The following is a 57671-nucleotide window of genomic DNA, read 5'->3' on the forward strand; positions in this document are numbered from 1 at the left end:
CACCGGCTTGACGGGGCCAACTACGTGCTGTGGGGTGGGCGCGAGGGCTATGAGACGCTGCTCAACACCCGCCTGCGCCAAGAGGCCGACCAGCTCGCCCGCTTCTTAACCCTGGTGGCCGAGCACAAACACAAGATCGGCTTCGCCGGCACTCTGCTGCTCGAACCCAAGCCCCAAGAGCCCACCAAGCACCAATACGACTACGACTGCGCCTCGGTCCACGGTTTCTTGGAGCGCTACGACCTGGTGGACGAGTTCAAAGTGAACATCGAGGTCAATCACGCCACCTTGTCGGGCCACTCTTTCCACCACGAGGTGGCCTATGCGGTGGAAAACGGCATCTTCGGCAGCGTGGACGCCAACCGGGGCGACCCGCAAAACGGGTGGGACACCGATCAGTTCCCCAACTCGGTGGACGAGCTGTCGCTGGCCCTCTACGAGATCGTGGGGGGCGGGGGGTTCACAACCGGCGGGTTCAACTTCGACACCAAGCTTCGGCGCCAGAGCATGGCCCGAGACGACCTTTTCTGGGGCCATGTCGGGGGCATCGACACGCTGGCCCGCTCCCTGCTGGTGGCCGAGGCCATGGTGGCCGACGGAACCATCGAACAGGCCCGGGACCAGCGCTATGCCCGGTGGGAGTCGGGCGTGGGAGTCGACATCATGAAGGGCGACGTGGACTTGGCGGCCCTGGCCGACCAAGCAGTGGCCGACGGGCTCAGCCCCCAGCCGGTGTCGGGACGCCAAGAGCGCCTGGAGAATGAGGTCAACCGCATCATCTGGACCACGCCGAGCTGATGGAGCTGGTGGCGGGGGTGGACTCGTCCACCCAGTCGACCAAAGTCGAGCTGCGAGCGCGCGACTCGGGGCGGTTGGCGGCTAGGGCCAGTGCTCCCCACGCCCACACCCGCTGGGACCCGCCGGTGAGTGAGCAGGACCCGGAGACATGGTGGGCTGCGCTGGTTGACTGCTTCGCCCAGTTCACTGAGGCCGACCGGGCCCGCGTGGTTGCCATTAGCGTGGCCGGCCAGCAGCACGGCCTGGTGCTGCTGCACGACGACGGTGAGGTGTTGCGCCCGGCCAAGCTGTGGAACGACACCACATCTGCGCCCCAAGCTCGCGACCTGGTAGCCCGCTTGAGCCCGCAGGGATGGGCGCAGCGCTGCGGTTCGGTGCCGCTGGCGTCGTTCACCATTGCCAAGCTGGCGTGGGTGTTCGAACACGAATCCCAACTGGCCGACCGCATCGCCCGGATCATGCTGCCCCACGACTGGCTCACCTGGCGGCTCTCCGGTGCCCATGTCACCGACCGGGGCGACGCTTCGGGCACCGGCTGGTTCGATCCCGCCGCCAATGAGACAGCGGTCGACTTGCTCGGACTGGTGGTCGATGACCCAGCCGCCTGGCTGTCCCGGCTCCCCCAAGTGCTCGGGCCCGGCGAGGCCGTTGGGCAGATCACCGCGGATGCTGTCTCCGCTCTGGGAATGGGGGATGCAGTGCTCGTCGGCCCCGGCACCGGCGACAACATGGGCGCGGCTCTCGGCCTCGGGCTAAAGCCGGGCGACTCGGTGATCTCGCTGGGCACTTCCGGTACGGCCTATTCGGTCTCTCGCACCCCGACCAGCGACCCAACCGGCGCGGTGGCCGGGTTCGCCGACGCCACCGGAGCGTTTCTGCCTCTGGTGTGTACCCTCAACGCCACCCGGGTCACCGACACTGTGGCCCGTTGGATGGGGGTCGACCCGGCAGGACTAGCCGAGTTGGCGCTGGCTGCTGTCGAGGGGTCGCCCACACCGGTATTGGTGCCCTATTTCGACGGGGAGCGCACCCCGGATTTGCCGGAAGCAACCGGAACCATCGCCGGTCTGCGGACCGACACTTCCCGCGAGCAGCTAGCCCTGGCCGCCCACGACGGAGTGTTGTGCGGCCTGTTCGATGGCCTAGACGCCCTGCGGGCCGCTGGAGTGGATACCAGCGGCCGCCTGCACCTCATCGGCGGTGGTGCTCGCTCGGCCGCATACCGGATTCGGGCTGCGGCCCTACACGGCGAAGCGATCATCGTGCCCGACGACGATGAAACGGTGGCCCTGGGGGCGGCGGTCCAAGCCGCCGCGGTGTCAGCCGGGCGCCGCCCCGCTGAGGTGGCATACGACTGGGCGCTCGGCCAGGGTGCCATTGTCGAGCCCCCCGCTGGGATCGACGGCCGGGAAGTCCGGGCCCGCTACGCCGAGCCGCGGATGGAATTGTCTATGCCCGGCACTGAGTGAGCCAGCGACGCTGTGGGAGAGTTAGAGCATGTCCAGTGACCAAATGATGCGCGACATGATGGCCAATCTGCCGGTCCCGGAATTCGAGTCCACGCCTTGGGCATCGCCCCCGCCGCTGTCCGAGGCAACGGTGGCCATCGTGACCAGCGCCGGACTGCACCGGGACGACCAAGAGAAGTTCTCGCCCGCCGATGTCAGCTACCGGATGCTCGACCGGGGCGACCGGGAGCTGATCTTGGGTCATTGGAGCTCGAACTTCGACCGGGCTGCGTATGTGTCAGACCACAACGTGGTGTATCCCATCGACCGCCTGGAGGAATTGGCCTCCGCCGGCACCATAGGGGCCGTGGCGCCCCGTCATGTTGCGTTCGCCGGCAACCAGCCCGACACGGTGTCGGAGGTGCGTCTCGACACCGGTCCCGCCGCGGCCGCCGAGCTGCGGGCCGACGGGGTGGACGTGGCCATCTTGACGCCGGTTTGACCGCTGTGCACGCGCACCGTGTGTGCGCTGGCCCACGTTCTGGAAGGGGCCGGGATCGCCACCGTGGTGTTGGCCTCGATGAAGCCGGTGGCCGAGAGGATGAACGTTCCCCGGGTGCTGTACTGCGAGTTCCCCTTGGGGCGCCCGTTGGGCATGCCTGACAACGCCCAATTCCAGCACGGGGTGCTCGCCGCGGCATTCGACTTGCTCAACGCGCCGTCGGGTCCGGTGCTGGTGGACTATCCCGAAGTGGTGGAAGCAGTGGAGACACCGCTGGCCTGCGCCCTGCCGCCTCGCTACGACCCCGATATCGCACCGTCAATAGACGAGGCCCAGGGTCTGAGGGCGGCATACGACCGGGCGGTGGCCCGACGGGGAGCCACCGAGGTGGGCCGGGCCATCGACGCTGACGGTGTGGCCGGGGCGCTGGCCGACCTGGAGCGGGTGGCTGCCGGTGAGCCCTGGAAAGAGGTGTACGGCCCCCGGCTGGACACCATCGCCATCGCCCACGACATCCGGGCCTACTACCAAGAGGCCGCCCTGGAGTTGGCCGACGGCCCGCCTCCGGGCGCCCGACAAGCGGAGGCCTGGTTCTACGAGCAGACCGAGGCGGGCAGGACCCTGGCCGCGGCCCGTGACGCCCTCACCGAGCAAGAGGCACCCAGCGGCATCACGTTTTACATGCAGCCCGTGGGGCGCTGAGTTCGGGGATTAGGGGAGCGGTTAGGCCACCGCAGGCAGGGGATCGCCGATTCGGGCGAAGGAGTCGGCTGCGGTCTCACCCATAAACGCGGCCCGCACCTCGCCGTTCAGCTCGTCAAGGGCGGGGCGATACAGCTCGATGGGATCGGCGTTGCCCTCCTGATGGGGGAAGTCGGAGGAGAACACCACCATGTCGGGCAACTCGGCCAGCACGTCGAGGGCGTCGGAGTCGCCGAAGCCGGGCAGGGGAGTGAGCCGCAGGTTGCGGTGCAGCATCTCCTCGCCGCTTACCGGCCACGGCCAGTCGCCCAAAGAGGGCGACGAAAGACACTGGCGAGACAGTGTGGCCACATACCAGGGGAGCCATCCGGCCCGCATCTCCTCAATCAGCACGGTGAGGTTGGGGAACCGGTGGAACACCCCGCCAAACAGCAGACTGGCCACCAGGTTCTGAGCTGCGTGCAAACGCTGGGTGTTGGCCAACCGGATCAGCCCGCCCACACCGGCCCCATCGGGCAGGTCCCAGCCGATGTCGGCCCACTTCGAGAAGTCGGCCTCGGTGTTGCCCACATGGATCACCGCCACCATGCCCAGAGAGGTGGCCGCAGCCCACACCTGGTCCCAATCGGGGTGGCCGGGTGGCCCACCGGCGGGTGCCCCCCGCAAGGTGTAGAGGAAGAACGCCCGGGCGCCTCGTTCCCGGCAGCGCTCCAATTCGGCTACTGCGGCGTCCAGGTCGGAGAAGTCGACGGTGGCCACCGAATGGAGGCGGTTCTGCTGATCCCAGAGCTGTTCGGTGAGGAAGTCGTTGCACCGCTGGGCGGCAACCGCGCGATCCGCAGGTCGCAGATAGTCGAGCTTCTGCCAATAGCCGCCGGGATTCACCAGACAGTGATCGATTCCCACCGAGTCCATCCACGCCACCCGCTCCGCCGCGGTGGAGTCGTGGCGTGGGTGCAATATCACCGGCCCACCTGATTCCTTGGCCCGCTCGAACAGCTTGGGTAATAGGTCCGCCGGACTGGGCCGGCGCCCCGAGGGCAGCACCTGGAGCAAGTCCCCGGCGATGGCATTGGCCAGATGGGTCCGGTTGTCGGGAATCTGATCTGCCCACGGCTTCATCGGGTCAACCCCCGCCGAGTCCCCCGTGATCTCCCAGTGGGTGTCCACATCGATGATCATGCGCCGAGTCTAAGTGGCTGCTGGCAACCCCGCTGTCAGCCCACTTTGGCGATGAACCAGCGCGGGGGCGAGGGGGAGATCGGACCAGAGAGGTAGGCAGAGGTTGAATCGGGCTGGCCGACGCCGGCCTCGAGGTCGGCGTCAAACTCGGCCTCAGGGAATTCGAAGGTCTGAACCTGGGCGAGCACGAAATCGGAGCCAACGGCCACTTGCACTTCGGCGAAGGAGTTTTCGTCTTGGGTGGGCTCGGGAAGGCCGAAAGCCTCCTGAAGGGTCTGCCACTCCCAGTCGCTGCCATCCACTGACCAGCCGATCAAGTACTCGTAGGGATCGTATTCGCTGTAGGCAGCTGATTCCGCCTCCATGACCGCAGATGCCAATTCTTCACCAGAAAAAGTCACGAGTTCGACTCCGGTTTCAGGGTCTAGGAAAACCACCAGTATGGAGCCGTCTTCGTCTTCTACTTCCGACACTCCCCGGAACTCCCCCTCACTTTGGAGAGTCTCCGCGTCGAAGACATGTACCGCAGAGTCATTCTCAAGACTCCACAGTGTGATACCGCCTACGGGCTGGTTGTACCGAAGTTCGTAGCCGTCTTTTTCAAAGACAATATCGGGCAGGGCGAAATACCCATCAGCCTCGTCGTTAGACGTTGCCGGCCCTCCCACCGCGGCAACGCCGGCTGGTCCGACGGCAAGATCGGGCATCCACCCGATGCCGTAGGGCAACGTCAGAACTTGGTCCCAGCCGTAGACGCCCTCGAAGCGCTCTACTCTGAATTTCCCGTCGGTCTCATCGGTGGTCCAGAGTTCGCTCCGAGCGCTATCGGTGATCTCGGCATCGACCGATGTGGTGGTCCATTGACGGCCGTTTGGGGAATACAGCAATTGGTCACCCTCAGGGCCGTACAAGATCAGGTGGAAACCATCAGACGCTCCATAGCCACCGGAAGAAGCCCAACCCGGAAATTCGGCTACCAACTCGGGTGGCCCACCGTTGCTCAAGAAGAGGTGGACACGCTCCTCACTCGGTTCGTAGGCCATTTCAACATCAAGTGCTTGGTCAATATCAGGCTGCCAGGCATCGCTCTGGGCCACCACCACGATGCGTTCCCCGGCCACAATGGCGTCGGCTGTCCAAGCCGTGCCACCGAGTGTGTCCAAGTCGACCACCAATTCAGCCCAACTCGCTCCTTGGTCGTCGGAGAACAGAATCTGAGTGCTCGGAGCTTCGACGGTTGAGTCCCATCCCTGGATCAACCAGCGGTCGCCGATGATGTCGACTTCCCAAGGCAGGAAACCAGCGGGAACTGGGATTGGTGCCCAATCTGTGCTGTTCTCAGTGACCAATATCTTGTCTATGCCGCGGTCGATGAAGCTCATGGCCAGCACTCGCCCGTCTCCTACCGATTCGAGGCTGATGGTCGAGTGCTCATCTGCACCTAGGGCGTCGGCGATATCGACTTCGGTCCAAACCAGCCCAGGGGTATCAGGAGACTCGGCAGGTGTGACTTCCGGTGCGACCGTGGGCTCTGGTGGCTGGGGAACTCCCTCGGGTGTCGCGACCTGCGGAGTCGGAGAGTCCACAGTGTCCGGGGAATCGCTTGACACGGTCACCTCGGTGCCGCCTGATGGGGAGCAGGCCGCGGCCGTGCCTATTGCCAAGGCGATTGCGGCAGCCAGCAGAGCCGCTGGTCGTTTCACCAGAATGTCGGTCAGCTCACCTTGGCGATGAACCAGCGTGGGGGTTGGGGAGAAAACCCCATGCTGGTCGACTGGCCGTCTTCACCAGGCGGTGTGTCGGAGTATTCGGCAGGGTAGGTTCGGACGTCATCGGTTCCGAATGTCTGAACCCGGGCGATCACGAAGTCGCCGCCGACGGCCACAGTGACCCCGGCAAGGGCGCTCTCCATCTCGGTCAGGCCGGTGAGGCCGAAGGCACCGGGAATGGTCTGCCATTCCCAGTCGCTGCCGGCAGCCGACCAGCCCACTTCAGGTCCCGGCCGCTCAAATCGGTCGGCCTTGTCGGTAGCGAGGCTGGTGAAAGCAGTCATTATCTGCAATAACAGCTCCTCGCGGCTGAATGCCACGAGATCGTGACCGGTGTCGGGGTCTTCAAAAACCAGCAGGTCTAGGCCGTCGGGGCCGTTGTCGCCGACTTCGACCTCCCGGACGCCTTCGGGCACTGGCGTCCCCTCATCGAAATCGCCGAGGTCGAATATGTAGACCGCGGCGTCTTGGGACAAGTCCCACAGAGTGATACCCCCCTCAGGCTCGTTGTACCGCAGCTCGTAGCCTTCTTTTTCGATCCGCAATTCGGTGGGGAGCTGGGATCCGAAGGGCGTTCCCGGCTGGGCTACGACGGCTACGCCAGCGGGGCCGACGGATAGGTCGTTAATCCAGCTGATGCCGTCGGGGAGCGCGACTACTGGGGCCAGACCGTAGACGCCGGGGAAGCGCTCGATCCGCGAATCGCCATCGGTCGGGCCGGTGGTCCAGATCGTGGCCATGTTACCCGCGCTGAATGTGAAGCCCTCGATGTCCCCGTAGCCGATGGAATCCTCGCTCCACTGGCGGCCATCGGGCGAGAACAGTCGAATATTCTCTTCCTCGCTGAAAAGGGTTAAGTGAAAGCCATCGGCGGTGGCATAGCCGGTCGTATTCCAGCTCGGATACTCAGCTACCAGATCAGCAGGGCCACCGTCGCTGAAGAAGATTCCGAGGCGGAGAAAGACCACGTTGTCGGGGCGAGAGGGTTGGTCTTGCGCCTCGGCGGCGGTCGCCGAGGGACACCTGGCGGCCACCACCATGCGCTCTCCGGATGCCATGGCGGCGATCACCCCCGAAATGCCGTCGGGGGCATCATCGGAGCTGAAGGCCAACTCGGTCCAGGTGGCCCCTTGGTCGTCGGAGAAGAAGACTTTATCGGAGGGGATGCCGACAGGCTCAGCGTCGTTCGGGCTCAGGATCGGTCCAGTGATCAGCCAACGGTTGCCGGCGATGTCGAGGTGCCGGGGAATGATGTTGTCAGCCGGCAGGGGCAGCTCCGCCCAGTCCCTGCCGTTCTCGGTAACCATGACCCGATTGTCGCTGGGGCCGAAAGTCGAAAAGAGCACCCGGCCGTCGCCAACCGACTCGATCGTGTTGAGTTCACCCAAGATTGGGCCGAAAGCCTCATCAGGGTCGAATTCAGTCCACTCGAGCACCGTTCCGGTGGATTTTTCCTCCGGGGTGAAAGCGGCAGCGTCGCTGGGTTCTTCCGGTTCGGGTGACGGGGTGGGCTCAGTTGGCGTCACTGCTTCGATCGTGGCAGCAGGGGAGGGTGCCGGGTCGCTGGAAACGACAACCTCGGCGGGTCCCGACGAACCGCACGCCGTGATTCCGAAACCCGTTATGGCAGTCAGAGCAGCAATGGCAGCAACTGTTAGCAGGCAACTTCGGGGCAACATCACGACTCCTGACCCGATGGGTAGTGCTCCACCGTTGTACTCACTCTACGGAGGCGATGAACCAGCGCGGGGTGTGGGGAGTCAGCTCGGTGGCGTAATCGCCGTCCTGACCACTTCCCCCGTCGGTGGATTCGACTTCGTAGATTTGAACTCGGGCGATCACGAAGCCTTCACCGACGGCCAGATCGACCTCGGTGAACTCTTTCTGCTCTTCGGTTAGGTCGGAGAGGCCAAAGGCGGCAGAGATTGGTTGCCAACCCCACTCGTCACCGTCGTCCGACCAGCCCACCCGCTGCTCGGGGGTCCCGCCCGTCGGAGCGGAATAAGCGCCAGCCATCACTGACACCAGTTCTTCCCGAGTGAAGGTCACCAGCTCGGCACCGGTGTCGAGGTCGGTGAACACGAGCAGATCGGGGCCATCTTCACTGCCTTCGACAAGCTGGAATCCCGGGGGCGGGTTTTCCCCTGAGTGGATGACGGGGTCGAGCACATAGACAGCGGCACCAGCCGTCAAGTCCCACAGCGTGAGGCCGCCCACCGGCTCGTAATAGCGCAGCTCGTATCCGTCCTTGGCCAGCCGCATCTGGGGGATGCTGTCCAAATTGGGAAGGCTTCCTGCCTCGCCCAAAGCGGCTATGCCCGCAGGCCCAACCGCCATCTGACCCACCCAGCGGATGCCAGCGGGGAACTTGGCGACCAGCGCAGGAGCGTAGACCCCCTCGGAGCGCTCGACCCGGTAGCCGCTGCCCGTCTGGCTCGCAGTCCAGATCGTTTGCTGGTGCGATCCGGAGTATGTGTAAGAGCCCCCAACAGGGATGCCGTCGCCATCGAGCAGCGGTGACCGGCGCCACTGGCGCCCGTCGGGCGAGGTGAGGAGCCACTCTCCATCGGAGTCGGTCAGCCAGAGGCGGAAGCCGTCGTCAGCGCCGTATCCTGCCGCGCCCCAGCCCGGGTATTCGGCTACCAGTTCGGCGGGGCCCCCATCGCTGAAGTAGATGCGGACATGACTCCGGATACCTCCGTATAGCAAATCCTCCTCTTCAGGAGTCAGCTCGAACGACTCGGGGGCCGACGATTCGTCACGGGTGAAGCTAACGGTGTCGCCCTCCACGCTGGTCCATCCCCGGATCGACTCCTTGTCGGGGACCAGGCCGCGAGCAATGATTACCGAGGCCACGTCGGGGAGGTTGCGGCTGATGACCGCTACCACCATGTTCTCGCCGGATACCAACGCCGCAGCCACTGACGCTGTCTGGTACCCGCCTTCGGAATCAAGCGGAACCCCCAAGTCGGTCCAGGTGATGCCTTGATCATCGGAGAAGAATGCCTGGCTGATGGATTCACCCATCATGGTTATGGGGACTTCGGTGACGAGCCAGCGGTCGCCGGTGATGTCGATGTACTCGGCTTGGAAGTCCGGCGGCATCGGCACCACGGTCCAATCCGAGCCGTTGGAAGAGACCAACACTTGGTGGGCGTCGGAGTTGCCGGCGTGCACCAGCACCCGGCCATCACCCACCGACTCAGGGCTGTCGAGGTAGGACAGATCAGCGCCGAACACAGAGGCCGGGTCGAACTCCGTCCACTCCAGCATCGGTCCGGAGGGCAGACCCTCCGGCGTGCCCAGCTCGCCGCGGTCAACAGAAGCTTCCGAGAGCGCATCCGAGGGGCCGTCGATCGGGGCTGCGGTCGATGCTGGGTCGGGAGTGGTGGCGGGTTCGTCGACCACGATGACCTCGGTGGGCTGGTCGCCATCCAGGGCGTTCCAAGCGGCGATTCCGCCCGCCACCATGGCCAGCGACGCCGCCACGCCCACCACTGCCCGGCGGGTGTTGCGGGCCTTGGCCCGGGCGGCGGCCCGCTCGGCGATGTGCGCCACCGGCGGCGGGAATGCCGGGGTGTCCACTCGTTCGCGGATGGCCGAGCCCAAGGCTTCGCCGAGGGCCTGGTCGTCGGTCTCAGGCAGATTTTCAGGGGTGCGGGGCTCGTTGCTCATTGCTCGACCACCTTTCGCAGTTCGGCCAATCCTCGGGAGGTGGCGCTTTTCACCGTGCCGGGCCGTATTCCGATGGCCTGGGCGATTTCTTTTTCGGTCATGTCGGCGTAGAACTTCAGGACAAGGACGGTTTTCTGACGATGTGAGAGTTTGTTGAGGGCATCAACCAGGAAGTCCTGTTCCTGTGGTTGGGGGGCAAGGAAGGGCCGAAGGCCGATGCGCCGTCTCACCTCGCGCTTGCGCAGTTCGCTGCGAGAACCGTTCACCACCGCAGTGCGCAGATAGCCCCCCGGCTGGTCGAGGCGGCTCCAGCGCTCGAAAACTTTGGCGAAGGCGTCTTGAACGATCTCCTCGGCTACCTCCCGGCCGTCCACCAAGCCCCGGGCCAGCCGGACCATCGGCTCGTATTCGGCCCGGTACAACTCATCGAAGCTGGCCAGCGAGATGGCTTCATCCGCTGGCGCGGCTTCCGCAGAAACCGACAGCTCGCCTTCGGGGAATTCTGCAACCATCCAAGAGACAGTCTTCATCACCCCACAACGACGCCCGGTGATGCTGATCGGTTCCCCGGTTCCCGGCGCGGGGCGCGATCGGTCGAGGAGCGGGCCGGTTGTTCCCTGCTGGTACCAGCCGCGTCAAGCGGCGATGGCGTCAGGCCGCGACGGCGTTTTTGAGCAGTGCCTCGTTGGGCTCGGCGGGAAGCTCGCTAAGGGGAACGGCGATCTCGTCGTGGGTCGGGCCGTGCTGAGCGGCCAGGGGGGCCAAAGCGTTGAGGTCGAAGCCGTAGAGGTCGGCGGCGTTGCCGGCCAGTATCTGCTGGAGCTCGGTCGTTTCGGTATCGCAGAACACCTGGCGCAGGTGTTCTCGGGTGTAGGGGCCGGTGCCCTCGTTGTGGGGGTAGTCAGAGCCCCACATAACTTTGTTCACGCCCAGTACGTCGCGGGCCGCGGCGTCTTCGTGGCCGGGCTGGCTGATGCCCACCCAGCAGTTCTGCTGGAAATACTCGGTGGCGCTGCGGGGCAGGATGTGGCTCTCGTCGTAGCGCATCTCGCCCATGCGGCCGGTGTCGCGGATCTTGGCCAGGGTCTCGTCCATGTGGGACAGAGCATCCACCAGCCAGGCGCAGCCCTGCTCGGTCATCACGAACTTGAGCTTGGGGAAGCGCTCGAACACCCCCGACAGCAGAAGCTGGTAGAAGGGCCGGTGGGAGTAGAAGCTCACCTCGGTTATGAACAGCAAATCGGACACCGAGTACTTGCCGTAGTTGGGTACTCCGGTCCCGCCGTGGCTGTTGACGATCACCCCGAGGTCTTCGCAGGCGGCCCAGAACGGGTCGTAGGCGGGGTCATACAGGGGAGCCAGGTCCTTGCAGTCGGGCGGGATGGCGGAGATGAGCACGCCGCCGCGCAGGTTGTTGGCCGCGATGAACTCGACGTCCTTGATGGCCTCGTCCACGTCGTTCAAGAAGGTCTGGCCGATGCCGGCCCGCTGGTTGGGGTACTGGGCGCACCAGTCGGCCAGCCAGCGGTTGTGGGCCCGGATGCCGGCCAGCCGGTGCTCGAGCTGATCGGCCCGGGGCGGGCGGGCGAACAGGATGAAGCTGGGGAAGAACGGGGGCACGGTGTTGGGGAACACCACCTCGCCCACCTGGCCGTCGGCGTATAGGTCGCCCAATCGGCGCTCGTTGTCCCAGTTGCGCACCCGGCCGCCGTCTTGGAGGTCGCGGAACGGGTTGCGGTACTTATCCCGCCAGGCGTCGAAATCGTCGTGGTACTTGGATTCCAAAAACCCGCGATAGGTCTCGTGGTTGGCGCCGGCGTGGCAGTCGGCCGAGATGATGGTGTATCGGTCGCTCATTCCACTAGTTTGCCAACTGTGAGCAACTCGCCGGGCATCGTGGAAGGGGAGTGGGACGACCAGCCCCGCAACTGGCGGACATTCTTCAAGCGCTGGCGCCGCAGCAAGGAGCTGTTCCGATTCGAGGTGGTCCGCACCGAGGCCATGTCTGCCGACGATTTCTTCGTAATCGGACGAGCCGCCTCCGGCCGCATCAAAGTAGGCGATGCCGTGGCAGTCGACATTGGCGATCAAATGATCTCCACCCGGGTCACCTCCATCGACCACACCGTGCAGAACGACGAAGAGTTCCACATGCTCATGGCCCTCAAACTCGAAGGCATCGGCCCCGACTCCGGCATCGAGCCCGGCGCCATCGTCCGCCAGCCTTTCTAGCTGGTATTCAAACAATCCCGCAGGGGAAGGGTCAGACCTGCTTCGGCCTCGGCGCGCGACCTGCGAAGCGATCCCACCAACTCAGGATCCCTCATGATGTCAAGGGTCTCTTCTAGGGATTCGAGATAGTCGCAATTGACCAGCATGAACGACGGCCGACCATTGCGGGTGACCATGATCCGATCCCGCTCCTTATCGACGCGGTCAGCAAGCTCCGAAAGATGGCTTTTGACTTCGGAAAAAGGCAGTATCGACCTCATTGACCATAACTCTGACCTCTTCAAAGCGAATTGGCAAGCAACTTGCTTACGGTGTGAGGAGTTGGCCGAGGCGGCGGCTGGCGATGGTGGCGCCGGCGGCGGCTAGGGCCAGCAGATAGGCGATGTGGACTAGTAGGTCCACGCTGATGTCGCCGGCGATGAAGGCTCGTTCCATGGCTACTCCGTGGTAGAGGGGGGTGGCTTGGACAAGGAACTGGACGGCGCGGGGGTAGGTGTCCAGGGGGAAGAAGGTGGCGGAGAACAGGAACTGGACGATTAGGGGCACGGTTACCAGGTCGAGGTCGTTCCAGCTGCGCATGTAGCTGGTGGCGGCCATGCCCAGGGCTGCGAACGTGAAGCCGATCAAGGTGGCTCCGGGCAGTGCGGCTATGGCCCACACCGAGTCCACCAGCCCCAGCCCGGCCATGATCCCCAGGAAGCCGCCGGAATAAAGGGTGGCCCGCAGCACCGACCAGCCCATTTCGCCCAGGGCCAAATCAACCACACTTACCGGGGTGGCCAGTACCGCGTCGTAGATCTTGGCCCAGGTGAGCTTGTAGTACATGTTCATGGTGCTGTCGTAGAAGGTGCCGTTCATGGCCGAGGTGGCCAGAAGCCCCGGTGCCACGAAAGTGCGGTAATCAATGGAGCGCCCTCCGACGGTCACGTCTCCCACCAGCTCTCCGATGCCGATGCCGATGGACAGCAGATAGAACACCGGCTCGAAGAACCCCGACAACAGGGTGACCCAGGTGCGCCGGTAAACGGTGATGTTGCGCTCGACAACGCGGGTGAATCGTCTAGACGGCAGCACTCCCGCCGCCGCGGCCAATCCCAGCCGGTTGGGACGGCGCCCCTGGCCCGTGGTGTCCACTCCTGTGGCGCTCATTCGTACAGCCTTCGGGTGAAGGTTCTGCTGGCAATCAGCGTGCCGACCAGGATGAGGGCCACAAGGTAGGCCAGGTGCCCGGCCAGCTCCCAGTTCACCCCGCTGCCGGTGCTCAACGCCCGGCACAGCCTCACGCCGTGCCACACCGGGGTGAGCCAAGCGATCTGTTCAAGGACAATCGGGAGTTGCGATACCGGGTAGAAGATGCCGGAGAATAAGAACATGGGCATGATCACGAACCGGGTATAAGTACTGAAGTTGTCGGCATTGATCCGGGTGGCGACGAAGGCCGCGGTGGGGGTGGCGAAGGCCATGCCGCACAGGGCGGCGCATAACGGGGCCAGCACTGCCAGCGGCGACGACACTGACCCAAAGGCGGCCATAACCCCCAAGAACACGAAGCTTGCCAACGTCACCCGAAAGGCCATGTACGTCAAATGGCCAAGCAGAATGTCGCGGCCCCGCAACGGGGAAGAGGCCATGGCCATATAGGTGCGGTACCACTTGAAGCCGCCCAGTACCGGATAGGTGGACTCGTTGACCGCCAGCATCATGGCATTGCCGGCCAGCAACCCGGGGGCCAGGAAATCCAGGTAGTCGAGCCCGCCGAGGTCGCGGCCGGAACCAACCTCGGCATCCACCAGCGAGCCCAGACCCAATCCCATGGCGGCCAGGAACAGAATCGGACTCAAGAAACTGGTCAGGAGCGAGCCCTTCCAGTTGCGGCGATAGGTCAACAGCCAGTACTCGACGGCCAGTCGAGTACTGGGGACCACTGCGGCGGGGGCCATCAGTCCACCAGCGAGCGGCCGGTGAGGTGCAAGAAGACGTCTTCGAGGGTGCTGCGGCGCACGAGCACGCTCTCATGCTCGACCTCCCCGAGCAAGGCCACCAGCCGTTCGCCCTGGTCGGTATAGAGGAGCACTCGATCGGGCAGCTCCTCCACCCGCTCATAGAGCTCCTCTTTCGCTTGGGCCTCGGGGCTCTCGCCCAAGCGGCGCAACGCCTCGGCCATCACCGTCACCTGTCCATGGGTTCGCACCTCCACCACCTCGCGGGTGGAGTAGCGCTCGATCAACTGGCGGGGCGATCCCTCGGCCACGATCTTGCCCCGGTCCATCACCACCAACCGGTCGCACAGCTGTTCGGCCTCGTCCATGTAGTGGGTGGTGAGCACTTGGGTCACCCCTTGGCGCTTTAGCGTCCACAGCCGCTCCCACACCACATGGCGGGCTTGGGGGTCGAGGCCGGTGGTGGGCTCATCCAGCAGCAGCACCTCGGGCTCGCTGATCAAGGCCCGGGCGATGGTCAGTCGGCGCTTCATGCCCCCAGACAGCGGTTCCACGTGGTCGTTGCCCCGCTCGGTGAGCTGTACGAACTCCAACAATTCAGCGATTCGGGTGCGCAGCATCGACCGGGGCAGGTCGAAGTAGCGCCCATAGACGTAAAGGTTCTCGGCCACCGACAGTTCTTCGTCGAGGTTGTCCTGCTGGGGGACCACCCCGAGGCGAGACCGGATCTTGGTGCCCTCACGGGAAGGGTCCATTCCCAGGATGCGCAGGGCGCCGCCGGTGGGGGCGGACACACAGCCGATCATTCGCATGGTGGACGACTTGCCTGCACCGTTGGGTCCCAGAAAGCCGAACACCTCGCCCCGTTCGACCTCGAAGTCGATGCCGTCCACCGCGGTGAAGTCGCCGAATTGCTTGGTCAGCCCCCACGCAGCGATCAAAGACACTTGGTGAGGATACGGCCACGCCGCTGCCCGCGGGCAGTTCTGAATTGATGACTATTCGATGTGGTGGTCCGAACCAGCGCCTGCGTGCAGACCCCGTTGCTGTCGATGGGCCATGATGGGGCCCATGAGCTTTGAGCATTTGCTGTCACCGGGGCGCATTGGCACTTTGGAGCTGCGCAATCGGCTGATCATGGCCCCGATGGGCGAGGAGTTGGGCGACGAGAACGGCGAGGTGTCCGACGACCAGGCAGCCTACCTAGAGGCTAGGGCCAAGGGCGGCATGGCCGTGGTGATGCTGGGGTCGGTGGGAGTGGCCCATCCGGTTGGCTGCTCCAACAAGCGCCAGACCGCCATCTCCGAGGACCGGTTCATCCCATCGTGGAAGCGGGCGGCGGACCGGGTCCACGCCCACGGCGGCAAGATCGCCATGCAGCTTACCCACGCCGGCAAGATGGGCCTCCAGGACACCATGGCTGGGCGCCCCATGTGGGTTCCCTCGCAGCCCGGGGAAATGACCGTCGACCCGCTGTACGGCATGGTCACCGCCGAAGAGGGTGCCATGATGGCCGAGCCGTTCATGGCGCCCACCTCCAATCCCCACTACCGGGTGATGGACCACGACGACATAGCCACCGTGGTCGACCAGTTCGCATCAGCCACCGTGCGGGCGCGGGAGGCAGGGGTGGACGCGGTGGAGCTGCACGGTGGCCACGGCTACCTAATCGATGCCTTCTTGTCGCCCACTATCAACACCCGCGACGACGAATACGGGGGGTCGAGAGAGAACCGGGCCCGGTTCTTGGTGGAGATCCTCACCGAGATCCGCCGACGGGTGGGCGACGACTACGCCATGTGGGTGCGGCTCAACAGCACCGAGGTGGGCATCAACGGCATCGTCCTCGACGACGCCCTCTACAACGCCCGCCAAGCGGCGGCAGCCGGAGCTGATGCCATCCACGTGTCGGCCTATCACGACCCCGGCATCGCCACCGGACCCACTGACTCCTATGGTCCCCACGAGCCCGAGCTGCTTGTCCCCAACGCGGCTGCGGTCAAGGCAGAGGTGGACGTTCCGGTTATCGCGGTGGGGCGGATCAGCCCCGAAGCCGCCGACCGCCACATCGCCGAGGGCAAATACGACTATGTGGCCATGGGCCGCAAGATCCTGGCCGACCCCGACCTGCCCAACAAACTGGCCGAGGGCCGCTCCGAGGATGTCCGCCCCTGCGTGTACCACTATCGCTGCATCGGCAACATCTTTCTGCGGGTGGGCACCCGGTGCGCCGGGAACGGGTTCTTGGGTCGGGAGGACGAGCTGACCGCCGAGGCCGCGCCGGCCGCCCGGCGAGTGCTGGTGGTGGGCGGCGGACCCTCGGGCATGGAGACGGCCCGGGTGGCCGCCCTGCGGGGCCACGATGTGATCCTGGCTGAGGCGTCCAATCGACTGGGCGGCCGGTGGGCCCTGGCCTCGGCCACCAGCGATGTGAACGCCGAGCTCATGGAGTGGTTCGAGCGCCAGCTCGACCAACTCGGTGTGGATGTTCGGCTCAACACCCGGCTGGATGCGGCCGACGCCGGCGCACTGTCACCCGACACAGTGGTGGTCGCGGTGGGCGGACAATGGGGCCGCCCCGAAGTCGACGGCATTGACGGTCCCAATGTGTGGGGAGTGGACGACCTGGCCCCGTGGCTGCTCGACGGCAATCCGCTGGATGCTGGCCGGTTGGCGGTGCTGGGCGGAGACCTGCCTGGCCTTGGGGTGACCGAGACCGCCCACCATCAGGGCGCCGAGGTGACGCTGATCGAGTCTGGCCCCGCTTTCGGATTCTCCCTCGGGTTGCCTGGGCGGTGGCGGGTGGTCAACGACCTCGGCCAAGCCGGGGTGAACCTGGTGGCCGGTGCCGAAGTTGTAGCCATTACCGACGAAGGGGTGGTGTGGCGCACCAACGGCGCCGAGCAGACCACTCCCGCCGATCTGGTGGTGGTGACCTCTGAGCTGGCTGCTGACACGTCGTTGGCTGATGAGCTGAAGTCGTCGGGCGCAGAGGTCCACTCGGTGGGCGACTGCGCCCAACCCGGCTTTCTAGAAGGGGCTATGCGCTCCGCGGTCGAGTTGGCCGCCACGCTGTAGCCCCAAGGGCGAAAGAGAAGAGGAGATCGCGATGAGCTTTCGACTGGCCAGCCGCGCCGGGCAGGCGGTGCTGTTGGATGGGGAGAACTATTGGGCGTTGGGGATCGCCCCGATGGAAGCCCTTGGCCGTCTCGATGACCTACACCGCCAATGGGCTAGTCGGGACACCCCCGATGGCCAGGTGAGCCCGTCTGAACTGGGACCGCCGGTGCCCGATCCCAAGCAGGTGTTCGCTTATGGGCTCAACTACCGCGACCACATCGAGGAGATGGACGAGGTGGATTATCTGGGCCGCACCTCCAACGAGGCGCCAGTGGTGTTCACCAAGTTCCCCAACTGCCTGGTCGGCCCGGCCGCACCGGTCAAGCTTGTGGGCGACCACTGCGACTACGAGTGCGAGCTGGTGGTGGCAATCGGGGCCGAGACCAGGAACATCGACGAGACCCAAGCCTGGGACCGGGTAGCCGGTCTGATGATCGGCCAGGACATATCCGACCGGGCCCTCCAAGTTGCGGCCACCCCGCCGCAGTTCAACCTGGGCAAGTCCCGGGAGTCCTTCGGCCCCACTGGCCCCGCTCTAGTGAGCCCCGACCTAGTGGACAACCCCGACGATCTGGCCATCTCCTGTCGCATCAACGGCGAGCTGCGCCAAAACAGCCGCACCAGCTACCTCATTCGCCCCGTAGCCGAAATCGTCGCCTACTTGTCGTCGATCCTCACTCTGCACCCGGGCGACCTCATCTTCACCGGTACTCCCGGCGGCGTCGGTCAGGCCTTGGGCCTCTACTTGAAGCCGGGCGATGTAATCCTCTCCGAGATCGAAGGCCTCGGCACGCTGGAGAACACCTGCGTATAGGGAACTAGGGCAGACCCAGCATATCTGCGGCCTGGTCGCAGCTCGCGATGGGACGGCCTACCTCGTTGCACAGAGCGACCGCCTCGGCCAGCAGCTCGTCGTTGGTAGGGGAGCGGTCGGGGTCGTAGAACTCCTCGATGCCAACGTGGAGGTGGCCGCCGAGCTCCAGGGCCAGGCGGGGCAGGGGGGTGGCCATGAGATCGCCACCCCACACCGATACCGACCAGGGGATGTTGGTGCCCTCCAGCATGTCGAGATAGGCCAGCAGGGCGTGCTTGGTGGGTGAGAGGCCGAAAGTAACGCCTTTCGATCGGCGGGTTAGGCCCCATTCGGCCCCGAAATAGAGCTTGGCCATCGACCCCGCAGGTAATTGCCCGGCCCGGTAATAGGAGAGCACACACTGCAAGAAGCCGGGCTCGTAGATGGCCAGCGCCGGTCCCCAGCCGTTGTCGCGGCACAAGTCGAAGCTGGCCCGGATATCGGCGTAGTCGTTCTTGTAGGTGCCACCCACCGGCAGGCCGTCAGGCCCGGCCGCCCCGATGTTGGTGGAACCCGGGTCAACCACCCCCATGCGCAGGGGCAACTCGGCGGCGATCATGGCCATGTGGGCGTTCTTGGCCTGGTGGTCGGCGCCTGAGGTGAGCGTGGGATACCACAGGGCGTCGGGCCGGGCGGCCAGCACCGGGGTCATGGCCTCGATGTAAGGGCCAGCCGCGGCCTCGCCGGTAAGGCTGATGTCGAAGTTGTGGGTATGGATGATGGCCGCGCCTTGGTTAAGGCAAGCCAGGGAATCGTCCCTGATGGCCTCGGCGCTCAGCGGGACATTCGGGTTGATGTCGGGGCTGGTGATGCCGTTGATTGCCACCTCGATGATGACTGGGATTTCCTCGTTTGCAACTGCTGTCATGGGCTGAGAATAGGGGAACGTCGGCGGGCGTGGTTTACTGCGGGGCGTGGTTGCACCGGCAGGAGATGGTCCTTGGTTTGAGGACTTCAGAGTGGGCGAGCAGCTCGATCCCGCCCCGGCCATCACCATCGGGCCGGGCGAAGCGGCCGTGTATCAGGCCATCTGCGGCGACCCGCTGGCCATCAGCCTGAGCCGCCCGATGGCCGAGGCAATCACCGGGCAGCCCGGCTCGGTAGTCAACCCTGCCTTGGTGTTGCAGGTGGCCATCGGACAGTCCACCGTGGCCACCCGCAAAGTGGTGGCCAACTTGTTCTATCGCGGGGTGCGCCAACTCCACACCGTGCGGGTGGGTGACACGCTCACCACGGTGGTCACCGTGCGGGGCCTGCGGGAGGCGTCGGCCCGGCCCGACCGACCGCCCCGGGGCCTGGTGCTTCTCGGCATCCAAACCCACGATGATCAGGGCCGACTGGTGCTCGACTTTGAGCGGTGCGCCCTGGTGCGTTGTCGATCTGATGCTTCCACCGGCCATGCCGATCACCTGGGAGGCGCCCCTGAAGAACTCGACATGGTCCCCGTTGTTGAAGCTGTCCCGTCCGACTGGGACTTGAGTCCGCTCGGAGGCCCCCAAGAGTGGCCGATAGGGGAGACCCGGCGCGATCCGCTGCGGGACACTGTGACCGACGCCCCCGCGCTGGTACGGCTCACCCAGAACCTGGCCCCGCCCCATCGGGATGCGTCATTGGGCCAGGGAGGCAAGCGGCTGGTGTACGGCGGGCACACCGTAGGGCTGGCCCAGGCTGGACTCGTGCGGCTGTTGCCCACCGCGGCCACGGTGGTGGGCTGGCACCTTTGCGACCACACCGGCCCGGTGTTCGAAGACGATGTAGTAGAAGTGTCAGCCACGCTTGACGCCATCCATCAGGTACCCAACGGCCGTCTGCTGGCCTTCACCGTGACCGTGCAGGCCGAGCGCAACGGTGCCGAACCGGTTCCGGTGCTGGACTGGCGACCGATTGTGCTGGCCCCGTGAGCAATACTCCAGAGCCCACAGACCACGAGCTGGCCCACTGGCTGGCCCACCAGGCTGGTGAGCAGCTCCAGGTCCTGTCAGATGAGATGGAGGAATCCCGCGCCGGTTACCTCCACCGCGAGATGGCTGGCGACCAGCTCAGCCACCGCTATTTGACTGGTGCGCTGGCCCAACTGAGGCCGGACGACAATGTGCTCTCGGAGGAGGGGCGAGACGACCGCTCCCGCCTGGACGCCGAGCGGGTGTGGATCGTCGACCCGCTGGACGGGTCATCGGACTACGCCGACCAGTGGAGTGATACCTGGGCGGTCCACGTCGGGCTGTCGGTGAACGGCGAACCAGCGGCGGGGGCGGTTTCGGTGCCTCCTTGGGGCCGCACGTTCAGCACGATCAACCCCGATGGTCCACCGTCTGACAACGGGCGAAAGCGTCCGCTGGTGGTGATGTCCCGCTCCCGGGTGCGATGGGATAGCCACCGCTTGGCCCGTCACCTGGACGCCGACGTGTACGGCGTGGGCTCGGCCGGGGTAAAAGCCATGGCCGTAGTCACTGGCGATGCCGACGCCTGGGTCCACGCCGGCGGGCTGTATGAGTGGGACACCTGCGCCCCGGCCGCCATTGCCTTGGCGGCTGGTCTGCACGCCTCCCATCTAGACGGCTCTCCGCTTCGCTACAACCGCAGTGACCTAGCCCAGTGGGGCATCCTTATCTGCCGCCCTGAACTGGCCAAAGACCTCCAGGCCGCATTCGCTGCCTGATACAAGCTCTATTCTGCGACCATGAGACTGGGGATGTTGGGGGCAGCTTGGATCGGGCCGATGGGACTCATCGAGCCGGCCAAAGAGGTCGAAGGGGTAGAGGTGACTGCGGTGGCGGCCCGCGATCCGCAGCGAGCCCGGGACTATGCCACCGAGCACGGCATTCCCCTGGTATTCGACTGCTACGACGCCCTGCTGGCCTCAAATGAGATCGACGCGGTATACAACCCCCTGCCCAACTCCCACCACGCCCGCTGGACCATCGCAGCTCTGGAGTCGGGCAAGCCGGTGCTGTTGGAGAAGCCTTTCACCGCCAACGCCGACGAAGCCCGCCGGGTGGCCGGGGCTGCTGAGCAAACCGGTTTGGTGGTGATGGAAGCCTATCACTGGCGCTTCCACCCCCAAGCCGACCGAGCGATAGATCTGGTAGCCGAAGGAGCGGTTGGCGAGGTGGCTCACGTCGAGGCAGCCATGGTATTCCCGTCCATGCACGGCCCCGACGACATCCGCTATCGCTATGACTTGGCCGGGGGCGCATTGATGGATACCGGCTCCTATGCCCTTAGCAATCTGCGGGCCTTCGGCGAGCTCGATGTGCTCCGAGCTGAAGCCGAGGAGATGGCCCCTGACGTCGACGTGCGAATGACCGCCGAACTGCGCTACCGGGACGCAGAGGCCACCGCATCCATCACATCGGCGTTCACCGGAACCGGCCAGAAGGCCGAATTGGGCGACCCCGATGCTGATGATCTCAATGCTGGCGACCCCGCCGCCTTCGACTTCGAGTTCCAGGCCGAAGTAGTGGTGACTGGTTCCAAAGGGAGGTTGCACATCGACAACCCGCTGGCCCCCATGTGGGGAAGCGGCCTGACTGTTTCTGATCAAGACGGTGCCACCGTTCTTCATGAAGCCGCTGAGCAAGTGGCCACCTATACCTGCCAGCTTCGGGCTTTCAAAGCGTGTGTCGAAGATGGCGGCCCGAATCTGTATCCGCCGTCGGAGTCGATCAAGACCATGGAGTTGGTCGACGCGGTTTATCGGGCCGCGGGTCTGCCGGTCCGAGTCGGGATCTAGCTAGCTGCGGGCCTCGTCGAGCACTTGGCGGGTGGCGTCGCCCAGCAGACTGGCGAAGCCCACCGGACCCAGCGCCTCCAGGCGGCCCGAGTCGAACACCTCAACGGTGATGGGCGCCTCGCAGCCTGCACCTCGAATGGCTCGCAGCGCGCCGGTCAAGTCCATCGCCCCCAGGCCGGGCACGCAGCGGAGATAGCGAGTGGCCCAAGCCAAGTCATCCGGAGGCTCCGCAGGGGCGTCGTTGAGCTGGATCGCCCCGATCAGATAGCCGGGAATCGAGGCAAAATCGGCGAAGTCGCCGGGGCCGTAGAAAACATGCCAGAAGTCCACGGTGAGCCCGCAGTTAGCCCGACCGGTAGCGGCCACCACCTCGGCACTGGCCAGCGGGTCGGGGATGGGCCGGTTGCGGCTGAACTCCATATACACGTCCACTCCGACGGAAGCCCCCTGGTCTGCCAACTGGGCCAAGGCCTCCACCGCCTGCTCCCTGACGGCCGATCCGGGGCACACCAAGAGCGCATTCACCCCGGAGGCCCCCAAGGCGGCGGCTGCCTCGAACACCGCCTCCCGAGGTGCTTCCTCGTAGTAGGGCCCACCCGGATCGTTGGGGCCTACCCACACGATGACGGCATCCATGTCGGCCACCGCCAGCCCGGCGTCGCGGACGCGTTCACCGATGGCCGGGTCGGCTGGGTAGACCGCGGGCCATAACGTCAGCCCCGCGAAACCGCCAGCGACCGCGGCGTCTACCAGCACCTCGATCGGCGGATTGTCCAGCGAACCCGAGCTGAGCACTAGATCGTCAGGGCCGAGAGTCATCTCCCATAGCATGGCACCCCATGTCTCCCGACCACGCCACTCATCCCGACGACGAGTTTCATCCACCCACCTCTGACGACCCGTATTGGACAGAGACTTGCTGGTTCACCTTCGCCGCTCCCGAGCACAAGCTGTCGGGCCAGCTCTACCCGTTCTTTCGGCCCAACCAGGGGGTCACCTCGGGCGGTGCGTTCTTCTGGGACACCGAGGGCGACCAGATCTGGAACTGCCGCTACGCCAAGAACTTCTGGCACCTTCCCCTGCCCGATCAGCCCCTGAGCGACATTGAATTGCCCAACGGCATCTGCTACCAGGTGATCGAGCCCCTCAAGCAGTACCGGATCAGGTTCTTGTGCCAAGACGACGGTGAGGCCGAAGTTGACTTGACCTTCACCGCGGTGTGCCCGCCCAACTATCTGGGCGACGGCCACCTCGACCAGCCGGGCCGATACCAGGGCACCATCCGGTTGGGCGATGACTCCTACGATGTGGACGCCTACGGGATGCGGGATCGATCGTGGGGACCGCGCAGCCAGTTCGGCGCCACCCTGCACGGGGCTGTGCGGGGCGGGTACAGCTATGCCACCGCATCGGACTCCGACGGCTTCCACGCCCTGACCATGGCCTACGGCGAGGGCGACGACCCCGACTGCACTGTCATCCACGGCTACTACCTGCGCGACGGCGAATATTCCCGGCTGGTTCCCGGACAGGGGCGACGCGACGTGTTGGAGCGCGATCCCAGCACCGGTGCCCCCACAGTGGTCCGCATCATCGCCGCTGACGAGTCGGGCCGGGAACTGGAGGCCACCAGTCGGGCGGTGAACCGGATCGGTGTACACCTCAACCCCAACTTGTGGACATGGAACTGCCTCAGCGAATGGACTTTTGGCGACACCGTCGGCTGGGGAGAGGACCACGACAACTGGAGCGCGGCCGGTTACCGCCGCTTCGCTCGCGGCCATCTCGGGTTTGACTGATTCTGGTCAGCCGTCTTCGCGGTAGTCGGCCAGATCGACTCCGTCGATTAGGTCGGCGAATTCGGCGTTGACCTCGACGTCGGGCCGACCATCCAGGCTCGCTAGGAAAAATGCTGTGGCTAAATGCTTCAGCGCGGCCTGCATGGCCAGCGGATGGGCGTTTTCGGGAGTGCAACCGTCTTCGGCCCGGACCACCTGCTCAGCGCCGAGGAGGGGTTCAAGCATGTCCAGCCCGCCTCCGGCGAGGATGACGGGGCAGCTATCTGTGAAGCTGTTGTGGCCGGCCTGGGCCAGGTTGACGAAGGTGCGAGGGCCGGGGGCAGATTCGTAGCTGGCCAGGCTGCGGTCGGTGGGCACGGTGAGGTCCAGTTCGGCCACGATCACCAAAATCGGCTTGTCGGCCGCCTCGGGTGGAACAGAACCTCCGCCAGCCAGCGGTATGGCGGCCAGGACCGCCTCGTTGGCCAACGCGTCGAGCGCCGTTCTCGCTCCGGCCGAGTGTCCGATGACACCTGCCCTGGCGGTGTCGGCGCCGTCGCCGAAGGCGGCGTCGAGAGATGCCAGAGTTTTGGCCACATTGGCCTGGTCTTTTTCAGGGCTGGATTCTGCGGTTCCAAGAGTCTGGGCGGTCAGATTTCGGTGGATGTGCTCGGGGGATGCCACCACGAAGCCGTGCGAAGCCAAGTGGGTGGTAAGGAAGATGGCGACGTCTCGGTGCCCGCCAAATCCGTGGCTGTATATGACGACCGGAAAGGTGTTCGAGTCGGCTATGGGTGCGTCGCGATAGGAATTGGTCTCAATCGGACTCTTCATGCTGTCGGGGATAAGGGATCGGAATGCTTCCGGAATGGCTTCGGAGGAATCGAAGATCTCGGTTTCCATGTCGGCCACCGCCTCTGCATCGGCGGGGTACCAAACCGAGAGTGGTTGCTGGCCGGGTTCCTCTCCCAACTCCAGGGTCATGACCCCCACGGGGAACTGGCCGAACTCGGTGAGCGCGACCGGCGGCTCAGGCGGGGGAGTCAGGGTTGGTACGGGCGTGGGCTCAGGTTCAGCCGCCTCGGTCGATTCCGGCTCGGGCACCGTCGTGGCCTCAGGAACCGGCTCGGGCGCCTCGGTGGGCTCGGGCTTGGTCGCTTCGGGCTCGGGTGCCTCGGTGGGCTCTGGAGCCGGCTTGGGCGCCTCGGTGGGTGCTGCGGTTGGGGCCGCGACCAGAGGGGCGTCGTCGTTGGAGGAGCAGCCCATTGCCACCAGGGCGAGAACCATGACAAGGACGATCCAGGTCTTCTTGGCCGGCCCCTTGAGCCCTCCCGCTTTCTTGGACTCTGGTTTACGCGAATATGATCCAGCCATGGGCCGAAAGTACAAGGTAATCAGCGCTGATGGGCATGTGGAGACGCCGCCCGACGTATTCGTCAAGTACGTCCCGGAGAAATACAAGGACCGGGCCCCCAGGTTGATACATCTTCCCGAAGGGGGAGAGGGGTGGTTGATCGAGGGCCAGCCCCTGCTCAAGAACGGCCAGAACATTGCTGGGCGCGACAAGGTGAAGTTCTCCGGCGGCACCTACTTCAACGCCGACGGCAGTCCCGCAGAGGGCGCTGGCCCCGCCGAGCAGCGCCTCCGGGAGCAAGACCTCGACGGCATCGATGCCGAGGTGCTCTTCCCGCCGGTGTTCGCCAGCCGGTTCCTGGAAGGCATCAAGGACCCAGACGTCTACCGCTCGATGATCCGGGCCTACAACACGTTCTTGGCTCACGACTACTGCTCGGTGGCCCCAGATCGCCTCATCGGCAACGCGGTGACCCCCATCACCAACATCGACCACGCCGTGGAGGAACTGGAGTTCGTCGCCGAGGCCGGCCTGCCTTCGGTGGCGTTCTACAACTTCCCAAATGGCACTCCCTACGCCGATCCGGTAGATGACCGGTTCTGGGAGAAGAGCCTGGAACTGGGCCTCAAGCTGGCCCCTCACTTCGGCTTCGGCGCCAACCAGGCCCCGCCTCAATCGGCGGCCAAAGGCACCTCCGACAGCCCGTGGGCCTCTGCGCTGGTGCAGCGGGCCGGCAACCACTCGCCGGTGTACTGCATGGCCCAGCTAATCGCGGCAGGTGTGCTGGAGCGGTTCCCCGACATCAAGTTCTACTTTGCCGAGACCAACGCTAGCTGGCTGCCGGGCACGCTCTACTTCATGGACGACAACTACGAGCTGTTCGGCGACTGGTTCAAGGTCAAGTATGAGCGCAAGCCCAGCGAGCAGGTAGTGGACCACTTCCACTTCAGCGTTATCCGCGACCCGGTGGTGTTCGACATGGTCGACATCATCCCGTGGGACAACATCATGTGGGGCACCGACTTCCCCCACTCGGTGGGGTCATTCCCCGACTCCCAGGAGTTCATTGAAGAGAACTTCACCAAGGTGGACGAGACGATTTCCCGCAAGGTCCTGCTGGAGAACCCGGCTGAGTACTTCGATTTGGACCTCGAAGCCGACATCACCGAGACGCCGGCGGGCTGAGGCTCAGCCCATAGTCAGCACGCCTCGGGCCAGCTTCCCGGCTTCGAGGTCTTCGAAGGCCTTGTCGAGTTCGGCCAGGTCATAGGTGGCCGACACCAGCTCGTCGAGCAGCAGCCGCCCGTCGAGATACAGGTCCACCAGCGCGGGAATGTCGAACGCAGGGCGGGCCGACCCGTAGCGGCACCCCATGATCGACTTGTTCTGGTAGAGCTTGAACGGGGCGAGCTCCATCCGGGCGTCCATGCCCGCCACTCCCAATATCACCATGTCGCCCCCGGGGCGCAACATCTCCACCGCATCGCTCATCAACATGGTGTTGCCCACGCACTCCACTGAGCAGTCCACACCGCCCGAGGTCATCTCCCGCACGGTGTCGACAGCCGGTACTTGCCCAGAGTCCACGAAGTGGGTGGCGCCGAATTGGCGGGCGAAGCCCTCCTTGGCCGGGTTGTTGTCGACGGCCACGATCTTGGTGGCCCCGGCAATGCGGGCGGCCTGGATCACGTTTAGTCCGATGCCCCCCACGCCGATCACAGCCACGGTGTCACCCCGGTACACCTGGGCCCGGTTGAAGATGGCGCCGGTGCCGGTGAGCACACCGCAGCCGATGAGGCAAGCGCTGGTGAAGGGCACCCGCTTGTCGATGGCCACCACCTGGCCCTGGCCTACCACCACCTCCTCGGCGAACACGCCGGTGTTGGCGAAGCCCATGATCGCCTCGCCCTGGTACGTGAAGTAGGCGGGCAGATCGCCGGGGCCGGGTTCCTCGCCCGTCTCATTGCGCTTGGCAATAGCGGCACCCAGCTTGGAGGTCTGGCACAAGGTGGGATGGCCGGTGGCGCATACCGAGCAGCGCCCGCAGTTGTCGATGGTGGCGATCACCACGTGGTCACCTGCGGCCACGGTGGTCACATCGGAACCGACGGCCAGCACCTCACCGGCGCCCTCGTGGCCCATCACGAACGGTGGAGAGAACATCTGCCCGAACGTGCCGTCGATCACTGACACGTCGGAGTGGCACACCCCGGCGGCTCCGATTCGAACCCGCACTTGGTCAGGCTCGAGCTCGGTGGTCCCGAGCCCGTCGGTCACCACTGCTGCTTCACCGTCGAAAAGAATCCCTCGCATAGCTGTTGCCCCCGTCAAGTGCGGTTGATATAGGTGTCATCCTCGTAGGCGTCGGGGCCGATGAGGGTGCCCGGGGCAGGACACTATGGCAAGAGATATCGGCAGAGATATTCAGAGGGCCATGAAGACGGCTAGATCGCCACAGCCACGACGATCACCAGCACGATTACCGCGGCCAGGGCCACCGAGGCCAAGAGCATCGCGCCGGGCAGGTGCTTTCCGAACAGGCGGATCGACCGCCGACCGGTGATGGGAGAGGCAGGTTCGTTGAGGGGGATCCCCTGGGGGGCGACTGCGATGCCCGGCGGGTCTATCCCAGTTAGATCTCCGTCGCGGACTTTCACCGTCCAATTTGTGCCGTTCCACCAACGGGCCTCATGCCGCCCGAATGGGTCGGTGTGCCATGAGGCCTCGGGCTCGGGGTTCGCAGCCAACTCGGTTTGGATTCTAACCACACGGACAGCCGTATCGCGGGGCACAATGGCGGTCGTGGACAACCAGGCCCGGCTTGGCGAACTTTTGGCCAAGCAGGAGATCACCGAGCTGCTTTACCGGTACTGCCGGGGGGTGGACCGTCTCGATATGGATCTGGTTCGATCGTGCTACCACCCCGGCGCCACCGATTCCCACGGCACCTTCGAGGGCACAGTTGAACAGTATCTGGTGTGGAGCGAGCGCCTGCTGCGTCGCTACACGGGGTCGACCCACACAATATTGAACGTCCTAATCGAGATCGAACAGGAGCCGGTGGAGGCAGCAAGCGGTGAGACAGTGCAATGGGCCCGCTCCGAAGCCCACGGCATCGCCCGACATTGGACCGAGGGAGGGCCGCAGGAGTTGAACATGTCAGTGGGCTTCCGCTTCATCGATGACGTGTCTCGGCGCAACGGCGGGCAGTGGCTTATCTCACGCCGGGTAGCTACCACTGAATGGGTGCGAGAGGAGCAGTTTCGGCCCTTCGACGAGCGCTTCTTGCGGGGTAGCCGAGACCGGAATGATCCGCTGTACGCGCCTCGTCCCGGCCAATAGGCCACCGGTCGAACCGAGAACTACCATCGGCAGCCATGCAAACTGAGAACGTTGAACTCACTACTGGCGACGGCCCGATGAGGCTGTACGTGGCCCGTCCCGACAGCGAGCCGAAGGCCGCGGTCATCGTCATCATGGAGGCCTTCGGGTTGAACGGCCATATCGAAGATGTGACCCGGCGGGTGGCGGCTGAGGGTTATCTTGCGGTGGCCCCCGACTTGTACCACCGCTACGAGAACAGTCTGGCCGACTACGACGAGATGGACAAGATATTCGAGATGATGAGCGGCCTCCTCGATGAGCACTCCCTGATGGATGTGGACGCCGCCCTCGACTACCTGGCCGGCCAGGGGATTTCGTCTGACAAGGTGGGGATCACCGGGTTCTGCATGGGCGGCCGCGTGACCTTCTTGACCGCTATCAGCCGCCCGGTGGGTGCGGCCGTGACCTACTACGGCGGGGCCATCGTCACTGACGGGTTCTCCCCTGGCCAGCCCAAGCTGGCTGACCGCCATGGCGACCTCCAGTGCCCGTGGATGGGGCTGTTTGGGGACCTCGACGGCATGATCCCCGTGGAGGGTGTGGAACAGCTTCGGTCCGACCTCGAGGGCAACACCCAGGTTACCGAGGTCGTGCGCTACGCGGAGGCCGACCATGGGTTCTTATGCGACGAACGCCCGTCGTACAACGCTGACGCCGCGGCCGACGGCTGGTCTCGAATGGCGGGCTGGTTCGCCACCCACCTGTCGTGACCGGCGACAAAGAAAAAATCGGGGTCATCGGCTCAGGAGTAATGGGCTCGGGCATCGCCCAGGTGATGGCCATCGCCGGCCACCTGGTGGTGGCCTACGACCTCGATCCCGACGTGGTGGCCGTAGCGCCCGAATTGGTGGCAGGGGGACGTTTCGGTATCCAGGGGGCGGTGGCCCGGGGCAAGATGACCGAATCGGAGGCCCAAGCTGCGCTGGCCCGTATCGAATTCACCACCGACCAGGAAGCCGCTGCTGAAGTAGATGTGATCCTGGAGGCGGTTCCCGAGCGCTTGGACCTCAAGATCCAGCTGTTTCGCGACCTCGACCAGAAGTGCCCCGAGCACACCATCTTTGCTTCCAATTCCAGCGGCTACCCGGTGCAGGCCTTGGCAGTGGCCACCGATCGGGCCGACCGAGTGATTGGGTGGCACTGGGCTTCCCCGCCGCCGGTGATGAAGTTGGCCGAGATCGTGAGGGCGCCGCAGACCTCCGACGAGACCACCGAGACCATTTGCCGTCTGGCTGCTGCCGCGGGCAAGAACCCCGTGGTGATCCAAGACTCGGCCATGCACTGGGGCTACGTCACCAACCGGGTGTACGGGGCCATGATTCGAGAGGCCAACGCGGTGGTGGCCGAGGGCATTGCCAGCCGGGCCGAGGTCGACCAGCTCATGGTGGACTGCTTCCGGTGGCCGTCGGGCCCCTACGGAATGGTTTCCGGGGCCACCACAGGTTGGAAGGCCGACAAGAAGTAAACCCAGAAGAGAGGTTTCCATGAAGGCAGCACTGCTGGCATCACCCGCTTCGCCATTGGTGATGGCCGATGTGGATTGCGTCGATCCCGGACCGGGGCAGGTGCGAGTGCAGGTCACCCACTGCGGCCTGTGCCACTCCGATCTGACCATGATCGACGCCCCTGAGATGATGACCCCGATCATTTTGGGCCACGAGGCCGCTGGGATCGTCGACGCGGTGGGCCCCGGGGTGGACTCCCTAGCCGAGGGTGACCATGTGATGCTGTCGCCGTTCGGCCCGTGCGGGACTTGCTACTGGTGTGTGCGGGGCGAGATGACGCTGTGCGCTTCGGCAGCCTCGATGTTCATGGGAACGATGCCCGACGGCTCGATCCCGTTCACGATGGACGGCCAGCCGGTGTACCGGGGGTTGGGTGTCGCCGGATTCGGGGAGCTGACCCTGGTGGCCGAGTCAGCCGCGGTGAAGATCGACCCCGATGTGCCCCTAGAAGTGGCCGCGGTGATCGGCTGCGCCATCCAGACTGGTGTGGGCGCGGTGCTCAACACTGCCCAAGTGGAAGAAGGCGCCACCGTGTTGGTGATGGGCCTGGGAGGTGTGGGCATGTCGGTGGTGCAGGGTGCCCGCCTGGCCGGTGCGTCCCGCATCTTCGCCTCCGACCCGGTCGCCGATCGCCGCAGCGCCGCGGTGGCGTTCGGGGCCACCGACCTGCTCGACCCGAACGAGACCGACGTGGTGGCCCACGTGCAGGAGGCCACAGGAGGTATTGGGGCCGACTACGCCTTCGACGCCGCCGGGGCCGGCCCGCTGGTGGAGGCCGGGCTGGCCGCCACCCGCAACGGCGGCACCACGGTGATGGTGGGCGCCCCTGCCCTGGAGCACACCGTGACCATCAACCCTGCGGTCATGTATCTCACCGCGGAGAAGAAGCTGCTGGGCTGTTTGTTCGGCGGCTGCAACTCCCAGCGAGAGGTTCCCCGCCTGCTCGCCCTGTGGCAGAACGGCCGCCTCGATCTCGAGCCCATGATCACCGCTCGGCGCCCCATCGACGAGATCAACGCCGGCCTCGACGACCTCCGAGCCAGCATCGGTATCCGCACTGTCTTCAACCTGAGCTGACTTAGCTGCGGATCAAGCGGACTAGGTGGGCGACGACTCGCCCGATGGGGGGTGCCTCCCCGCTGGCCAGCGGATCGAGGGTGAACTCCACCTGGGTCTCACGTTGGCGCGAGCCGGTGACCGGATTCGCCTGCACGGTAGCGGCCAGTTGGCACACAACGCCGTTGTCAGCGGTAAACGTGACTTGGACAATGCCGGTTGTGGGGTCGATGTAGCTCACCTCGCCCAACTCATGGCCCGCATCGACCAGTCGAGCGAACACGTCTCCGGCCGGCAAGTGAAGGACCAGACTGTCGTCGGTCTTCGCTTTGGCGGGCGTTGCCGACTTCCGGGGCGACGACTTGGACGGCTCCAGCGGATTGGTTCCAGCCCGCTGGAGCCAGTAGTAGGCCTCGGTGATGCGGGCGGCCACCGCGGTGCTGCCCCCCACATCGGGGTGAGCTAGTCGGATCAGCTCCCGATAGGCCCGGTTGATGTCAGCGGCCTGTGCCCCCTTCTCCAGTCCCAGCGTCCGTAGCGCCCGCTCCCGGTTCACCCCCGCAAGCGTAGGGGGTGGGGCAAAACTCAGCTTTCGGCGAGGAACTCCAAGATGGTGGGGTAGGCGGTGGGGTCTTGCAGCATGAAGATGTGGCCGCCGTCGAAGGTGGCCAGTCGGGCGTTGGGGATGCGGTCGCGCAGGAGTTCGCTGTTGCGCATGGGGGCGATGCCGTCGTGGATGCCAGCGCACACCAGGCTGGGAACGTCAATATCGCCCAGACGGTCAACCACGTCGTGGCCCCGGCGGGCTTCGAGCTGGCCGAGAGCGCCGGAAGTGTTGAGCGGAAGGGCTGGGCCGTCGGGGCGGGCCGCGGTCACGAACACTTCTACGCCGGGGGGCAGCGGACCTCCCCTTTGATAGCGGGTGTCCATGATCTCTAGGGCCACCTCGCCCCGCTCGTCGGGGTCGAGGTCGGCCAGGGTGTGCAGGGGCCACGAGCTGTACTCGGGACCACCTGGTGAGGTGCAGTTGAGCACCAGCTTGCTGATGCGACCCGGATGGAGAACGGCCATATTCATGCCCACCATCCCGCCGAAGCTGGTGCCCACCACCGGCACCGAGTCCCAGCCTAGAAAGTCCAGGAACGCCACCGCGTCGGCGGCGTAGTCGGCCATGGTCCACGGCAGCGGTGGGGTAGAAGTCTGGCCCAGGCCTCGCTGGTCGAAGTGGGCCACGGTGAAGGCCCCGTTGAGCGAATTCTGGTCGGGAGCGGTCATGCGGAGGTCTCCGCCGCTACCACTGATGTTCAATAGGGGTGGCCCCGAACCGTGCAGCTCGAAGTACAGGTTGAGGTCGCGGACTTTGGCTATCGGCATTGGCTCATGTTGCCACGGTTGCCGACGGGCGGAACGATCAGACGAACGCCGAGGCGAACACCAGAGACACGATGGTCATGACCTTGATGAGGATGTTCATCGACGGTCCGGAGGTGTCTTTGAACGGGTCACCTACGGTGTCGCCCACCACGGCTGCCTTGTGGGGTTCGGAGCCCTTGCCACCATGGGCACCGGCCTCGATATATTTCTTGGCGTTGTCCCAGGCACCGCCGGCGTTGGCCATGAAGATGGCCAGAGCGAATCCGGTCACCAGGGCACCGGCCAAGAAGCCGCCCAGGGTGTCCACATCGATGAAACCGAGCACTAGGGGAACGGCCACGGCCAAGGCACCGGGCACCAGCATCTCCCGCAGCGATGCCTGAGTGGAGATGGCCACACACCGAGATGAGTCGGGGTTGACCCCTTCAGCGCCCTCCCGCAGACCAGGTATCTCTCGGAATTGGCGGCGCACCTCCTCGATCATCTTGTTGGCCGCCCGGCCCACCGCATCGATGGTCAAGGCCGCAAACAAGAATGGCAGCATGGCGCCCAGGAACAGGCCGATGAAAACGTCTACTTCCCCCACATTCAGGGAGAGTGAAAAGTCGGGGTCCTCCAGTCGGAGGGCCACCTCGAAGGTCTTGAACAGGGCCAGAGCGGTCAGCGCGGCCGAACCCACCGCGAATCCCTTGGCAATGGCCGCGGTGGTGTTGCCCAGCGAGTCGAGGGCGTCGGTCACCTCCCGCACCTTGGGGTCGAGCTCGGCCATTTCGGCAATGCCCCCGGCGTTATCGGCGATGGGCCCGTAGGCGTCCACTGACACAACCACACCGGTGGTGGCCAGCATGCCGATGGCGGCTACTGCAATGCCGTAGATACCGTTGGCCGTATCGTCGCCGAGCAGTGTCTGCTGACCACCCCAATATGCCACCAGCACGCCAGCGCCAATCAGAATCACCGAAGCGGCCACCGACACCATGCCTGCACTGATGCCCGCCAGCACTGTGGTGGCCGGGCCGGTCTCGGATTGCTGGGCGATCTTCTTGACTGGTGAGTAGTGATCGCTGGTCCAGATCTCGGCCACCTTGCCGATGGCCCAGCCCACCGCGAGGCCGCCGATCACCGAAATGGGCAGTCCCCACCAATTCTCAAAGTCATCGCCGGAAAAGAACCACAGTCCGATCAAGATGGTGCCGACCACAGTGAGTCCCATGGCCACGTTGGTGCCCATGTGGAGCTGGCGTGACAGGCTTTTCACGTCGGCGCGGGCACTGCCCCGAACTGCGAACGAGCCCACGATGGCAGCCAGCATTCCCACAAACGCCACGGCCAGCGGGAACATGAGCTGGGCCAGGCCGATGTCGCTGCCGGTGGCCTCACCTCCGGCCACCGCGAAAGAGAATGCAGTAAGTGCGATAGGGGCGATGATCGATCCGCTGTAGCTCTCGAACAGGTCGGCGCCCATGCCGGCCACGTCGCCCACGTTGTCGCCCACATTGTCGGCGATGGTGGCGGGGTTGCGGGGGTCGTCCTCGGGTATGCCGGCCTCGACCTTGCCCACCAGGTCAGCGCCCACGTCAGCAGCCTTGGTGTAGATACCGCCACCCACGCGGGAGAAAAGGGCGATGGAGCTGGCGCCCAGTCCGAAGGCGGTGAAGATCTCAAACGGGTCGTCCACACTGAGCCACTCCACGAACAGCAGGTAGGTGAAGGCCAGGCCCAAAAGGCTCAATCCGGCCACGGAAAAGCCCATGACCGCCCCACCCCGAAAGGCCAGGGGCAGAGCCTTGGCCGGCCCCTCGGTGGCCGCCTGGGTGGTGCGGGCGTTGGCCATGGTGGCCACTGTCATACCCACGTACCCTGCGCCGGCCGAGAGCACCGCGCCCAGGATGTAGCTGATAAAGGTGAGCTCCACTCCGGTGAGCACCGGAATGAGGATGGCCATGATCACCACGAACCCGGCTACCCAGGTGTACTCCTGCTTGAGGAAGGCCCGGGCTCCGGCCTGGATCTCGTTCATGAGATAGACCATCCGGTCGTTGCCCGGAGGGGCGGACTTCACGATCCGGTAGAACAAGAAAGCGAGTGCGAGCGCAAGGATCGCGCTCAATCCGGCAAGATACGGTACGGCGTCCACGTTGACCCCCTGTTTGAGATAACTAGGCGAAGTTAGCCAGCGAAAATGCGACCTGCCAAGGTTGCCATTTGGGATGTCCATTTTCGGGTAATTCGGGATAATCTGGAACAGTGGTCAGCCTCAACCGGTTGCGGACCGAAGCCCGGCAGGCCCGGCGATTATTCCCTGATCCGGAGGGCGCGGCGCGAGCGGTGTGCAACGCGGTGACATCCCTCGGGTGGCTAGACGGGGCGAAGCGGGTTTCGGCCACGATCGCCGACGATGGCGAACTCGACCCCGCACCGCTGGTGACCGCATGTCGACTCCGGGGCATAGACGTGTACTACCCGGTGTTGCATGACCCCGCCCCCATGCAGTTCGCCCCTGCCGGCCCAGATACCGCCATGGTGCCCAATCGCTTCGGGATCCCCGAGCCCGATGTCGATCCCCAAGAGATGGTGTCGGCCCAACAGCTGGATGTGGTGCTGGCTCCGTTGGTGGTATTCGACGCTGCCGGCCATCGGGCTGGCCGGGGCCAGGGGTACTACGACCGGGCGCTGGCTTTTCTGCTGAACGGCCCCCGGCCGGCTAAACCGCTGGTTGTGGGGCTGGCCTACGAATTGCAGCTGGTTGACGGTGTACCTGCCCATCCGGGGGACGTGACCATGGACGCGGTAGTCACCGAACAGCGGGTGCGGGTGTTCAGCTCCAGCCTGTCCCGCCGGTCCCGAGCCTGATGGTTGGCGAAGCCGTTACCGTCGGGAGTACTCGCCCTTTCCCCGAATTTGGGCAAGGATAAAACCGTGCGCATAGTGGTAGTGGGCGCTGGCGAAGTGGGTTCCTACGTGGCTCAGATCCTGAGCGAGGAGGGAAACACGGTGTCGGTAGTGGAACTCGACGCCAAGAAGCTGCACCACCTGGCTGAAGAGCTTGACGTGCTGGCCGTGGAGGGAAGCGGCTCCCATCCCCACATCCTCAGGGAGGCGGGCATCCGCAAAGCCGATCTGCTGGTGGCGGTCACCGCCAGCGACGAGGTGAATCTGGTGGCCTGCCTCTTGGCCAAACAGCAAGGGGTCGAGCGCACAATTGCCCGCATACAATCCCGCAATCTGAGGGAGAAGGACGCCCTCGAGCTGCGGGGGGCGATGCAGGCCGACACGATCATCGATCCCGATGAGGAGACCGCCCACGAGATTATGGACCTCCTGTCGTACCCGGGAGCCACCGACGTGACCGTGATGGCCGAAGGCGAAGTCGTGGTGGTGGGGGCCAAGCTCACGACCGACGCACCGTGGGCCAATCGCCGGCTGGCCGACATAGCTGAAGAGTACGAGCCCGACTGGGATTTTCTGGTGGCGGTGCTCACCCGAGCGGGCAAGACCCGAATCCCCCGAGCTGACACCACTCTGGAGCCCGGTGACCTCTTGCGGGTGGTGTGCAAACGGCGGGCCCGGGGAACCTTGTTGCCGCTTTTGGGCCTGGCCCCTGGTGCCCACCGTCGGGTAATGCTCTTGGGTGGGGGCCGGACGGCCGAGATCGTCGGGCAGCGCTTGGCCGAGCGCCACGCCGAGGTGGTGCTCATCGAGCGCGACCTGGAGCGGGCTCAGAAGCTCAGCGAAGACCTCGATGGGGTGCTGGTGATCCACGGCGACATCACCGACGCCGAGTTGTTGGAATCCGAGGACGTCGGCAACTTCGACGCGGTGATCGCCCTAACCGGCAAGGACGACGCCAACATCCTGGCCTGCCTCTACGCCAAGTCGCTGGGAGCCAGCGAGACCATCGCCGTGCTCCACAACCTGGCGCTGCGCATGCTACTGCGGGATGTGGGCATCGATGTGGCCCTGTCGCCCCGTACAGCCAGCGCCAACGGCGTGCTGAGCTACGTGCGGGGCGGCGTGGCCCAGGTGGCCACCTACCTGTCAGGCGACTTTGAGGTCATCGAGGCCGAGGTGAAGCAGGGCTCCCCGGCCGATGGCGCAGCGGTAAACAAGCTGGGCCTGCCCAAAGACGTGCTCGTCGGCGCGTACGTGCGCGACGGCAAACCTCAAATCGGCCGGGGCCGCAGCGAGCTGCGAAGCCGCGACCACATTGTAGTTTTTGCCCGTCCCGACACGGTGGACGAAGTGAAGCGCTTCTTCGGGTGAGCCCCAGATGAGCGACCCGTCGCGGGTTCGCTTCCCCTGGCATCGCTCCGCAGTCAGGGTTTTGACCACAGTGGTGGCCACGGCCGCCACCTCGGTAGTGGCATCAGCCATCGTCTATTTGGCCTCTGGAGAGGTGAGCCGGGTGGACGATGCCCTCTTCGAGTCCATGGCCGGGCTCACCACCACATCGCTGACGGTGCTCGACCCCGAGGCTCTTCCGAAGTGGCTTCTCTCATGGCGGGCCGCAACTCAGTGGTTTGGGGGAGCGGGTGCTTTGGTGTTCGCCTTGGTGGTGGTGCCCACATTCGGAGGCCAGCGGCGGTTGAGCGAGGTGGCAGAGGGGCGGGGCAGGCGGGCGGTGCTGGCTAGCACATGGTCCCACACCGCTCGCCGGGTGGTGCTGGCCTATGTGGGGTTCACCGCGGTGGTAATCGTGGCCTACGCCGCGGCGGGCATGAGTCCGTTCGACGCCGTCACCTTCGGGTTGACCACCGCCTCAACCGGAGGGTTTGCTAACTATCGGGACTCGTTCGCCCATTTCGACTCGGCAGCCATCGAGTGGGTGGGGGCTTGGGCGATGGGGCTGGCCGGCATGTCAGTGGCCGCGTTGGTGTGGATTGTCCGGGGGCAATTGCAAGCGCTGTGGCGATCCACAGAGGTGAAGCTGTATGTCGGTCTCATACTGGTTTCGGCGGTCCTGATGTCCGCCTGGACCTGGCAGGATACCGGCGGGGGAGCCGACACCATTCGACAGTCGTTTTTCACCGTCACTTCGGCCATCAGCACCACGGGCTTTCGGGTCACCGATTGGGGCCATTGGGTGGCGGCACCCCAGACACTGTTGCTGCTGCTGATTGGAGTGGGTTCGATGGCAGGCTCGGCGGGGGGCGGGTTCCGGGTGCTCCGGGTAATCCAGCTCTTGGGCATCGTGCGGCGGGAATTGGTCTTGCAGCTCCATCCCCGGGCGGTGGTACAGGTCAAGGTATCGGGAGCGGCGGCTTCGGAGGCATCGCTCACCCGGGTCCACAACTTCCAGATTCTGTGGGTGCTGGCCACCTTGTTGGGGGTGTTTGGCGTCGCCTCGCTAGGCGGCGACCTTCTGACCGCGGTGTCAGGGGCGATATCAGCGCTGGCCACTACCGGGCTCGGGCTGGGCGAGCTGTCGGGGTTCGCCGATGCCACAGTGTTGGCTGCCCCGGCCCGGGCGGTGCTGATCGCTCTGATGTTCCTCGGCCGGCTGTCGATCTACCCGGTTGTGGTGGTGGTGGGCTGGGGTATCGGCGAGGTCCAGCGGATGAGGCTGAGGCAATGAAGGCCCAGCGATGACTGCGGTGCTGTCGGGAGCCCGGCGAGTGAAGGCGGCTGCGAAGTGGGCTGTACACCACCTGCTAGCGGATCGGCCTTGGACCGTCACCAGCCGGGTGGGGTTCGTGGTGGGACTAGGCCTGTTATTCCTGGTGCCGGGGATGCTCTTCGCCACCGTGGTGGAGTGGGGGTCGTCGACATCGCACAACGAGGTGGCCCTGGGCTTGGGGGCGCTGGTGACGCTGGCCGCGGGAATGCTGTTGGCGGCCTTCACTCGTCTCGACCAGGACATGCCTCCGGCCTCGGTGTTCGCGGCGGTGGCATGGACATGGATCGGCTCGTCATTTTTTGCCGCTTTGCCGCTGTGGTTCTCCGGCGAGCTGGGCAGCTTCGACAACGCCCTTTTCGAGGCGGTGTCGGGCATAACTGCCACGGGCTCCACGGTGCTGAGTCCCATCGAGGGGACGGGCCGGGGCGTGCTCATGTGGCGCCAGATCATGCAGTGGTACGGCGGCATGGGCATGGTTGTGCTGGCGGTGACCATTCTGCCGTTCTTGGGCGTCGGCGGGCTGAGCCTTATCACCGCGGAGGCTCCTGGGCCTACCTCGGACCGCCTGGCCCCCCGCGTGAGCTCTACTGCCCGGCGGCTGTGGGGGCTTTACGGCGGCATCACATTGGCGGTGGCAGCAGCCCTGATGATCGCCAAACTCAGCCTGTACGACGCGGTGGCCCACGCCTTCACCATCGCCGGCACCGGGGGCTTCTCGCCATATGACAGCTCCGTCGGCCACTTCGACAGCACAGCGGTGGAGGCCGTGGTCATCGCCGGGATGCTGGCGTGCGGAGTGAGCTTCACCCTTCACTGGCGGGCCGTGTCAGGCAATCCTCAGGCTTATGGGCGGTCTTCGGAGTTCCGCACTTATATCGTAGTGATCGCGGTGGCAACGATCTCTACGTCACTGCTCAATTGGGTGAACGACCTGACCGATTTGTCCAACAGCTTCCGCAATGGGATCTTCGCCGCGGTCGCTCTGAGCACCAGCAGTGGTTTCGGCAACGCCTCCGACGCCAATCCGGGGGGTGATTTCGCGGCTTGGGCGCCGGGTGCTCAAGCCCTTTTGCTGCCTTTGATGGTGATGGGGGGCATGACGGGGAGCACCGCCGGAGGGCTGAAGGTGCTGCGAGCCCAGGTGATGGCAAAGTACATGCGGGTGGGGCTGTTGCGGGTGAAGCACCCTCAGGTAGTGGCCAAGGTCAAGCTGGGTCAAAAGGCAGTGTCCGAGCCGGTGCTTCAGCGGGTGGCGGGGCTGGTGGCCCTCTACGCGTTGTCCGCGCTGGCGGCCACTATGGTGCTGGCCGCGCTGGGCCAGGACCTGATCACCTCCTCGTCTACGGCCATCAGCGCGTTGAGCAACATGGGACCGGCTCTGGGCGAAGCTGGGCCGACCTCCAATTTCCTGGTGTTCACCCGTCCGGCCCGAGGGGTTGTGATAGCGCTCATGCTCATCGGCCGCCTGGAGTTCTTTGCCATCTTCTTGGTGTTGGTGTCGGCCTATGAGCGGGCCCGACGGGTTTCTCGAGTAAAGCTACGACGCTGAGAGCCAGGGTGAAGACAACTTGAGCCAGGGTCAGGTCGCGGCGCTCAGGAACGCGCCGAGGGCCTGCGCAAAGTCAATCGGATCTTGAGCACCGCACATCTCGCGGGCTGAGTGCATGGAGAGCTGGGCGACACCGGCATCAACGGTGGTCACCCCGGTGGCGGCGGCGGCGAAGGGCCCAATGGTAGAGCCGCAGGGCATATCGCTGCGGTGGGCATAAACCTGGTGGTTCACGCCGGCCTTCTTGCAGGCGGCGGCGAAAGCGGCCTCGCCCACCGCGTCGGTGGCATAGCGCAGGTTGGCGTTGCGTTTGATCACCGGCCCGTCGCCCATAGCGATGAGGTGTTCGGGCTCATGGCGCTCGGGATAGTTGGGGTGGGTGGCGTGAGCGCCGTCGGCCGACAGGCACAGCGACCGGGCCAGCGCGGGGTGCAGCGCGTCGCGGCTGCCTGTGATCCGCTCCAACACCGTGGTCAGCAGCGGCGATGTGGCTCCCTGGGCCGACACACTGCCCACCTCCTCGTGGTCGAACAGGCACAGCACCGCACTGGGAACCGCGTCGGCAGGGGCATCGATCAGGGCCTGGAGCCCAGCCCAGCACGACACCTGATTGTCGATCCGGGGGGCGAAGATGAACTCGCCATCGATACCGCCGACCGTGGAAGGAGTGAGGTCGTGGAGCATGGCATCCCAGGCCAGTACCTCTTCGGATCTGATACCAGCGGCTTCGGCGACCACGTCGGCGAATTCGCCGGGAGAACGCAGCCCCAGCCCCCACACCGGCGTCAGATGGGTCTGAGGGTTGAGCAGCAGGCCCTTCTGGTTCACCTCCCGGTCGAGGTGGATGGCCAGTTGCGGCACTCGCAGCACCGCCTGGTCGATGCGGAAAAGCCTGGTGCCTGATGGGGTTGCCACCCGGCCGGCCACCCCCAGGTCACGATCGAGCCAGCTGTTGAGGAGCACGCCGCCGTACATCTCGACCCCGAGTTGGCGGTAGCCGACCTGGCCGGTGTCGGGCTGGGGGGTGATGCGCAGATTGGGGCTGTCGGTGTGGGCGCCGATGATTCGGAAGCCCTTTTCGCTGGTGCTATGCCGCCAGGCCACCAGGCTGCCATCTCGGCAGACAAAACTGCTCCCGGAAGCGTCGGGCCAGTCGGCGGTCTCGTCCATCTGGGTGAACCCCGCAGCTCGCAACAGGGCAGCAGCCCGCTCCACCACATGAAACGGTGTCGGACAGGCGTCGATGAAAGCGAGAAGCCCCTCGACACCCCAGTTGCGAGCGTCTTCAGCCACTCCTGCCCCATCTACAACAGGCGAATCCACCCTGCAATCATGCACCTCCACCCCCCGTGGCGCGCAACAGACTTGGAAGGGAACCGGGTTACGGCGGTAAAATTGCCACCCTGCCGCTGGCCAATGCTGTCTTAGCGCGCATGGCAAACACGCTGGAAAGGACGCAATGAGGAACTGGCCGCCGCAGACCGCCGAACTGCCACACCCTCAGGGCCTCTACGACCCCCGAAACGAGCATGATGGATGCGGGGTCGGGTTCTTGGTGGACCTGAAGGGCCGGCCGCGCCACGAGATCGTGTCGGTCGGCTACGGCGCACTGTGCAGCCTCCAGCACCGGGGGGCGCTGGGGGCAGAAGTCAATACGGGTGATGGGGCGGGCCTGTTGATCCAGGTGCCCGACGAATTCTACCGCCAGGTCTGCGACTTCGACCTGCCGGAGGCGGGAGCATATGCAACCGGCATCGGCTTCCTTCCCGACACTCCCGAGGCCGCGGCTCACGCCCGGGCAGCCATGGACCAAATCGCCACTGAGGAAGGGCTGACCTCGCTGGGATGGCGGGAGGTGCCCACCAATCCTGATGAGCTGGGGGCGGGGGCACTGGCCACCATGCCGTCGTTCTGGCAGCCGTTCTACTCCGGCGATGGACTGGACGCCGATGCGCTGATGCGGCGGGCCTATATCGTTCGCACCCGGATCCGGAACGAGGTCACCTACGAGACCGACGACCAGGCCGATGCCGGTGCGCTGGGGTCCAAGGCCCGCAAGCTGACCTATGGCTACTTCGCTAGCCTGTCCAACCGGACCATCGTCTACAAGGGGATGCTCACCACCCCGCAGCTCGGCGAGTTCTACTCCGATCTGAGCGACACCCGGGTGACCAGCGCCCTGGCCATGATCCACTCCCGGTTCTCCACCAATACTTTCCCGTCGTGGTCGCTGGCCCATCCCTACCGGTTCATCTCCCACAACGGCGAGATCAACACCGTGCAGGGAAACCGCAACTGGATGCGGACCCGCGAGGCCCTGTTGAGCTCGCCCCATCTGCCCGGCGACCTGGAGCGGCTGTTCCCGGTGTGTCCCGAGGGGGTGAGCGACACCGCCAGCTTCGACCAGGTGCTGGAGCTGCTGTTCATGGGCGGCTACTCGCTGCCCCAGGCGGTGCTCATGATGATCCCCGAGCCGTGGGAGAACCACGAGTCGATGTCGCCGGAGCTGCGGGCCTTCTACCGCTACTACGCCTCTTTGATGGAGCCGTGGGACGGCCCGGCCGACATCGTGTTCAGCGACGGCACCCTCATCGGGGCAGTGCTCGACCGCAATGGCCTGCGCCCTTCCCGCTACTGGGTGACCGACGACGACTTGGTGATCATGGCCTCCGAGGTAGGGGTTATGGAGGTCGACCCGGCGGCCATCGTGGAGAAAGGCCGCTTGCAGCCCGGTCGCATGTTCTTGATCGACACCTCCGAGGGCCGCATCGTGCGCGATACCGAGATCAAGCAGAAGCTGGCCTCAGCCCATCCTTACAGCCAGTGGCTGGCCGACAACCAGGTGGATCTAGACGATCTGGCGGAGCGCCCCCTCCCCGAGCCCGACGAGACGCCCCTGCTGGTGCGCCAGCAGATGTTCGGCTACACCCACGAGGAGCTGAAGCTCTTGTTGGCCCCCATGGCCAGGGACGGCAAGGAGGCCCTGGGCTCGATGGGCACCGACACCCCGGTGGCGGTGCTGTCCAACCGGTCGCGGCTGCTGTACGACTACTTCCAACAGCTTTTCGCCCAGGTCACCAACCCTCCACTGGACGCCATCCGGGAGGAGATCATCACCGCCACTTGCGGCTGGTTAGGCCCCGAGGGCAACCTGCTCGATCCCCGGCCCGAGTCGTGCCGCCAGATCTTCACCCCCCACCCGGTGATTACAAATCAACAGCTGGCCAATCTGGTTGAAGTAGACGGCCCCGGCGGCCACGAGCACTGGCACACCGAGCTGGTGCCGTGCCTGTACGCTGTGGATGACGGCGGGCCGGGGCTGCGCATCGCCATCCAGCGCATCCGCGAGCAGGTCAGCCGGGCCATCGAATCGGGCAAGAACATCATCGTGCTGTCAGATCGGGGAGCCAGCGCCGACTCAGCGCCGATCCCGTCGCTGCTGGCCACCGCGGCGGCGCACCACCATCTCATCAGGGAGAAGACCCGCACCCGGGTGGGGTTGGTGGTCGAGACCGGCGACGCCCGCGAGGTACACCACATCTGCCTGCTTCAGGCCTACGGGGCCACGGCTATCAACCCGTATCTGGCATTCGAGACCATCGACCAGATGATCGACGAGGGGTTGTGCGGATTCTCGCCCGACGACGACAAGGAACTGGCTCACTACAACTACATCAAGGCCTGCGACAAGGGTGTGCTCAAGGTCATGTCCAAGATGGGCATCTCCACGGTGAAGTCGTACGTGGGGGCGCAGATCTTCGAGGCCATTGGCCTGGGCCACCCCATCATCGGTGAATGCTTCTCCGGCACGGTCAGCCGCCTCGGCGGCATCGGCTTCCCTCAACTGGCCGAGGAGGTCAGGCTGCGGCACCGCATCGCCTTCCCCGAGAACCCCGACGAGCGGGCCCACCGCACCCTCGAAGGGGGAGGGGAGTACCAGTGGCGACGGGAGGGGGAGTATCACCTGTTCAACCCCGAGACGGTGTTCAAGCTCCAGCACGCCACCCGCGAGCGCCGCTACGACATATTCAAGGAGTACACCGAGAAGGTGGACGCCCAGTCAGAGCGCCTGGCCACCCTACGGGGGCTGTTCCGGTTCCGCACCGGTGTGCGAGAGCCGATTCCCATCGATGAGGTGGAGCCGATTTCCAGCATCGTCACCCGGTTCTCCACCGGGGCCATGTCATACGGGTCGATCTCGGCCGAGGCCCATGAGACCCTGGCCATTGCCATGAACCGCATCGGCGGCAAGTCGAACACCGGCGAGGGCGGCGAGGATCCCCGCCGCTATGTGCCCGACCCCAACGGCGACCTTCGCCGGTCGGCCATCAAGCAGGCCGCCTCAGGGCGGTTCGGGGTGACCAGTGAATACCTGGTGAACAGTGACGACATTCAGATCAAGATGGCCCAGGGGGCCAAGCCGGGCGAGGGCGGCCAGCTTCCGGGCCACAAAGTGTGGCCGTGGATCGCCGAGGTCCGTTATTCCACCCCCGGTGTGGGGTTGATCTCCCCGCCGCCCCACCACGACATCTACTCCATCGAGGATCTTGCCCAGCTCATCCACGACCTGAAGAACGCCAACCCCACTGCCCGCATCCACGTGAAGCTGGTTTCGGAGCTGGGGGTGGGCACGGTGGCCGCCGGGGTGTCCAAGGCCCACGCCGACGTGGTGCTCATCTCGGGCCACGACGGCGGCACCGGGGCCTCTCCGCTGACGTCCATCAAGCACGCCGGCACCCCGTGGGAGCTGGGCTTGGCCGAGACCCAGCAAACGCTGCTGTTGAACCGGCTGCGGGACCGCATCGTGGTGCAAACCGACGGCCAACTCAAGACGGGCAGAGATGTGATGGTCGCCGCGTTGTTGGGGGCCGAAGAGTTCGGATTCGCCACTGCGCCGCTGGTGGTAATGGGATGCGTGATGATGCGGGTATGCCACCTGGACACCTGCCCGGTGGGGGTGGCCACCCAAGATCCCGAGCTGCGCAAGAAGTTCACCGGGGAACCCGAGTTCGTCATCAATTTCATGGAGTACATCGCCGAAGAGGTCCGCGAGATGTTGGCCATGCTCGGCTTCCGCACCCTGGCCGAGGCCGTCGGGCAGGTGGAATGCCTCGACGTGAGCGATGCGGTGGACCACTGGAAGGCGTCGGGGCTCGATTTGTCCCCCATCTTGTACGCCCCAGACATTGATCCTGGGGATGACCGGCACTGCACGCAACCCCAGGACCACGGCCTCGACCGCGCCCTCGACCAGCAGCTCATCTTGATGGCCGAGTCCGCCTTGGAAGACGGCCTCCCGGTGGAGATGGATCTCCCCATCGGCAACGTGAACCGCACGGTGGGCACCATGCTCGGCTTCAACGTGACCACCAAGTGGGGGGCCGACGGGCTGCCCGACGACACAATCCGCATCAACTTCACCGGGTCGGCCGGCAACAGCTTCGGGGCGTTTTTGCCCCGGGGCATCACCATGAAGCTGACCGGCGACGCCAACGACTACGTGGGCAAGGGCCTGTCGGGCGGGCGCATTATCGTCACCACCTTCCCCCAGGCCCAGTTCGCGGCCGAGGAGAACGTGATCGCCGGCAACGTGATCGGCTATGGCGCCACCAGCGGCGAGTTGTACCTGCGTGGGCTGGTGGGGGAGCGCTTCTGTGTCCGCAACTCGGGGGCCGTGGCGGTGGTGGAGGGCGTGGGCGACCACGGCTGCGAATACATGACCGGCGGTCGGGCCGTGGTGCTCGGCCCCACCGGGCGGAACTTCGGCGCGGGAATGTCGGGCGGCGTCGCCTATGTGCACGACCCAGAGGGCGTGTTCCCCCCCAAGGTCAACACGGAGATGGTGGACATCGAGGCGTTGGACCAAAACGATCGGGAGTGGTTGCGGGACCGAATCAGCCAGCACATGGTGAACACCGACTCCACGGTGGCTGAGCGGATCTTGGCCAACTGGGCCACCGAGGCCGACCGGTTCGTGAAGGTGATGCCCAAGGACTACAAGCGGGTGCTGAGTGCGGTGGCCGAGGCCGAGCGGACCGGGACCGACGCCGAAGCAGCCATCATGGCGGCCGCACATGGGTGATATCCGAGGGTTCATGAAGCATGGGCGGGAGACGCCGGTGCGCCGTCCCGTGCCAGTGAGGATCAAGGACTGGCACGAGGTCTACAACGACTTCGATGCCGAGTCGGTGCGCACCCAAGCGTCCCGCTGCATGGACTGCGGCATCCCCTTCTGCAACAACGGATGCCCGCTGGGCAACCTGATCCCCGACTGGAACGACCTCGTCTACCGGGACCACTGGCGGGAGGCCATTGAGCGGCTGCACGCCACCAACAACTTCCCCGAGTTCACCGGGCGGCTGTGCCCCGCGCCGTGTGAGGCGGCCTGCGTGCTAGGCATCAACGAGGACCCGGTGACCATCAAGCAGGTCGAGGTGGAGATCGTGGACCGGGCCTGGGAGGAGGGGTGGATCACCCCAGTGGTGTGCGACGACCGCACCGGCCAATCGGTGGCCGTGGTGGGGTCGGGGCCAGCTGGGTTGGCCGCTGCCCAGCAGCTCACCCGGGCGGGCCACGACGTGGTGGTGTACGAGCGGGCCGACCGCATCGGAGGGTTGCTGCGCTACGGCATCCCCGAGTTCAAGATGGAAAAGCGCCACCTCGACCTCAGACTGGCCCAGATGGAGGCCGAGGGCACGGTGTTCAAGACGGGGGTGAATGTCGGTTTCGACATGAGCGCGGCTGAACTCACCGGAAAATACGACGCGGTGGTGCTGGCCGGCGGGGCCACCCAGTGGCGAGACCTGCCCATTCCCGGTCGGGAGCTGGAGGGCGTCTATCAGGCCATGGAGTACCTGCCCCCGGCCAATCGAGTTCAGCAGGGCGACCTGGACGAACACCCGTTCTCGGCCGCCGGCAAGCACGTGATCATCATCGGCGGGGGCGACACCGGTGCCGACTGCCTGGGCACCGCCCACCGCCACGGAGCGGCCTCCATCCACCAGTTCGAGATCTTGCCCCGTCCGCCCGACCAGCGGGACGACTCCACCCCGTGGCCGACCTGGCCGCTCATGCACCGGTCGTCATCAGCCCATGAGGAGGGCGGCACCCAGGTTTACGCCATCAACACCGTGGAGTTCACCGGATCGGGTGGCAAGGTGGAGGCACTGCACACGATTGACGTGCAGCAGTCCTTCGATGGCGGACGCATGAGGTTCGACCCGATCGAGGGTACCAAGCGAGAGTTCAAAACGGATCTGGTGCTATTGGCTCTTGGGTTCACCGGCCCCGAAACCGGCGGCCTGCTCGACGACCTGGGAGTAGAGATCACCGCCCGGGGAAACGTGGCCCGCGACGACAACTGGATGAGCACCGTGCCGGGCGTGTTCGTGGCGGGCGACATAGGCCGCGGCCAGAGCCTGATCGTGTGGGCCATCGCCGAAGGCCGGGCCTGTGCCGCGGCCGTGGATCAGTACCTGACCGGCGATACCCTCTTGCCCGCACCCCTGGTGCCCACCGCCCAACAGTTGCGCTGACTCTAGAAGGGCCGGGCGTCGAGGAAGTCCAGGGCGGCGTCGATGAAGTCGAAGGACTTGGGGGTGGCGAAGTGGTCTATGCCCCGCAAAACCACCAAGCGGGCGTCGGGAAGGGCGTCCACGAGCTGGTCGGCGGGGTAGGCGAAGTCCTTGTCGCCCACCACCACAAGGGTGGGCACGGCGACATCAGCCAAGCAGCTCGTGTCGAAGGCGGTGCGGCTGGCCATCAGCGCGGCCAAGGCCTCCCGGTCGGCCTCGGGGTCGTCGGCCAGGGTGGAGAAGTGGAGTGCCTCGGGATTCTCGGGATCGGGCTCGCCGGTCACCGCGTGCAGGATCATGCGGCTGTGGCCCTCGTCTCGCTCGAACAGGTTCTTGCCCACCCCGGATACCACCAGCTTGTGAAATCGCTCGGGCGTCCGGGAGGCAATGGACAAAAGGGTGTAGGCCCCCAGCGAGAACCCGATGGCGTCGATGGGCTCGTCGGGGAAGCGGTCGATCACGTGCTGCTCGAATTCGGCGTAGCCCTCGGGATGGTGGGGCTTGGGGGCGGTGCCGTGTCCCATCAGGTCGACGCCGATCACTTCGCGGCCAGCGTCGGCCAACAGATCGATCCAGGCGTTGTCCCCCCAGGTTCGCCGGGCCGAACCGGCTAGCCCGTGCAGAAGTGCGACCGCGGGTCCGCTCACCGCGCTCACCCTACTGTTCCGGCGCAAAAGAACAGGAGACCCAGAGCAACAGGAACCTCGAAAAGTAGGAGGCCCCGAGTAGCCTCCCGGCCGAAACCGGTCGACTTCTCGGGGCCGTCCCGTTCGGTCCCGGCGCTCTGGCTGGCTTGCGCCCTCCGGCTACCCGGTCCCTACCTCCCAGTTCCTCGCGGCACCTGGCCTCCTTCCCGGCCCTCGGCTTTCGGTGGTGCCACCGACTTCCTCGGCCCGTTCCAGCGGTCCTGCGGAACTCTGTCGAACTCTCGCCCTTTCGGGCTCCTGCTCTTTCAGCTAACTCCGCTTGTCTCTGGTAGGTGGGCACACCATAGCGCGCTATAAGACCAGGTCAAGGGGAAAAATAAAATCCACAGGGTTTTCCACTGCTGTGAGTAGAAATCCCCAGGAAACCTAAAATTAACCACAGATACTCTGGCCTTGGATCAGAGCCTCAAGACCAGGTGCCGCGGGCAATGAGCACATCGCGCAACACGGTGGGGCGGTCGGTCATGATGCCGTCCACTCCCAAATCCAGCAGCCGGTGCATCTCGTCGGCATCGTCCACAGTCCACACATGCACCGCTACCTCCTGACGGTGAGCGGCATCGACAAACCGTCGATGAACCACTGGCACGCCCTTGGCCGTGGGGGGCACTTGGGCACAGGCCCCGGCCTTGATGCGTAGGGGCAGACCAGCGGCCGCGGCTTGGAGCCGCCCGACCTCCTTTGGGCTGAGACCGGTACACAGCCGTGGCCCGCCCAGGCGCCGGGCGGTGGCCAGTCGGCGCCCCGAGAATGATCCGACGCACACCCGGTCGATGGCGTTGGCCCGATGCAGGGTGTCGATAAGCGGTTCAGTGGCCTGGTCGTGTTTGGGGTCGACCGCGATCTTGACATCGGGCCAGGCCTCCAGCAGTTCCTCGAAGCGGGGAATGGTTTGTTCTCCGCCCACTCGCACGGTCTCCAAGTCTCGCCAGGCCAATTCGGCGATGGCCTCCGGACGACCACTGAGCCGTTGCAAGCCCTCGTCGTGGAATGCCACCAGTACCCCGTCGCGGGTGGCGTGCACATCAGTCTCCAGGTAGCGATAGCCAAGGTCGACGGCGGCTGAGAACGCGGCCATGGTGTTCTCCGGCCCCTCCGCGGCCCCGCCCCGGTGGGCGATGGGTATCGGCCCCTCGTGATCTAAGAACTGCCAAGCGGACACCAGCGAAAGCGTAGTTGCCGGGATAGATTCACTGTCTGTGGGTTGGGAGCCGGCTGAGAGATTCAGGAATCTGCTTGAGCAGGATGAATTCGCCCTCCATGAGGGGGCTCTGTGCATTGCCGCCCACGGCTGTCCGGATATGGACTTCGACGCTGAGCTAGACCGACTGGACTCTCTCGCCGATTCTTGCGACCACTCCAGTCGGAGCCAAATGCTGCACTCGCTGTTCAGCGAGCTGGGGTTCCACGGCAACCGGTCGGACTATTACGACCCCCGCAACTCGTTTCTCAACGAGGTCATGCGCCGGCGCACCGGGATCCCCATCAGCCTCGCCGTGCTGACCATCACGGTAGGGGCCCGCATGGGCTATGAGTTCGAGGGAATCGGACTGCCTGGCCACTTCTTGATCCGGGACCGGAACGAGCCCGACACCTATATCGACGTGTTCGCCGGGGGCGCGTTGCTCAATGCCCAGGGCTGCGAAGAACTCTTCCACCAGATCACCGGAGGGCAGAAGGGATTTCACCCTGCATTCTTGGCCCCGGTAGACGATTCGTCGATCATGGAGCGGATACTGGGGAATCTTCGGGCCATCTACGCCCAGCGCCGGGACTACGCCAATCTGGAGTGGGTACTGGAGTTGCGGACGATTTGCCCCTCGGCCACTGCTAAGGAGGCCAAACAGCTTGGTCTGATCAGCATGGAGCGGGGACGGTTCGAAGTAGCGGCCCGCCGGTTCGAGGCACTAGCCGAGGCCGCGGAGAATGACGATGAGGAGCAGCTTCGGCAGTTGGCCGTCCGCGCCCGGGCCCGCATGAACTAGCCGAACCCACCGGTAGCCGCAGCTACACCAGCCCTGCTAGACCGCAAGATCAGCCTGATCGGGCGGTAGCGTTAAAGGCTGTGACCCGACGCACCAAAATCATCGCCACGATTGGCCCGGCGTCGGAATCCCCGCAAGTACTGCGAGCCATGGTGGACGCTGGCATGGACGTGGCTCGCATCGGCCTAGCCCACGGAACGCTTGAGGAGGCCCTAGAGCGAATGCACCTCGTGCGGCAGGTGGCCCAAGAAGCAGGCCGGCGGGTGGGAGTCCTGGTGGACTTGCCTGGTCCGAAAGTGCGCACGGCCAGCTTTGGCCAGGAAGGCGTGGAGCTGCGGGCCGATTCCCAGGTGGGGATCAGGGTCGGCGACAACCTGAGCACCGCCGAGGTGGTGGAGGTGGACTACGAGAACCTCTTTCACGATATTGCCATCGGCGACCAAGTGGCCCTCGGAGACGGGCAGGTGCTGTTGGAAATAGTCGACATTTCCGCCGACAAGGCTGCGGCCCAAGTCCTCCACGGCGACGTGATCCATGGGCGGCCCGGGTTCCGCATCCCGTCTGACCGGCTCAGCATGTCCACGCCGACACCGGAAGATCTGCGGAATCTGGACGCATTCGTGAGCTATTCGGTGGACATGGTGGCCGTCTCGTTCGTTCGGTCAGGCGACGACATCCGCCGGGTCGGCGTCGAGCCCCATCCCACTGGCCCGCTGGTTATCGCCAAGATCGAGACCCAAGCAGCCGTGCAGAATCTCGATGACATAATTGACGCCTCGGCGGGAATCATGGTGGCTCGCGGCGATTTGGGCACCGAGTGCCTGATGGAAGAGACCCCGCACCTTCAAAAGCGAATCATCCGGGATTGCATCGCGGGCGGCTTGCCGGTGATCACCGCAACCCAGATGCTGGATTCCATGGTCCAGGCATCGACCCCGACCCGGGCCGAGGTATCCGATGTGGCCAACGCGGTATTCGACGGCACCAGTGCGGTCATGCTCTCGGCTGAGACCGCCATCGGTGCCCACCCAGCGGCCACGGTGGCCACGATGGCCCGCATCGCCGAGCGGGCCGACGAAGAGTTCGACTATGTGCGCTGGGGGGAGAACATCCGCCGGTTGCGCATGACCGACGTGGACGCCCCTACATCTGTGACTGACGCCATGACCGGCGCGGCAGCTACCGCGGCCAACGAGCTCAACTTGGCGGCCATCGTGTGCATTTCGGCCTCCGGATTCACCGTACGCTCTATGGCCCGTTTCCGCCCCCAAGCAGCCATTTTGGGTTTCAGCACCTCGGAACGCACCGTCCAACAGCTAACGCTGAGCTGGGGAGTTACCCCCATGCTGGCCTGCGAGGTGGGCAGCTATGAGGCCCGGGTGGCCGAGGCCCTAGACATGGCCAAAGAGACAGGTCACGTCGGAGCCGGTGATGTGGTGGCGGTGGTGGCCGGCATGACCGAGGCCACCGACGTGCTGCGCTTGGTGCGCGTCCACTGACCATAGAAGGATTGCAGCCATGAGCGATGCACCGGTGAATCTCACTCGGTCGGGGCCGCCAGAGACGATTTTGGACCCTGAGCCGCCCCAAGCGGTGGCCTCCCTGGCCGAGGCAATGAGCCTGCCTGAGGAGCGCAGAAGGGATGAGGTGGCCGAAGTAGTGGCCCAGTTCCCCCGCTTCTTGGACGGCTGGGCCCGGCTGGGACAGTTGGCACGAGACGACGCCGAGGCCTACGCCGCTTTCCGGGTGGGCTACCACCGGGGACTTGACCGACTGCGCCAGAACGGCTGGCGGGGGTCGGGTTATGTGCGCTGGGCCTACGAAGTTAATCGGGGCTTTCTGCGGTCATTGGCTGGATTGCAGGCCACTGCCGCCGCCATCGGCGAACAAGACGAAGAAGAGCGCTGCCGATTGTTTCTCCACCAGCTCGACCCATCGTGGCCCCCCCGAGATCTGGAGGCTTGATATGGCGGCGCCAGGCGGCACCGGTGTCGTAGGCCCGTTTCCCGAACATGTCGGGGATGATCCCGAAGTCCAAGAATCGTACGACCGCCTTCGTAGGCGGGTGTTGTGGAGCCTGCCCTACGGCTTATATGTGGTGGGGTCGAGAGCGGGGGAGCGCCGCAACGGCATGACCCTCAACTGGGCTACACAACTGGCCTTCGAGCCCAAGCTGGTGGGGATCGGAGTGGAGCATCCGGCCTACACCCACGAGCTCATCACCGAGGGCAAGGTGTTCAGCCTGTGTACCATCTCCCGCGAGGACCGGGCCATCGTTCGAAAGTTCACCAAACCGGTCGAGGTGGATCTTGCGGCCATGACCCTCAACGGCTTCGCGTTCCGCGACGGGGTCACCGGCGCGCCCATCTTGGACTGCGCCCCCGCCTATCTTGACTGCGAGGTGCGCGACGCAGTTGTCACCGGGGCCCACACCCTGTTCATCGGCGAGGTGGTGGACTGCGGCTTCCAGGCCGACGAGGACACCCCCGTCCTCCGCATGGAGGACACCCGCATGAACTATGGGGGATAGAGATCTCCACTGAATTCACTGGTGCAGTGCTTGCCGGAGGTCAGAGCCGGCGAATGGGCACCGATAAGGCGTTCATCGAGGTGGAGGGGCGGTGGCTGATTTCCAGTGCCCTGGCCGCACTGGATGAAGCCTCGCAACGCCTAATCGTTGGTGGGACTGATCCCCGGCTGGAATGGGCCGCGACCGCCGTCGATGCCCAGCACGTAGCCGACGACTGGCCTGGTGAGGGTCCGCTGGGTGCAGTGGCCACTGCACTCGGCCAAGCTCGCCATCCAATAACGGTGATCTTGCCCTGCGATATTCCTGCCATCAGCACCGTGGACGTGGCTGTCCTGGTGCAGGCCGTCCGCCAGGCGCTGCCGGCCGCTGCTCCCTCGGCGGCGATTTTCACCGACCAGCGCCGCCACTACCTGCCCCTGGCCATCGACTCTGGATCAGCTGGGCTGGCCAAGAGCTTGTTCGAATCCGGCCAGCGCGCCGTTGCCTCGCTGCTAGATGAGGTGACCGTTGTCGACGTGCCAGCTTCTCCGCCGGCGGTGGCAGACCTCGACGGTCCCGAAGACCTCTGATCGGGCCACTAACCTCAGCCTGGTGGAAATCCCTGAGATCGGAGTGGTGGAGCTGGCCGCACTGCTGTCAGACGACATAGTGCTCATCGACGTGCGCGAGCCCGAGGAATACGCCGAAGCCCGTGTGCCCGGCGCGACCCTCATTCCCCTGGACACCGTCCCCGAACGGGCCCGAGAACTGCCCGATCAGCACTTGTACATGATCTGCGCCTTGGGCGGGCGAAGCCTGAAGGCCGCTGAGTATCTGACTGCCCATGGCTGGTCGTGCACCAACGTGGCCGGCGGAACCAATGGGTGGATAGAAGCTGGCTACCCCTACGACTCCGGGCCGCCAGGCGATTGAGACACGATTCCGCCCCCCCCGAACCGATCACCTCTCGGCGCAAGCTGGCGGCGGTGGTGGCCGATGCCGCGGCCGCCGAAGCCTATGCCCTGGACACCGAGTTCCACCGCGAGCGCACCTACTACCCCAGGGTGGCACTGGTTCAAATCGCCTGGCGGGACCAGCTGGCCATCATCGACCCGCTGGAAGCGCCCATCGCAGGGCTGACCGAGCTGCTGGAGGGAGGGGGCCTGGCGGTGCTCCATGCCGCCGAGCAAGACCTAGAAGTTCTCCAACACGAGTGCGGCACGCAACCCCGCCGCATATTCGACACCCAGATCGGGGCAGGATTCATCGGATACCACACTCCATCGCTGGCCTCGCTTCATGAGCGCCTGCTGGGAGTGGACCTGCCCAAAGAAGCCCGCATGTCCGACTGGTTCCAAAGACCGCTGCCCGATTCCATGCTGACCTACGCCGCGGCCGACGTGGAGCGCTTGTTGGAGATCAGCGACATACTGCACCAGGAGCTGCGGGCCCGGGGGCGCCTGGAATGGGCCGAAGAGGAGTGCGCCCTCTTGCTGGAGCGGGCCGACGCAGGGCGGACCTCCGACAAGGCGTGGCTCCGGATCAAAGAGGTCCGCCGCATGGAGGGCCGGCCCCGGGCACTGGCCCAGGCGGTGGCCAAATGGCGGGAGGAATACGCCGCCCACATAAACCAGCCTGTTCGCCATATTCTGTCGGACTTGGGAGTGGCAGCGGTCGCCCAGCGCCTACCGCGAACACTCAGCCAGCTGCGGGACATCCGCGGCGTGGAACCGCGTAACCTCCGCAAGGGAGCGGACAAAGAACTGTTGGATTTCCTCGACCAGATTCGAGGCGCAGACCTCGAAATCGAGCCCCGCGAGAAAACGCCCAAACTGGATCCGTCTCTCAAGCCGGCGGTCAACCTCATCACCTCGTGGGCGGCCCAGCACGCCGCGGAAGCCGACCTCGACCCCACCCTGGTGGCCACCCGAAGCGATATCGAGGCACTGCTCCGGGGCGACCCGGCCTGCCGGGCGCTGAGGGGGTGGCGAGCCGATATCGTCGCGGCGCCTGTTCAACAGCTTTTGGACGGAACCGCGGCAGTAGCCTTCGACAGCCAAGGCAAACTGGTCTTGGAGGAGCGCTCGGGGCGCCCGATATAGGAAGCTGGTCAGCAAGATGACAGACCGGGAATGGCTGGACTGGGCCTCGTATGGCCATGCAGTGCGGGAGTTGGCCGCGTTGGTGGCCGACGACGGCTATCGGCCTGAAATGATCTTGGCCATTGCCCGGGGTGGCCTGTTCTGTGCTGGGTCGCTGGGCTACGCCCTGTCGATCAAGAACATCTACGTGATGAACTGCGAATACTACACCGGGGTGGACGAGCGGCTTCCCGTTCCAGTGATGCTTCCGCCGGCCGTCGACCTGGTGGACCACCGCAACTCCAAGATCCTCATTGCCGACGATGTGGCCGATACCGGCCACACCCTCAAGATGGTCTACGACTTCTGTGTGGACCGAGTCGGCGACGTGCGCTCAGCCGTGCTCTACGAAAAGTCCCATTCCCTCGTGAAATGCGACTACGTGTGGAAGCGCACCGACCAGTGGATCAACTTTCCGTGGTCCACCGATCGGCCGCTGGTCAGCGCCGAAGAGGCTCGTCACCGAGTGCTCGACGCCTGAGGGGCTGGTCATCCCAGCTCCCACAATCAGGCCTCCATCCGGCCAGTTCATGCTGGCAGTGTGCAAAAGCTGGGAGCGGAGTGGTTAGACTGGCCCGCATGAAAGCTTAGGGGGGCGAAGTACCCTCTAATGCCGGTGCCGAAAATGCCGCCGGCTCGATTTAGCGGAGCCGCCCATGAAAAAGGGACGCCACCGTCGTTACGAAGAAGCCCGCGCGCTGAAGCACACAAGCGACGACTTCGACGTTATGTTCAAGGAGAACGAGGACCCGTGCGTGGAGTGTGGAGCAATTCCCGGGGAGGAGTGCCGCCTAGTCAAGGTGGGTGCCAAGCCTTGGTGCGAATACCGGGATAACCCTTCAACCGATAGCGTCGACGAGCTCTTTCCTAGCTGACAGCCCCAAAAACCCTGGTCATACGCCTTCGGTCTCGTCCAGGATCTCATCCAATCTAAGGATGTCGTCGGCTCGCACCACTCCTATGAAGGTGCCGTCGTCGTCGGTCACCGGAAGTTGATCGGTGTCGTAGCCATCCATCTGGGCCACCGCGTCGCGCAGCGTCCACGAAGGACGGGCCGTGGGCAGATCGCGTCGGGCGATATCGGCGACCAGCGTGTCGTTCCAAAGATCGCGCTCCAACTCGCTCATCTGCTCTAGGCCGCACATCCCGAGGTACGAACCACCGTCGACCACCGGAACTTCCCGCTCGCGTCGGCCGAGAAGGTGGATGTACACCAGCTCGCTCACCGTGGCATCGGGGGGCACGGTGAGGGTGTCGGTGGTTAGCGCGGAGGTGAGCGGCAAGGCGAGCCGGCGCTCGACGAGCCCCTCTCGTTTCTCAAGCTGGTAGGAAGCCACCGAGCTGGATCCGACTACCAGCTGCGACACCGCGGCGGCTATCAGCGCGGGGACCACGAACACCGACGCTCCGGTGCTCTCGGCCACGAACATAACCGCAGTTATGGGCGCCCGATATCCGGCACCCAAAAAGGCCGCCAGCCCCAGCGTGCGGTACAGCCCGATGTCTGCCACCCCCATGGCCTGGCCCACGAAGCTGCCCACGATCACTCCCTGGACAGCCAGGGGTATGAACAAACCGCCGGTACCCCCGGCGCCCACGGTGGTGAGGGTGGCGACCACCCTGAAGACCAGAAGGCTGCCGATGAGCAGCAGCGTGTGCTCTCCGTCTCGCAGCCATTCGGTGGCCTCCACACCGGGGCCCAGGCTCAAAGGCTGGTCGAAAACGGCGTCGGTAGCCACCACCAGTCCAGCCAGCACCGCACCGCCGAGCAGGATTCTGACGCCAACGGGGTACTGCCGCTCCAATTCCTTGGCCTGGCGCACCAGCCAGGCGAATCCCCGACCGCCCAGCCCGGCTACCAGGCCGAGCAGCGCGCCCCCGCCCAAATGGATGATGCTGAGATTTCCGGTATGGCTGCCCAGATCGATAACCGGGTCGGTGCCCAGCACAGCCACGTACACCAGGTAGCCCGATGCGGAGGCCAGAAGCGCCGGCAGCAGCGCCCGGCGGGCCACGTCATCGCGATAGGGCGCCTCCAGGGCGAAGATCACCCCGGTGGCCGGGGTCTTGAACACCGCGGCTATGCCAGCGGCTGCCCCCGCGGTGAGCAGCAACTTGGCTTCCTCCCGACGCAGCCACCGGCCGAACAGACCCTGGGTGCTGTGGCCGACGGTGGCACCGGCATAGACCGAAGGGCCCTCAAGTCCCACCGAGCCACCCAGGCCGATGGTGGCCACGCCGGCCAGTAGTTTGGCGGGAAGCTGGGAGAGGGGCAATCGGGGGTGGCGCTCATGGAAGGCCCGCACGTATTCGTCGGAGGTCGACGGGGTGGCGCCCCGCCCGATATAGCGCAAAATGGCCACCGCGGCGAACAGGCCGACTGCTGGAGCCGCCGCCTGCCACCACAGAGGGCCATGCAGAATGCGCTCCAACAGCACCTCGACAGTCAGTTGCTCGAACCCGGCCACCAACAATCCCACCAAAGCTCCGGTGAGGATAGAGAGCACCATCATCGCCGGGAAGGCCCGTCTCGGCCGGAAGGAGGCCAGCAGCCCCACTCCTGATCGCGCGATCCTTCCGCCTAGAAGAGCTTGGAGTGCTTGCATCCTGTCGGTCTCACTGCCGGTATCCTACTGGCCGATGAGGTTTCTTCGAACCACTGGTAAAGACCCCCTTGTGGAGGATCTCTGCCAAGTACTGCCTGCCGACCGGGTTAGGGCCGCCACTCTGGAGCGCTCCATCATGGGCCGGGACGCCTCGATCTTCGAGGGGGGCCAGGCCGGTCCGGTGTGCTTTCCGATCAGTACTGAAGAGGTACAGGGCTGTGTGGATGCGGCGCGGCGCAACGGCCGGGCGGTGGTTCCCCGAGGGGCGGGCACCGGTTTGGCCGGGGGGGCAGTGCCCTTGGATGAACCGGTGGTGGTGGTCACCACCAAGATGAACCGCCTGCTATCGGTGGATGCGGATCAGAGGGTGGCCTGGGTCCAGCCGGGCATGATCAACCTGGACCTCAGCCGGGCCGTGGCGGAGTATGGCCTGCATTTCGCTCCCGATCCCTCCAGCCAGCAGGTGTGTTCGCTGGGTGGAAACGTGGGCACCAACGCCGGCGGTCCCCACTGCCTGGCCCATGGAGTGACTAGTGCCCATGTGCTGGCCGCAGAGGTGGTTCTCATGTCGGGCGAGG

The 57671-nt window shown here is 65.2% G+C and carries 53 protein-coding genes (2 of these 53 cut by a window edge); 31 read left to right on the forward strand and 22 right to left on the reverse strand.

The features are described 5' to 3' along the window. The 4 genes in view from xylA to ACOOGG_RS05045 are tightly spaced (at most 28 nt apart) and all read left to right on the forward strand, a layout consistent with a single transcriptional unit that may run on beyond the window. Positions 1-798 carry the 3' portion of a xylose isomerase gene (xylA, locus tag ACOOGG_RS05030; protein ID WP_420432920.1) on the forward strand. Its footprint begins 540 nt before the window's first position, so only the last 798 of its 1338 coding nucleotides appear in the window; the start codon falls outside the window, past its left edge; its stop codon occupies positions 796-798. Beyond that, positions 798-2267, forward strand: coding sequence for a xylulokinase (xylB, locus tag ACOOGG_RS05035; protein WP_420432922.1), 1470 nt, complete (start codon positions 798-800; stop codon positions 2265-2267). Before xylA ends, xylB begins: the two co-directional genes overlap by 1 nt. A 28-nt stretch (positions 2268-2295) precedes the next feature. Beyond that, positions 2296-2748 carry a glycine/sarcosine/betaine reductase selenoprotein B family protein gene (locus ACOOGG_RS05040; RefSeq protein WP_420432924.1) on the forward strand — a complete coding sequence of 151 codons (453 nt, stop codon included), beginning with the start codon at positions 2296-2298 and terminating at the stop codon, positions 2746-2748. Between the two features lie 18 nt (positions 2749-2766). After that, positions 2767-3450 (forward strand): hypothetical protein, encoded by a 684-nt coding sequence (locus ACOOGG_RS05045; RefSeq protein WP_420432926.1) that lies wholly within the window; start codon positions 2767-2769, stop codon positions 3448-3450. 21 nt (positions 3451-3471) lie between these two features. On the opposite strand, the gene ACOOGG_RS05050 is transcribed toward ACOOGG_RS05045, so the two are convergent. From ACOOGG_RS05050 to ACOOGG_RS05075, 6 genes are all read right to left on the reverse strand, one after another. Then, positions 3472-4632 carry an amidohydrolase family protein gene (locus ACOOGG_RS05050; protein WP_420432928.1) on the reverse strand — a complete coding sequence of 387 codons (1161 nt, stop codon included), beginning with the start codon at positions 4630-4632 and terminating at the stop codon, positions 3472-3474. Between the two features lie 35 nt (positions 4633-4667). Next, complete coding sequence (locus tag ACOOGG_RS05055; protein WP_420432930.1) at positions 4668-6335, reverse strand: hypothetical protein; 1668 nt, start codon at positions 6333-6335, stop codon at positions 4668-4670. Positions 6336-6346: 11 nt separating this feature from the next. After that, positions 6347-7927: a hypothetical protein gene (locus ACOOGG_RS05060; protein ID WP_420432932.1), complete on the reverse strand. Its 1581-nt coding sequence runs from the start codon at positions 7925-7927 to the stop codon at positions 6347-6349. Positions 7928-8120: 193 nt separating this feature from the next. Next, on the reverse strand, positions 8121-10076 hold the full coding sequence (locus ACOOGG_RS05065) for a hypothetical protein (RefSeq protein WP_420432934.1): 1956 nt from the start codon (positions 10074-10076) through the stop codon (positions 8121-8123). After that, a complete protein-coding gene (locus ACOOGG_RS05070) occupies positions 10073-10588 on the reverse strand; it encodes a SigE family RNA polymerase sigma factor (protein WP_420432936.1) in 516 nt (171 codons plus the stop codon). The genes ACOOGG_RS05065 and ACOOGG_RS05070 overlap by 4 nt, the downstream gene beginning before the upstream one ends. A gap of 139 nt (positions 10589-10727) precedes the next feature. After that, positions 10728-11933, reverse strand: a complete 1206-nt coding sequence (locus ACOOGG_RS05075; protein WP_420432938.1) for an amidohydrolase family protein — start codon at positions 11931-11933, stop codon at positions 10728-10730. Positions 11934-11951: 18 nt separating this feature from the next. Here ACOOGG_RS05075 and ACOOGG_RS05080 point away from each other — a divergent pair, with 18 nt between their 5' ends. Next, the gene (locus ACOOGG_RS05080) at positions 11952-12308 is read left to right on the forward strand and encodes a hypothetical protein (protein ID WP_420432940.1); all 357 of its coding nucleotides are present in this window, start codon (positions 11952-11954) and stop codon (positions 12306-12308) included. Here ACOOGG_RS05080 and ACOOGG_RS05085 read toward each other — a convergent pair. Genes ACOOGG_RS05085 through ACOOGG_RS05100 form a run of 4 tightly spaced genes read right to left on the reverse strand, consistent with a single transcriptional unit; the run spans position 12305 to position 15195 of the window. Next, a complete protein-coding gene (locus tag ACOOGG_RS05085; protein WP_420432942.1) occupies positions 12305-12568 on the reverse strand; it encodes a type II toxin-antitoxin system Phd/YefM family antitoxin in 264 nt (87 codons plus the stop codon). The two genes, ACOOGG_RS05080 and ACOOGG_RS05085, sit on opposite strands and share 4 nt — an antisense overlap. Positions 12569-12614: 46 nt before the next feature. Next, complete coding sequence (locus tag ACOOGG_RS05090; protein ID WP_420432944.1) at positions 12615-13457, reverse strand: ABC transporter permease; 843 nt, start codon at positions 13455-13457, stop codon at positions 12615-12617. Next, positions 13454-14248 carry an ABC transporter permease gene (locus ACOOGG_RS05095; protein WP_420432946.1) on the reverse strand — a complete coding sequence of 265 codons (795 nt, stop codon included), beginning with the start codon at positions 14246-14248 and terminating at the stop codon, positions 13454-13456. Before ACOOGG_RS05095 ends, ACOOGG_RS05090 begins: the two co-directional genes overlap by 4 nt. Continuing rightward, a complete protein-coding gene (locus tag ACOOGG_RS05100) occupies positions 14248-15195 on the reverse strand; it encodes an ABC transporter ATP-binding protein (RefSeq protein WP_420432948.1) in 948 nt (315 codons plus the stop codon). The genes ACOOGG_RS05095 and ACOOGG_RS05100 overlap by 1 nt, the downstream gene beginning before the upstream one ends. A gap of 124 nt (positions 15196-15319) precedes the next feature. Between ACOOGG_RS05100 and ACOOGG_RS05105 the strand changes: the two genes are divergently transcribed. Together ACOOGG_RS05105 and ACOOGG_RS05110 are read left to right on the forward strand one after the other, a co-directional pair. Continuing rightward, on the forward strand, positions 15320-17326 hold the full coding sequence (locus ACOOGG_RS05105) for an FAD-dependent oxidoreductase (RefSeq protein WP_420432950.1): 2007 nt from the start codon (positions 15320-15322) through the stop codon (positions 17324-17326). A gap of 31 nt (positions 17327-17357) precedes the next feature. Beyond that, positions 17358-18182 carry a fumarylacetoacetate hydrolase family protein gene (locus tag ACOOGG_RS05110; protein WP_420432952.1) on the forward strand — a complete coding sequence of 275 codons (825 nt, stop codon included), beginning with the start codon at positions 17358-17360 and terminating at the stop codon, positions 18180-18182. A gap of 4 nt (positions 18183-18186) precedes the next feature. Here the strand turns inward: ACOOGG_RS05110 and ACOOGG_RS05115 are convergent, their stop codons facing one another. Next, positions 18187-19089 (reverse strand): 3-keto-5-aminohexanoate cleavage protein, encoded by a 903-nt coding sequence (locus tag ACOOGG_RS05115; RefSeq protein ID WP_420432954.1) that lies wholly within the window; start codon positions 19087-19089, stop codon positions 18187-18189. Positions 19090-19180: 91 nt separating this feature from the next. On the opposite strand from ACOOGG_RS05115, the gene ACOOGG_RS05120 reads away from it, so the two are divergent. Genes ACOOGG_RS05120 through ACOOGG_RS05130 form a run of 3 tightly spaced genes read left to right on the forward strand, consistent with a single transcriptional unit; the run spans position 19181 to position 21954 of the window. Next, complete coding sequence (locus ACOOGG_RS05120) at positions 19181-20122, forward strand: acyl dehydratase (RefSeq protein ID WP_420432956.1); 942 nt, start codon at positions 19181-19183, stop codon at positions 20120-20122. Next, on the forward strand, positions 20119-20880 hold the full coding sequence (locus ACOOGG_RS05125; RefSeq protein WP_420432958.1) for an inositol monophosphatase family protein: 762 nt from the start codon (positions 20119-20121) through the stop codon (positions 20878-20880). The genes ACOOGG_RS05120 and ACOOGG_RS05125 overlap by 4 nt, the downstream gene beginning before the upstream one ends. 21 nt (positions 20881-20901) lie before the next feature. Then, on the forward strand, positions 20902-21954 hold the full coding sequence (locus ACOOGG_RS05130; protein ID WP_420432960.1) for a Gfo/Idh/MocA family protein: 1053 nt from the start codon (positions 20902-20904) through the stop codon (positions 21952-21954). Here ACOOGG_RS05130 and ACOOGG_RS05135 read toward each other — a convergent pair whose 3' ends face one another. After that, positions 21955-22773, reverse strand: a complete 819-nt coding sequence (locus tag ACOOGG_RS05135; RefSeq protein WP_420432962.1) for a sugar phosphate isomerase/epimerase family protein — start codon at positions 22771-22773, stop codon at positions 21955-21957. A 20-nt stretch (positions 22774-22793) separates the two neighbouring features. On the opposite strand from ACOOGG_RS05135, the gene ACOOGG_RS05140 reads away from it, so the two are divergent. Continuing rightward, positions 22794-23753 (forward strand): hypothetical protein, encoded by a 960-nt coding sequence (locus ACOOGG_RS05140; RefSeq protein ID WP_420432964.1) that lies wholly within the window; start codon positions 22794-22796, stop codon positions 23751-23753. A gap of 6 nt (positions 23754-23759) precedes the next feature. Here ACOOGG_RS05140 and ACOOGG_RS05145 read toward each other — a convergent pair whose 3' ends face one another. Continuing rightward, a complete protein-coding gene (locus tag ACOOGG_RS05145) occupies positions 23760-25106 on the reverse strand; it encodes an alpha/beta hydrolase family protein (RefSeq protein ID WP_420432966.1) in 1347 nt (448 codons plus the stop codon). On the opposite strand from ACOOGG_RS05145, the gene ACOOGG_RS05150 reads away from it, so the two are divergent. Then, complete coding sequence (locus ACOOGG_RS05150; protein WP_420432968.1) at positions 25105-26271, forward strand: amidohydrolase family protein; 1167 nt, start codon at positions 25105-25107, stop codon at positions 26269-26271. The genes ACOOGG_RS05145 and ACOOGG_RS05150 overlap by 2 nt on opposite strands. 3 nt (positions 26272-26274) lie before the next feature. Here the strand turns inward: ACOOGG_RS05150 and ACOOGG_RS05155 are convergent, their stop codons facing one another. Next, positions 26275-27399 (reverse strand): zinc-binding dehydrogenase, encoded by a 1125-nt coding sequence (locus ACOOGG_RS05155; protein WP_420432970.1) that lies wholly within the window; start codon positions 27397-27399, stop codon positions 26275-26277. Between the two features lie 131 nt (positions 27400-27530). Next, complete coding sequence (locus ACOOGG_RS05160) at positions 27531-27854, reverse strand: DUF2510 domain-containing protein (protein ID WP_420432972.1); 324 nt, start codon at positions 27852-27854, stop codon at positions 27531-27533. Positions 27855-27879: 25 nt separating this feature from the next. On the opposite strand from ACOOGG_RS05160, the gene ACOOGG_RS05165 reads away from it, so the two are divergent. From ACOOGG_RS05165 to ACOOGG_RS05180, 4 genes are read left to right on the forward strand one after another with little or no spacing between them, the layout of a single operon-like run. After that, positions 27880-28428, forward strand: coding sequence for a nuclear transport factor 2 family protein (locus tag ACOOGG_RS05165; protein WP_420432974.1), 549 nt, complete (start codon positions 27880-27882; stop codon positions 28426-28428). A 35-nt stretch (positions 28429-28463) separates the two neighbouring features. Then, complete coding sequence (locus ACOOGG_RS05170) at positions 28464-29180, forward strand: dienelactone hydrolase family protein (protein WP_420432976.1); 717 nt, start codon at positions 28464-28466, stop codon at positions 29178-29180. Next, positions 29177-29935 carry a 3-hydroxyacyl-CoA dehydrogenase family protein gene (locus tag ACOOGG_RS05175; RefSeq protein WP_420432978.1) on the forward strand — a complete coding sequence of 253 codons (759 nt, stop codon included), beginning with the start codon at positions 29177-29179 and terminating at the stop codon, positions 29933-29935. Before ACOOGG_RS05170 ends, ACOOGG_RS05175 begins: the two co-directional genes overlap by 4 nt. A gap of 19 nt (positions 29936-29954) precedes the next feature. After that, the gene (locus tag ACOOGG_RS05180; RefSeq protein ID WP_420432980.1) at positions 29955-31052 is read left to right on the forward strand and encodes a Zn-dependent alcohol dehydrogenase; all 1098 of its coding nucleotides are present in this window, start codon (positions 29955-29957) and stop codon (positions 31050-31052) included. Position 31053: 1 nt separating this feature from the next. Here the strand turns inward: ACOOGG_RS05180 and ACOOGG_RS05185 are convergent, their stop codons facing one another. The 3 genes from ACOOGG_RS05185 to ACOOGG_RS05195 are packed head-to-tail and all read right to left on the reverse strand — an operon-like array spanning position 31054 to position 34542. Continuing rightward, a complete protein-coding gene (locus tag ACOOGG_RS05185; RefSeq protein WP_420432982.1) occupies positions 31054-31587 on the reverse strand; it encodes a J domain-containing protein in 534 nt (177 codons plus the stop codon). A 29-nt stretch (positions 31588-31616) separates the two neighbouring features. After that, positions 31617-32405 (reverse strand): alpha/beta fold hydrolase, encoded by a 789-nt coding sequence (locus ACOOGG_RS05190; RefSeq protein ID WP_420432984.1) that lies wholly within the window; start codon positions 32403-32405, stop codon positions 31617-31619. A gap of 37 nt (positions 32406-32442) precedes the next feature. Continuing rightward, positions 32443-34542, reverse strand: a complete 2100-nt coding sequence (locus ACOOGG_RS05195; RefSeq protein ID WP_420432986.1) for a sodium-translocating pyrophosphatase — start codon at positions 34540-34542, stop codon at positions 32443-32445. Positions 34543-34652: 110 nt separating this feature from the next. Here ACOOGG_RS05195 and ACOOGG_RS05200 point away from each other — a divergent pair, with 110 nt between their 5' ends. The 4 genes from ACOOGG_RS05200 to ACOOGG_RS05215 all read left to right on the forward strand — a co-directional run bounded on the left by ACOOGG_RS05200 (position 34653) and on the right by ACOOGG_RS05215 (position 39571). Next, a complete protein-coding gene (locus tag ACOOGG_RS05200) occupies positions 34653-35258 on the forward strand; it encodes a 5-formyltetrahydrofolate cyclo-ligase (RefSeq protein ID WP_420432988.1) in 606 nt (201 codons plus the stop codon). A 66-nt stretch (positions 35259-35324) separates the two neighbouring features. Continuing rightward, positions 35325-36668, forward strand: a complete 1344-nt coding sequence (gene trkA / locus ACOOGG_RS05205; RefSeq protein WP_420432990.1) for a Trk system potassium transporter TrkA — start codon at positions 35325-35327, stop codon at positions 36666-36668. 7 nt (positions 36669-36675) lie between these two features. Continuing rightward, on the forward strand, positions 36676-37980 hold the full coding sequence (locus ACOOGG_RS05210) for a TrkH family potassium uptake protein (RefSeq protein ID WP_420432992.1): 1305 nt from the start codon (positions 36676-36678) through the stop codon (positions 37978-37980). Between the two features lie 10 nt (positions 37981-37990). Next, a complete protein-coding gene (locus ACOOGG_RS05215) occupies positions 37991-39571 on the forward strand; it encodes a TrkH family potassium uptake protein (RefSeq protein ID WP_420432994.1) in 1581 nt (526 codons plus the stop codon). 30 nt (positions 39572-39601) lie between these two features. Here ACOOGG_RS05215 and ACOOGG_RS05220 read toward each other — a convergent pair whose 3' ends face one another. Further along, positions 39602-40894, reverse strand: a complete 1293-nt coding sequence (locus ACOOGG_RS05220; protein WP_420432996.1) for a M18 family aminopeptidase — start codon at positions 40892-40894, stop codon at positions 39602-39604. A gap of 166 nt (positions 40895-41060) precedes the next feature. On the opposite strand from ACOOGG_RS05220, the gene gltB reads away from it, so the two are divergent. Both gltB and ACOOGG_RS05230 read left to right on the forward strand, forming a co-directional pair. After that, a complete protein-coding gene (gene gltB, locus ACOOGG_RS05225; protein WP_420433386.1) occupies positions 41061-45653 on the forward strand; it encodes a glutamate synthase large subunit in 4593 nt (1530 codons plus the stop codon). After that, positions 45646-47106 (forward strand): glutamate synthase subunit beta, encoded by a 1461-nt coding sequence (locus tag ACOOGG_RS05230; RefSeq protein ID WP_420432998.1) that lies wholly within the window; start codon positions 45646-45648, stop codon positions 47104-47106. The genes gltB and ACOOGG_RS05230 overlap by 8 nt, the downstream gene beginning before the upstream one ends. Positions 47107-47108: 2 nt before the next feature. Here the strand turns inward: ACOOGG_RS05230 and ACOOGG_RS05235 are convergent, their stop codons facing one another. Together ACOOGG_RS05235 and ACOOGG_RS05240 are read right to left on the reverse strand one after the other, a co-directional pair. Then, positions 47109-47792, reverse strand: a complete 684-nt coding sequence (locus tag ACOOGG_RS05235; RefSeq protein ID WP_420433000.1) for an alpha/beta fold hydrolase — start codon at positions 47790-47792, stop codon at positions 47109-47111. 466 nt (positions 47793-48258) lie between these two features. Beyond that, positions 48259-49014 carry a glycerophosphodiester phosphodiesterase gene (locus ACOOGG_RS05240; protein WP_420433002.1) on the reverse strand — a complete coding sequence of 252 codons (756 nt, stop codon included), beginning with the start codon at positions 49012-49014 and terminating at the stop codon, positions 48259-48261. A 37-nt stretch (positions 49015-49051) separates the two neighbouring features. Between ACOOGG_RS05240 and ACOOGG_RS05245 the strand changes: the two genes are divergently transcribed. The 8 genes from ACOOGG_RS05245 (at position 49052) to ACOOGG_RS05280 (ending at position 54968) form a co-directional block, all read left to right on the forward strand. Then, positions 49052-49837 (forward strand): SirB1 family protein, encoded by a 786-nt coding sequence (locus ACOOGG_RS05245; protein ID WP_420433004.1) that lies wholly within the window; start codon positions 49052-49054, stop codon positions 49835-49837. An 80-nt stretch (positions 49838-49917) separates the two neighbouring features. Further along, positions 49918-51336 (forward strand): pyruvate kinase, encoded by a 1419-nt coding sequence (gene pyk / locus ACOOGG_RS05250; RefSeq protein ID WP_420433006.1) that lies wholly within the window; start codon positions 49918-49920, stop codon positions 51334-51336. Between the two features lie 19 nt (positions 51337-51355). Further along, entirely contained in the window at positions 51356-51802 is a 447-nt protein-coding gene (locus ACOOGG_RS05255) for a DUF3151 family protein (protein ID WP_420433008.1), read from the forward strand. A 1-nt stretch (position 51803) separates the two neighbouring features. Then, complete coding sequence (locus ACOOGG_RS05260; RefSeq protein WP_420433010.1) at positions 51804-52367, forward strand: flavin reductase family protein; 564 nt, start codon at positions 51804-51806, stop codon at positions 52365-52367. A 26-nt stretch (positions 52368-52393) separates the two neighbouring features. Beyond that, positions 52394-52936 (forward strand): molybdenum cofactor guanylyltransferase, encoded by a 543-nt coding sequence (gene mobA / locus ACOOGG_RS05265; RefSeq protein ID WP_420433012.1) that lies wholly within the window; start codon positions 52394-52396, stop codon positions 52934-52936. Between the two features lie 22 nt (positions 52937-52958). After that, positions 52959-53279: a rhodanese-like domain-containing protein gene (locus ACOOGG_RS05270; protein ID WP_420433014.1), complete on the forward strand. Its 321-nt coding sequence runs from the start codon at positions 52959-52961 to the stop codon at positions 53277-53279. Continuing rightward, the gene (locus ACOOGG_RS05275; protein ID WP_420433016.1) at positions 53276-54448 is read left to right on the forward strand and encodes a ribonuclease D; all 1173 of its coding nucleotides are present in this window, start codon (positions 53276-53278) and stop codon (positions 54446-54448) included. Before ACOOGG_RS05270 ends, ACOOGG_RS05275 begins: the two co-directional genes overlap by 4 nt. A gap of 16 nt (positions 54449-54464) precedes the next feature. Beyond that, a complete protein-coding gene (locus ACOOGG_RS05280) occupies positions 54465-54968 on the forward strand; it encodes a phosphoribosyltransferase (RefSeq protein ID WP_420433018.1) in 504 nt (167 codons plus the stop codon). A 412-nt stretch (positions 54969-55380) separates the two neighbouring features. Here the strand turns inward: ACOOGG_RS05280 and ACOOGG_RS05285 are convergent, their stop codons facing one another. Then, entirely contained in the window at positions 55381-57000 is a 1620-nt protein-coding gene (locus ACOOGG_RS05285; RefSeq protein ID WP_420433020.1) for a chloride channel protein, read from the reverse strand. Between the two features lie 127 nt (positions 57001-57127). Between ACOOGG_RS05285 and ACOOGG_RS05290 the strand changes: the two genes are divergently transcribed. Continuing rightward, positions 57128-57671 carry the start of an FAD-binding oxidoreductase gene (locus ACOOGG_RS05290; protein ID WP_420433022.1) on the forward strand. 908 nt of this gene lie beyond the right edge of the window, so only the first 544 of its 1452 coding nucleotides appear in the window; its start codon is at positions 57128-57130; its stop codon lies off the right edge, out of view.

Source organism: Candidatus Poriferisocius sp. (assembly GCF_965214065.1).
In the GTDB taxonomy this organism is placed as follows: domain Bacteria; phylum Actinomycetota; class Acidimicrobiia; order Acidimicrobiales; family Bin134; genus Poriferisocius.

Excerpts from the sequence above, each read along its gene's own strand:
- ACOOGG_RS05140 (WP_420432964.1), top strand. The coding sequence starts at position 22,794 with ATGTCTCCCGACCACGCCACTCATCCCGACGACGAGTTTCATCCACCC.
- ACOOGG_RS05085 (WP_420432942.1), bottom strand. The coding sequence starts at position 12,568 with ATGAGGTCGATACTGCCTTTTTCCGAAGTCAAAAGCCATCTTTCGGAG.
- ACOOGG_RS05135 (WP_420432962.1), bottom strand. The coding sequence starts at position 22,773 with ATGACTCTCGGCCCTGACGATCTAGTGCTCAGCTCGGGTTCGCTGGAC.
- ACOOGG_RS05170 (WP_420432976.1), top strand. The coding sequence starts at position 28,464 with ATGCAAACTGAGAACGTTGAACTCACTACTGGCGACGGCCCGATGAGG.
- ACOOGG_RS05155 (WP_420432970.1), bottom strand. The coding sequence starts at position 27,399 with ATGCGAGGGATTCTTTTCGACGGTGAAGCAGCAGTGGTGACCGACGGG.
- ACOOGG_RS05095 (WP_420432946.1), bottom strand. The coding sequence starts at position 14,248 with ATGGCCCCCGCCGCAGTGGTCCCCAGTACTCGACTGGCCGTCGAGTAC.
- ACOOGG_RS05065 (WP_420432934.1), bottom strand. The coding sequence starts at position 10,076 with ATGAGCAACGAGCCCCGCACCCCTGAAAATCTGCCTGAGACCGACGAC.
- ACOOGG_RS05280 (WP_420433018.1), top strand. The coding sequence starts at position 54,465 with ATGACAGACCGGGAATGGCTGGACTGGGCCTCGTATGGCCATGCAGTG.
- ACOOGG_RS05255 (WP_420433008.1), top strand. The coding sequence starts at position 51,356 with ATGAGCGATGCACCGGTGAATCTCACTCGGTCGGGGCCGCCAGAGACG.
- ACOOGG_RS05180 (WP_420432980.1), top strand. The coding sequence starts at position 29,955 with ATGAAGGCAGCACTGCTGGCATCACCCGCTTCGCCATTGGTGATGGCC.
- ACOOGG_RS05130 (WP_420432960.1), top strand. The coding sequence starts at position 20,902 with ATGAGACTGGGGATGTTGGGGGCAGCTTGGATCGGGCCGATGGGACTC.
- ACOOGG_RS05115 (WP_420432954.1), bottom strand. The coding sequence starts at position 19,089 with ATGACAGCAGTTGCAAACGAGGAAATCCCAGTCATCATCGAGGTGGCA.
- ACOOGG_RS05150 (WP_420432968.1), top strand. The coding sequence starts at position 25,105 with ATGGGCCGAAAGTACAAGGTAATCAGCGCTGATGGGCATGTGGAGACG.
- ACOOGG_RS05210 (WP_420432992.1), top strand. The coding sequence starts at position 36,676 with ATGAGCGACCCGTCGCGGGTTCGCTTCCCCTGGCATCGCTCCGCAGTC.
- ACOOGG_RS05285 (WP_420433020.1), bottom strand. The coding sequence starts at position 57,000 with ATGATGGTGCTCTCTATCCTCACCGGAGCTTTGGTGGGATTGTTGGTG.
- ACOOGG_RS05230 (WP_420432998.1), top strand. The coding sequence starts at position 45,646 with ATGGGTGATATCCGAGGGTTCATGAAGCATGGGCGGGAGACGCCGGTG.
- ACOOGG_RS05075 (WP_420432938.1), bottom strand. The coding sequence starts at position 11,933 with ATGAGCGACCGATACACCATCATCTCGGCCGACTGCCACGCCGGCGCC.
- ACOOGG_RS05070 (WP_420432936.1), bottom strand. The coding sequence starts at position 10,588 with ATGGTTGCAGAATTCCCCGAAGGCGAGCTGTCGGTTTCTGCGGAAGCC.
- ACOOGG_RS05165 (WP_420432974.1), top strand. The coding sequence starts at position 27,880 with ATGGCGGTCGTGGACAACCAGGCCCGGCTTGGCGAACTTTTGGCCAAG.
- ACOOGG_RS05260 (WP_420433010.1), top strand. The coding sequence starts at position 51,804 with ATGGCGGCGCCAGGCGGCACCGGTGTCGTAGGCCCGTTTCCCGAACAT.
- ACOOGG_RS05215 (WP_420432994.1), top strand. The coding sequence starts at position 37,991 with ATGACTGCGGTGCTGTCGGGAGCCCGGCGAGTGAAGGCGGCTGCGAAG.
- ACOOGG_RS05040 (WP_420432924.1), top strand. The coding sequence starts at position 2,296 with ATGTCCAGTGACCAAATGATGCGCGACATGATGGCCAATCTGCCGGTC.
- ACOOGG_RS05050 (WP_420432928.1), bottom strand. The coding sequence starts at position 4,632 with ATGATCATCGATGTGGACACCCACTGGGAGATCACGGGGGACTCGGCG.
- ACOOGG_RS05190 (WP_420432984.1), bottom strand. The coding sequence starts at position 32,405 with ATGCCGATAGCCAAAGTCCGCGACCTCAACCTGTACTTCGAGCTGCAC.
- xylB (WP_420432922.1), top strand. The coding sequence starts at position 798 with ATGGAGCTGGTGGCGGGGGTGGACTCGTCCACCCAGTCGACCAAAGTC.
- ACOOGG_RS05110 (WP_420432952.1), top strand. The coding sequence starts at position 17,358 with ATGAGCTTTCGACTGGCCAGCCGCGCCGGGCAGGCGGTGCTGTTGGAT.
- ACOOGG_RS05090 (WP_420432944.1), bottom strand. The coding sequence starts at position 13,457 with ATGAGCGCCACAGGAGTGGACACCACGGGCCAGGGGCGCCGTCCCAAC.
- ACOOGG_RS05145 (WP_420432966.1), bottom strand. The coding sequence starts at position 25,106 with ATGGCTGGATCATATTCGCGTAAACCAGAGTCCAAGAAAGCGGGAGGG.
- ACOOGG_RS05105 (WP_420432950.1), top strand. The coding sequence starts at position 15,320 with ATGAGCTTTGAGCATTTGCTGTCACCGGGGCGCATTGGCACTTTGGAG.